The sequence below is a fragment of the Microbacterium sp. p3-SID336 genome (assembly GCF_025143365.1).
GTDB lineage: Bacteria > Actinomycetota > Actinomycetes > Actinomycetales > Microbacteriaceae > Microbacterium.
In genome coordinates, this window is sequence record NZ_JALXPE010000012.1 from 1 (window position 1) to 55,789 (window position 55,789).

Annotated in this window: 54 protein-coding genes (1 of these 54 cut by a window edge); 26 read left to right on the plus strand and 28 right to left on the minus strand. The window is 70.4% G+C overall.

What is annotated here, in order from left to right; translation table 11 throughout:
* The 10 genes from M3C17_RS05000 to M3C17_RS05045 all read left to right on the plus strand — a co-directional run.
* Positions 1–876, plus strand: an 876-nt coding sequence (locus M3C17_RS05000) for an ABC transporter permease (RefSeq protein WP_259976546.1), incomplete at its 5' end; no start/stop codon positions are given.
* Positions 869–1,717 (plus strand): ABC transporter permease, encoded by an 849-nt coding sequence (locus tag M3C17_RS05005; protein WP_259976547.1) that lies wholly within the window; start codon positions 869–871, stop codon positions 1,715–1,717. The genes M3C17_RS05000 and M3C17_RS05005, both read left to right, overlap by 8 nt.
* Positions 1,714–3,504 carry an ABC transporter ATP-binding protein gene (locus M3C17_RS05010; protein ID WP_259976548.1) on the plus strand — a complete coding sequence of 597 codons (1,791 nt, stop codon included), beginning with the start codon at positions 1,714–1,716 and terminating at the stop codon, positions 3,502–3,504. The genes M3C17_RS05005 and M3C17_RS05010 overlap by 4 nt, the downstream gene beginning before the upstream one ends.
* Positions 3,505–3,558: 54 nt before the next feature.
* Positions 3,559–4,950, plus strand: coding sequence for a hypothetical protein (locus tag M3C17_RS05015; protein WP_259976549.1), 1,392 nt, complete (start codon positions 3,559–3,561; stop codon positions 4,948–4,950).
* Positions 4,951–5,000: 50 nt separating this feature from the next.
* Positions 5,001–5,762: an SDR family NAD(P)-dependent oxidoreductase gene (locus tag M3C17_RS05020; protein ID WP_259976550.1), complete on the plus strand. Its 762-nt coding sequence runs from the start codon at positions 5,001–5,003 to the stop codon at positions 5,760–5,762.
* Positions 5,759–6,835: a mandelate racemase/muconate lactonizing enzyme family protein gene (locus M3C17_RS05025; protein WP_259976551.1), complete on the plus strand. Its 1,077-nt coding sequence runs from the start codon at positions 5,759–5,761 to the stop codon at positions 6,833–6,835. Before M3C17_RS05020 ends, M3C17_RS05025 begins: the two co-directional genes overlap by 4 nt.
* Position 6,836: 1 nt before the next feature.
* On the plus strand, positions 6,837–7,640 hold the full coding sequence (locus tag M3C17_RS05030) for an SDR family NAD(P)-dependent oxidoreductase (protein WP_259976552.1): 804 nt from the start codon (positions 6,837–6,839) through the stop codon (positions 7,638–7,640).
* A gap of 239 nt (positions 7,641–7,879) precedes the next feature.
* Complete coding sequence (gene dinB / locus M3C17_RS05035) at positions 7,880–9,076, plus strand: DNA polymerase IV (protein ID WP_259976553.1); 1,197 nt, start codon at positions 7,880–7,882, stop codon at positions 9,074–9,076.
* Positions 9,077–9,214: 138 nt separating this feature from the next.
* Positions 9,215–9,490 (plus strand): type II toxin-antitoxin system Phd/YefM family antitoxin, encoded by a 276-nt coding sequence (locus tag M3C17_RS05040; protein WP_259976554.1) that lies wholly within the window; start codon positions 9,215–9,217, stop codon positions 9,488–9,490.
* Complete coding sequence (locus tag M3C17_RS05045) at positions 9,487–9,765, plus strand: type II toxin-antitoxin system RelE/ParE family toxin (RefSeq protein ID WP_259976555.1); 279 nt, start codon at positions 9,487–9,489, stop codon at positions 9,763–9,765. Before M3C17_RS05040 ends, M3C17_RS05045 begins: the two co-directional genes overlap by 4 nt.
* Before the next feature lie 220 nt (positions 9,766–9,985).
* Here the strand turns inward: M3C17_RS05045 and M3C17_RS05050 are convergent, their stop codons facing one another.
* Complete coding sequence (locus M3C17_RS05050; RefSeq protein ID WP_259976556.1) at positions 9,986–10,321, minus strand: nuclear transport factor 2 family protein; 336 nt, start codon at positions 10,319–10,321, stop codon at positions 9,986–9,988.
* 70 nt (positions 10,322–10,391) lie between these two features.
* The gene (locus M3C17_RS05055; RefSeq protein WP_259976557.1) at positions 10,392–11,141 is read right to left on the minus strand and encodes an SDR family NAD(P)-dependent oxidoreductase; all 750 of its coding nucleotides are present in this window, start codon (positions 11,139–11,141) and stop codon (positions 10,392–10,394) included.
* Between the two features lie 75 nt (positions 11,142–11,216).
* Here M3C17_RS05055 and M3C17_RS05060 point away from each other — a divergent pair, with 75 nt between their 5' ends.
* Together M3C17_RS05060 and M3C17_RS05065 are read left to right on the plus strand one after the other, a co-directional pair.
* Entirely contained in the window at positions 11,217–12,191 is a 975-nt protein-coding gene (locus M3C17_RS05060) for a C-terminal binding protein (protein WP_259976558.1), read from the plus strand.
* Positions 12,192–12,205: 14 nt separating this feature from the next.
* Positions 12,206–13,063, plus strand: a complete 858-nt coding sequence (locus M3C17_RS05065) for a fumarylacetoacetate hydrolase family protein (RefSeq protein WP_259976559.1) — start codon at positions 12,206–12,208, stop codon at positions 13,061–13,063.
* A gap of 443 nt (positions 13,064–13,506) precedes the next feature.
* Here M3C17_RS05065 and M3C17_RS05070 read toward each other — a convergent pair whose 3' ends face one another.
* Positions 13,507–14,421 (minus strand): hypothetical protein, encoded by a 915-nt coding sequence (locus tag M3C17_RS05070; protein ID WP_259976560.1) that lies wholly within the window; start codon positions 14,419–14,421, stop codon positions 13,507–13,509.
* Positions 14,422–14,556: 135 nt separating this feature from the next.
* Between M3C17_RS05070 and M3C17_RS05075 the strand changes: the two genes are divergently transcribed.
* The 6 genes from M3C17_RS05075 (at position 14,557) to M3C17_RS05100 (ending at position 19,942) form a co-directional block, all read left to right on the plus strand.
* Entirely contained in the window at positions 14,557–15,411 is an 855-nt protein-coding gene (locus M3C17_RS05075; protein ID WP_259976561.1) for a Gfo/Idh/MocA family oxidoreductase, read from the plus strand.
* A 105-nt stretch (positions 15,412–15,516) separates the two neighbouring features.
* A complete protein-coding gene (phnD, locus tag M3C17_RS05080) occupies positions 15,517–16,461 on the plus strand; it encodes a phosphate/phosphite/phosphonate ABC transporter substrate-binding protein (RefSeq protein WP_259976562.1) in 945 nt (314 codons plus the stop codon).
* The gene (phnC, locus tag M3C17_RS05085) at positions 16,458–17,375 is read left to right on the plus strand and encodes a phosphonate ABC transporter ATP-binding protein (RefSeq protein WP_259976563.1); all 918 of its coding nucleotides are present in this window, start codon (positions 16,458–16,460) and stop codon (positions 17,373–17,375) included. Before phnD ends, phnC begins: the two co-directional genes overlap by 4 nt.
* The gene (gene phnE / locus M3C17_RS05090) at positions 17,359–18,207 is read left to right on the plus strand and encodes a phosphonate ABC transporter, permease protein PhnE (RefSeq protein ID WP_259976564.1); all 849 of its coding nucleotides are present in this window, start codon (positions 17,359–17,361) and stop codon (positions 18,205–18,207) included. Before phnC ends, phnE begins: the two co-directional genes overlap by 17 nt.
* Positions 18,204–18,971, plus strand: a complete 768-nt coding sequence (locus tag M3C17_RS05095) for a tyrosine-protein phosphatase (protein WP_259976565.1) — start codon at positions 18,204–18,206, stop codon at positions 18,969–18,971. The genes phnE and M3C17_RS05095 overlap by 4 nt, the downstream gene beginning before the upstream one ends.
* Positions 18,971–19,942 (plus strand): TetR/AcrR family transcriptional regulator, encoded by a 972-nt coding sequence (locus tag M3C17_RS05100; protein WP_259976617.1) that lies wholly within the window; start codon positions 18,971–18,973, stop codon positions 19,940–19,942. Before M3C17_RS05095 ends, M3C17_RS05100 begins: the two co-directional genes overlap by 1 nt.
* Here the strand turns inward: M3C17_RS05100 and M3C17_RS05105 are convergent.
* The 3 genes from M3C17_RS05105 to M3C17_RS05115 form a co-directional block, all read right to left on the minus strand.
* The gene (locus tag M3C17_RS05105) at positions 19,929–20,366 is read right to left on the minus strand and encodes a VOC family protein (protein ID WP_259976566.1); all 438 of its coding nucleotides are present in this window, start codon (positions 20,364–20,366) and stop codon (positions 19,929–19,931) included. The two genes, M3C17_RS05100 and M3C17_RS05105, sit on opposite strands and share 14 nt — an antisense overlap.
* Before the next feature lie 128 nt (positions 20,367–20,494).
* Positions 20,495–20,845 carry a TraR/DksA C4-type zinc finger protein gene (locus M3C17_RS05110; protein ID WP_259976567.1) on the minus strand — a complete coding sequence of 117 codons (351 nt, stop codon included), beginning with the start codon at positions 20,843–20,845 and terminating at the stop codon, positions 20,495–20,497.
* A 754-nt stretch (positions 20,846–21,599) separates the two neighbouring features.
* Positions 21,600–24,152, minus strand: coding sequence for an MMPL family transporter (locus M3C17_RS05115; protein ID WP_259976568.1), 2,553 nt, complete (start codon positions 24,150–24,152; stop codon positions 21,600–21,602).
* Positions 24,153–24,220: 68 nt separating this feature from the next.
* Between M3C17_RS05115 and M3C17_RS05120 the strand changes: the two genes are divergently transcribed.
* A complete protein-coding gene (locus M3C17_RS05120; RefSeq protein ID WP_259976569.1) occupies positions 24,221–24,796 on the plus strand; it encodes a TetR/AcrR family transcriptional regulator in 576 nt (191 codons plus the stop codon).
* A gap of 396 nt (positions 24,797–25,192) precedes the next feature.
* Here M3C17_RS05120 and M3C17_RS05125 read toward each other — a convergent pair whose 3' ends face one another.
* The 5 genes from M3C17_RS05125 to M3C17_RS05145 form a co-directional block, all read right to left on the minus strand.
* Positions 25,193–25,333, minus strand: coding sequence for a hypothetical protein (locus tag M3C17_RS05125; protein WP_259976570.1), 141 nt, complete (start codon positions 25,331–25,333; stop codon positions 25,193–25,195).
* A complete protein-coding gene (gene purL / locus M3C17_RS05130; RefSeq protein WP_259976571.1) occupies positions 25,330–27,660 on the minus strand; it encodes a phosphoribosylformylglycinamidine synthase subunit PurL in 2,331 nt (776 codons plus the stop codon). Before purL ends, M3C17_RS05125 begins: the two co-directional genes overlap by 4 nt.
* Before the next feature lie 34 nt (positions 27,661–27,694).
* Positions 27,695–28,174, minus strand: coding sequence for a type II toxin-antitoxin system VapC family toxin (locus M3C17_RS05135; protein ID WP_259976572.1), 480 nt, complete (start codon positions 28,172–28,174; stop codon positions 27,695–27,697).
* Entirely contained in the window at positions 28,171–28,434 is a 264-nt protein-coding gene (locus tag M3C17_RS05140; RefSeq protein WP_259976573.1) for a type II toxin-antitoxin system Phd/YefM family antitoxin, read from the minus strand. The genes M3C17_RS05135 and M3C17_RS05140 overlap by 4 nt, the downstream gene beginning before the upstream one ends.
* A gap of 254 nt (positions 28,435–28,688) precedes the next feature.
* Positions 28,689–29,654 carry a YafY family protein gene (locus M3C17_RS05145; RefSeq protein ID WP_259976574.1) on the minus strand — a complete coding sequence of 322 codons (966 nt, stop codon included), beginning with the start codon at positions 29,652–29,654 and terminating at the stop codon, positions 28,689–28,691.
* 98 nt (positions 29,655–29,752) lie between these two features.
* Between M3C17_RS05145 and M3C17_RS05150 the strand changes: the two genes are divergently transcribed.
* A complete protein-coding gene (locus M3C17_RS05150; RefSeq protein ID WP_259976575.1) occupies positions 29,753–30,202 on the plus strand; it encodes a VOC family protein in 450 nt (149 codons plus the stop codon).
* 106 nt (positions 30,203–30,308) lie between these two features.
* Here the strand turns inward: M3C17_RS05150 and M3C17_RS05155 are convergent, their stop codons facing one another.
* From M3C17_RS05155 to M3C17_RS05195, 9 genes are all read right to left on the minus strand, one after another.
* Complete coding sequence (locus tag M3C17_RS05155; protein ID WP_259976576.1) at positions 30,309–31,217, minus strand: SGNH/GDSL hydrolase family protein; 909 nt, start codon at positions 31,215–31,217, stop codon at positions 30,309–30,311.
* Positions 31,214–32,389 carry a DUF4185 domain-containing protein gene (locus tag M3C17_RS05160; RefSeq protein ID WP_259976577.1) on the minus strand — a complete coding sequence of 392 codons (1,176 nt, stop codon included), beginning with the start codon at positions 32,387–32,389 and terminating at the stop codon, positions 31,214–31,216. The genes M3C17_RS05155 and M3C17_RS05160 overlap by 4 nt, the downstream gene beginning before the upstream one ends.
* Before the next feature lie 213 nt (positions 32,390–32,602).
* Positions 32,603–34,723: a hypothetical protein gene (locus tag M3C17_RS05165; RefSeq protein ID WP_259976578.1), complete on the minus strand. Its 2,121-nt coding sequence runs from the start codon at positions 34,721–34,723 to the stop codon at positions 32,603–32,605.
* Positions 34,724–34,746: 23 nt separating this feature from the next.
* Complete coding sequence (locus tag M3C17_RS05170) at positions 34,747–35,559, minus strand: carbohydrate ABC transporter permease (protein ID WP_259976579.1); 813 nt, start codon at positions 35,557–35,559, stop codon at positions 34,747–34,749.
* Complete coding sequence (locus M3C17_RS05175; protein WP_259976580.1) at positions 35,559–36,434, minus strand: carbohydrate ABC transporter permease; 876 nt, start codon at positions 36,432–36,434, stop codon at positions 35,559–35,561. The genes M3C17_RS05170 and M3C17_RS05175 overlap by 1 nt, the downstream gene beginning before the upstream one ends.
* A gap of 8 nt (positions 36,435–36,442) precedes the next feature.
* Positions 36,443–37,714 (minus strand): ABC transporter substrate-binding protein, encoded by a 1,272-nt coding sequence (locus M3C17_RS05180; protein ID WP_259976581.1) that lies wholly within the window; start codon positions 37,712–37,714, stop codon positions 36,443–36,445.
* Positions 37,715–37,838: 124 nt separating this feature from the next.
* Positions 37,839–39,677, minus strand: a complete 1,839-nt coding sequence (locus tag M3C17_RS05185) for a class I mannose-6-phosphate isomerase (RefSeq protein WP_259976582.1) — start codon at positions 39,675–39,677, stop codon at positions 37,839–37,841.
* Positions 39,674–40,765 (minus strand): ROK family protein, encoded by a 1,092-nt coding sequence (locus tag M3C17_RS05190; RefSeq protein ID WP_259976583.1) that lies wholly within the window; start codon positions 40,763–40,765, stop codon positions 39,674–39,676. The genes M3C17_RS05185 and M3C17_RS05190 overlap by 4 nt, the downstream gene beginning before the upstream one ends.
* A gap of 375 nt (positions 40,766–41,140) precedes the next feature.
* Positions 41,141–42,163, minus strand: coding sequence for a LacI family DNA-binding transcriptional regulator (locus M3C17_RS05195; RefSeq protein WP_259976584.1), 1,023 nt, complete (start codon positions 42,161–42,163; stop codon positions 41,141–41,143).
* Between the two features lie 469 nt (positions 42,164–42,632).
* On the opposite strand from M3C17_RS05195, the gene M3C17_RS05200 reads away from it, so the two are divergent.
* Positions 42,633–42,860, plus strand: coding sequence for a hypothetical protein (locus M3C17_RS05200; protein WP_259976585.1), 228 nt, complete (start codon positions 42,633–42,635; stop codon positions 42,858–42,860).
* A gap of 8 nt (positions 42,861–42,868) precedes the next feature.
* Positions 42,869–43,591 (plus strand): 3-keto-5-aminohexanoate cleavage protein, encoded by a 723-nt coding sequence (locus tag M3C17_RS05205; protein ID WP_259976586.1) that lies wholly within the window; start codon positions 42,869–42,871, stop codon positions 43,589–43,591.
* A 13-nt stretch (positions 43,592–43,604) separates the two neighbouring features.
* Here the strand turns inward: M3C17_RS05205 and M3C17_RS05210 are convergent, their stop codons facing one another.
* On the minus strand, positions 43,605–43,979 hold the full coding sequence (locus tag M3C17_RS05210; protein WP_259976588.1) for a VOC family protein: 375 nt from the start codon (positions 43,977–43,979) through the stop codon (positions 43,605–43,607).
* A 33-nt stretch (positions 43,980–44,012) separates the two neighbouring features.
* The gene (locus tag M3C17_RS05215) at positions 44,013–44,753 is read right to left on the minus strand and encodes a YafY family protein (RefSeq protein ID WP_259976590.1); all 741 of its coding nucleotides are present in this window, start codon (positions 44,751–44,753) and stop codon (positions 44,013–44,015) included.
* A gap of 86 nt (positions 44,754–44,839) precedes the next feature.
* On the opposite strand from M3C17_RS05215, the gene M3C17_RS05220 reads away from it, so the two are divergent.
* Positions 44,840–45,709: an NAD(P)H-binding protein gene (locus M3C17_RS05220; RefSeq protein WP_259976591.1), complete on the plus strand. Its 870-nt coding sequence runs from the start codon at positions 44,840–44,842 to the stop codon at positions 45,707–45,709.
* A gap of 10 nt (positions 45,710–45,719) precedes the next feature.
* Here the strand turns inward: M3C17_RS05220 and M3C17_RS05225 are convergent, their stop codons facing one another.
* Together M3C17_RS05225 and M3C17_RS05230 are read right to left on the minus strand one after the other, a co-directional pair.
* Positions 45,720–46,409, minus strand: coding sequence for a nucleotidyltransferase domain-containing protein (locus M3C17_RS05225; protein WP_259976592.1), 690 nt, complete (start codon positions 46,407–46,409; stop codon positions 45,720–45,722).
* A gap of 573 nt (positions 46,410–46,982) precedes the next feature.
* Positions 46,983–47,984, minus strand: a complete 1,002-nt coding sequence (locus M3C17_RS05230) for an SDR family NAD(P)-dependent oxidoreductase (RefSeq protein WP_259976593.1) — start codon at positions 47,982–47,984, stop codon at positions 46,983–46,985.
* A 75-nt stretch (positions 47,985–48,059) separates the two neighbouring features.
* Here M3C17_RS05230 and M3C17_RS05235 point away from each other — a divergent pair, with 75 nt between their 5' ends.
* The gene (locus tag M3C17_RS05235; RefSeq protein ID WP_259976594.1) at positions 48,060–48,629 is read left to right on the plus strand and encodes a TetR/AcrR family transcriptional regulator; all 570 of its coding nucleotides are present in this window, start codon (positions 48,060–48,062) and stop codon (positions 48,627–48,629) included.
* Between the two features lie 465 nt (positions 48,630–49,094).
* On the opposite strand, the gene M3C17_RS05240 is transcribed toward M3C17_RS05235, so the two are convergent.
* Positions 49,095–50,549, minus strand: coding sequence for an APC family permease (locus tag M3C17_RS05240; protein ID WP_259976618.1), 1,455 nt, complete (start codon positions 50,547–50,549; stop codon positions 49,095–49,097).
* A 229-nt stretch (positions 50,550–50,778) separates the two neighbouring features.
* Between M3C17_RS05240 and M3C17_RS05245 the strand changes: the two genes are divergently transcribed.
* The gene (locus tag M3C17_RS05245; protein ID WP_259976595.1) at positions 50,779–50,946 is read left to right on the plus strand and encodes a hypothetical protein; all 168 of its coding nucleotides are present in this window, start codon (positions 50,779–50,781) and stop codon (positions 50,944–50,946) included.
* On the opposite strand, the gene M3C17_RS05250 is transcribed toward M3C17_RS05245, so the two are convergent.
* Complete coding sequence (locus M3C17_RS05250) at positions 50,943–51,452, minus strand: DUF4188 domain-containing protein (protein WP_259976596.1); 510 nt, start codon at positions 51,450–51,452, stop codon at positions 50,943–50,945. The genes M3C17_RS05245 and M3C17_RS05250 overlap by 4 nt on opposite strands.
* Positions 51,453–51,523: 71 nt before the next feature.
* Here M3C17_RS05250 and M3C17_RS05255 point away from each other — a divergent pair, with 71 nt between their 5' ends.
* Positions 51,524–52,147 carry a MerR family transcriptional regulator gene (locus tag M3C17_RS05255; RefSeq protein ID WP_259976597.1) on the plus strand — a complete coding sequence of 208 codons (624 nt, stop codon included), beginning with the start codon at positions 51,524–51,526 and terminating at the stop codon, positions 52,145–52,147.
* Positions 52,148–52,166: 19 nt separating this feature from the next.
* Here the strand turns inward: M3C17_RS05255 and M3C17_RS05260 are convergent, their stop codons facing one another.
* The gene (locus tag M3C17_RS05260; protein WP_396819688.1) at positions 52,167–55,313 is read right to left on the minus strand and encodes a type I restriction endonuclease subunit R; all 3,147 of its coding nucleotides are present in this window, start codon (positions 55,311–55,313) and stop codon (positions 52,167–52,169) included.
* On the minus strand, positions 55,297–55,789 hold the 3' end of the coding sequence (locus tag M3C17_RS05265; protein ID WP_259976599.1) for a restriction endonuclease subunit S. 734 nt of this gene lie beyond the right edge of the window; only the last 493 of its 1,227 coding nucleotides appear in the window; its start codon lies off the right edge, out of view; its stop codon occupies positions 55,297–55,299. The genes M3C17_RS05260 and M3C17_RS05265 overlap by 17 nt, the downstream gene beginning before the upstream one ends.

Here is a 55,789-nt window from a genome sequence, read left to right on the forward strand (position 1 = left end):
CTGCCCGGCGACCCCGTGATCACCCGTCTGGGCTCCACCCCCGGCGTGGACGCCGAGATGCTGCAGCGCCTCCGGGAGGAGGCGGGGCTCGACGCCCCCATCATCGAGCAGTACCTGCGCTGGATCGGTGGCGTCTTCACGGGCGACTTCGGCCAGTCGTACTTCAACCAGTTCTCGGTGTCCGAGCTCATCGCGCAGCGCCTTCCCGCGACGCTGGAGCTCACGCTCATCGGCATCCTGCTCGCCGTGGTGATCGCGACCCCCGCCGCCGTCATCGCGTCGCTGCGTCCGCTCGGCGTGGTCGACCGCGTGCTGACCGCGATCTCCACCGCGGGCATGGCGCTGCCGCAGTTCCTGATCGGGATCGTGCTGATCGTGGTGTTCGCGGTGCAGCTGAAGTGGCTGCCCGCCCGCGGCTACACGCCGTTCGCGGAGGATCCGGCCGAGAACCTCGTGCGGATGATCCTGCCCGCGCTCACCCTCGCCTTCGCTGCGGCCCCGCTGCTCATGCGGTTCCTGCGGGCGTCGATGGTCGAGGTGCTCGATGCGCCGTACATCCGCACCGCCACGGGCAAGGGGCAGTCCGCGGCCGGTGTCGTGCTCGGCCACGCGCTGCGCAATGCGCTCATCCCGGGGCTCACGATGCTCGGCCTCATCGTCGGCTACACGCTCGGCGGCGTCGTGATCGTGGAGTACGTGTTCGGCGTTCCCGGTCTCGGCTCGCTCGCGATCGACGCGGTCTTCAAGCGCGACTACGCGGTGCTGCAGTCCGTGGTGCTGCTGATCTCCGCCCTGTTCATCCTCACGACGCTCATCGTCGATCTGCTCTACGGAGTGCTCGACCCGCGTCTGCGTGCAAGGAGCAGCCGTGGCTGACACCCTCACCCTCGCCCTGCGCTCGGCCCGGCCGCGTCGCAGAATCGCGCTCGCGTCGTGGATTCCGCTGGCACTTCTCGCGCTCATCGTGCTGATCTGCGTCCTCGCGCCGGTCGTCGCGCCGTTCGACCCGTCGGCGCAGTCGCCCGACCGGTTCGCCGGCCCCTCGGCCGTGCACCTGTTCGGCACGGACGAGCTGGGCCGCGACCTGTTCAGCCGTGTGCTCTACGGCGGCCAGCTGACCGTGTTCATCGCGGGCGGCGCCACCCTCGTCGCCATGGTCCTCGGCATCGCCTGGGGCATGGCCGCCGCGTTCGCGCGCGGCTGGATCGACGAGATCCTGATGCGCCTCGCCGACACGGTGATGGCGATCCCGCAGATCCTGTTCGCGCTCGTGTTCATCTCGGCGTTCGGTGCCGACCCGGTGAAGCTCGCCGTCATCATCGGCATCCTGCTCACCCCGACGACCGCGCGCCTGGTGCGCTCGTCGGTGCTGAGCGAGCTGCAGGAGGACTACTTCACGGCCGCCGTGGCCTTCGGGTCGACGCGGCGCCGGCTGCTGTTCAGCGAGGTGCTGCCCAACGCGAAGGGGCCGATCGTGGTGCAGGCGGCCATCAACGCCGCCAACGCGATCCTGCTGGAGGCGTCGATGAGCTTCGTCGGGCTCGGCATCGCCCCGCCCGAGGCCACCTGGGGCACGCTCGTGCAGCAGGGCTACCAGAAGATGTACCAGTCGATCGGGTACGTGCTGTTCCCGGCCCTGTTCATCTTCGTCACCATCTGGCTGCTCAACGTGCTCGCCGACCAGTTCGGCGGCGACCGGAAGGGGAAGGGCCGATGACCGCGTCCGCGCCCGTCCTGCAGGTGCAGGACCTCACCGTCTCCTACGGCGACGCGATGCCGGTGAAGGGCATCACCTTCTCCGTCCGACCGGGGGAGCGGATCGGCCTGGTCGGCGAGTCCGGCTCCGGCAAGTCGCTCACCGCCCTGTCGATCATGCGGCTCAACGAGGGCGCGACGCTCGGCGGCAGCATCTGGCTGCGCGACCGCGAACTGCTGACGCTCAGCACGCGCGAGATGACGCGGGTGCGGGGCGGGCAGATCGCCATGGTCTACCAGGACCCGATGTCGTCGCTGAACCCCGTGCGCACGATCGGGCATCAGCTCGTGGAGGCGATCCGTCTGCACGACCGGGTGTCGAAGGAGGCCGCGCGCGCTCGGGCCGTGGAGCTGCTGACCGAGGTCGGCGTGCCGTTGCCCGAGGAGCGCCTGAGCCAGTACCCGCACGAGTTCTCCGGCGGCATGCGGCAGCGCGTCATGATCGCGATGGCCATGTCGTCGCGGCCCGCGGTGCTGATCGCGGACGAGCCCACCACGGCGCTCGACGTGACCACGCAGTCGCGCATCATCGACCTGCTCGACCGCCTCGCGGAGGAGCACGGCACCGCGGTCGTGCTCATCACGCACGACCTGGGCGTCGCGGCCGGCTTCTGCGAGCGGATCCACGTGATGCGGCACGGCCGGATCATCGAGGAGCAGCCCGTCGACGCGCTGTACTCCGCCCCGGAGCACCCCTACACGAAGGCGCTGCTCGGCGCCGTGGTCGACCTGACCGTGGACGTGCATCGCCCGATCCCGACGGCGGCCGAGGTGCTCGAGCGCGGCACGGAGCCGCTCGGGGAGGCGGGCTCGATCAGTGCGATCGACCGGGCGCGCGACTCGGGCGATGTGCTGGTGGACGTGCAGGGCGTGTCCAAGGTGTTCACGCTCGGCTCCGGGCGGCGGGTGACCGCGGTGGACGACGTGTCCTTCCAGATCAGGCGCGGCGAGACAGTGGGCCTCGTCGGCGAGTCCGGCTCGGGCAAGTCGACGGTGTCGAAGGCCGTGCTCGCCCTGGGCGGCATCGACGGCGGCGCGGTCGTGTTCGACGGGCAGCGCCCGCACGACCTGCGCGGCGAGGAGCTGCGACGGCTGCGGCGGCGCATGCAGATGGTGTTCCAGGACCCGTTCTCGGCGCTGAACCGTCGGCAGACCGTGGCGCAGATCATCGAGGCGCCGCTGCTCGCGCACGGCATCGGCACCAGGGCCACCAGGGCCGAGAAGGTGCGCGAGGCGATGCACCGCGTGCGGCTGGACGAGGAGTTCGCGCACCGACTGCCCCGCTCGATGTCGGGCGGCCAGTGCCAGCGGGTGTCCATCGCGCGCTCGCTCGTGCTGGAGCCCGAGTTCCTCGTGCTGGACGAGTCGGTGTCGGCCCTCGACGTGTCGATCCAGGCGCAGGTGCTCAACCTTCTGCGGGAGCTGCAGGCCGAGCTCGGGCTGACGTACCTCTTCATCAGCCACGACCTCGCGGTGATCCGGTACATGTCGTCGACCGTGGCGGTCATGCAGCAGGGGCGCATCGTGGAGATCGGCGCACGAGACGAGCTGTTCGCGAATCCGCAGCACGCCTACACGCGGAGTCTGATGGCGGCGATCCCGGTCGCGGATCCCGTGGCGGAGCGACGTCGGCGCGCGGAGGCCGCTGTGCTGCTCGCGGCCGATCCGCCCGCCGGACCACGGAGCCGGGCGGAGGGCGCGGTCGCCGCCGCCGTTCCGTCCGCCACCCTCGGGGAAGACGCGCGATGATGCCGGACGGCACGGTCTGAACGACGGCATCATGGAGACCAGGGAGGACCACGCTTGAATGACACGGCAGCGGCCACGCACCTCGGAGACCGCATCCGCATCCCCCGCACCCGCGCGCGACTCGGCGTCGCCCGGCGTGACATCACGCCCCCGGTCGGCATCCGCGCGAAGAACTGGGGCCCCGCGGACTGGGAGCGGTCGGAGGGGGTGCACCGGCCGTTCGAGCTGACCGCGCTCGCGGTGGTCGGTTCCGACGAGCGGCCGCGCCTGCTCCTCGCGGTCGACGGCACCTGGTGGCGCCGGGTCGCCGACGAGCAGGGGGTGCGCGGCGTGATCCTCGACGGCCTCGGGCTGGAACCGGATCAGCTGATGCTGTCCCTCTCGCACACCCACGCGGGTGCCGTGCTGTGTGCGGCGGACGCCCATCTCCCCGGCGGAGAGCTCATCCCCGGGTACCTGGACGCGCTGTCGGCCGCGGGAATCGCGGCCGGCCGCGAAGCCCTCGACGGCGCCCGCCCCGGTCTGATCGAGTGGACCAGCGGTCGGTGCACGCTCGCCGCGGAGCGGGAACTCGATCTCGACGGTCGCGCGCTCGTCGGCTACAACCCGCAGGGCGTCGCCGACGACACCGTGACCATCGGTCGCCTCAGCATCGACGGCAGCGTGGTGGCGACCCTCGTGAACTACGCCTGCCACCCCACGACCGTGGCCTGGCAGAGCCGCGAGGTGTCGCCCGACTACGTCGGCGCGATGCGGGAGGTGGTCGAGGCTGCGACGGCGGCGCCGTGCCTGTTCGTGCAGGGCGCCTCCGGCGAGCTCGCTCCGCGCGAGCAGTACACGGGCGACGTCAGGGTGGCCGATCGGCACGGCCGGTCGCTCGGTCATGCCGTGCTGGCGGCACTCGACGCGTTGCCGCTCCCCGGCGAGGAGCTGACGCTGGACGGCGTGGTCGAGTCGGGCGCGCCGCTCGCGATCTGGGCGGGGACTCCGGCGGACGGCGGCGAGGCGGGGGGCGGTCTCTCCGCGCCGGTGGCGCTGCCGCTGCGCGACCTGCCGACCATGGACGAGCTGGCCGAGGAGTGGAAGGACATCGACCCGCGGTCGCGCGAGGAGCGCCTGGGCCGGGCGCGCAACCTCCGCGACGGCTACATCGACGGACCGACCGTGCCGCACCCGGTGTGGGCGTGGCGGCTCGGCGACGCGGTGGTCGTGGGACACCCCGGGGAGGCGTACTCGCGGTTGCAGACGACGCTGCGGGCACGGTTCCCCGGCACGCCCCTCGTGGTCATGAACCTCACGAACGGCCCGGGCTTCGTGTACCTGCCGACACGCGAGGCCTACGAGCGCGGCGCCTATCAGGCGTGGCAGACTCCGCTCGCCCCCGGCGCGCTGGAGCTGCTGGAGGAGCACGCGGTGGCCCTGGTGGCGGATCTGCTCGCCCGCTGACTCTCGGCCGCTACACTTGCTATAGCAAATCCCCGTCGTAGAGGAGAGTCATGACCACGCAGCGACCCGTCGCCATCGTCACCGGAGGATCGGCCGGCATCGGCTGGGAGATCGGCCGCCGGCTCTCCGCCGACGGGTACCGGGTCGTGGCGATCGACCGCGTGCCAGGGCTGACCGCGGGCGATGACGCTGACGGCATCCTGTGGCGCGAACTCGACGTGACCGACCACGCTGCGGTGGACCGGGTGTTCGGCGAGATCGAGGCCGAGCTGGGGCCGATCGAGGTTCTGGTGAACAACGCCGGCATCCAGCGGCACCGTGGCATCGAGGACCTCACGTGGGACGAGTGGTCGGACGTCGTCGACGTGAATCTGCACGGAGTGTTCTCCGCCCTCCAGGCTGCGGGACGGCGCATGCTCGACCGCGGCGAGGGCCGCATCGTGAACATCTCGTCCATCTCCTCCCGCGGCTCCGCGGGCCGGGCGCCCTATGCCACGACCAAGGCCGCGGTCATCGGGCTCACCTCCACCGCCGGGGCCGAGTGGGCGTCGCGCGGCGTGCGCGTCAACGCGGTCGCGCCGGGATACGTCGACACGGGCGTCTTCCGTCAGGGCGTCGAGCAGGGCACGCTCAGCCTCGACACGATCCTGTCCCGCATCCCCGCGAAGCGCCTGGCCGACGCGAGCGAGATCGCCGCCGCGGTCAGCTTCCTCGTGTCCGACCAGTCGCGCTACATGAACGGCCAGACGCTGTACGTCGACGGCGGGTTCATGGTGGACTACGGCGTGCCCCTCGCGAAGAAGCCCGAATGAACGCGATCGCCCGCATCGACACCGCCACGGTGGTGCTGCCGCTGCCCGCCCCGCTGCAGCTCGGCGCCATGACGGTGACCCGACGCGAATACACGGCCGTGCGGGTGACAGCGGGCGACGGCGGCACGGGTGTGGCGTACTGCCTGTCGCGGGAGGCGCCCATGGCCGAGATCGTGGAACGGCTCGTGGCGCCTCATGCGGTGGGCGCGGACGCCGACCACCCCGCGGCGGCCTGGGAGCGGATGTTGCGCGGCAGTGCGATCGTCGGGCGGGTCGGGCTCGTGCGGCGCGCGATCGGGCTCGTGGACATCGCGCTGTGGGACATCGCGGCGCAGCGGGCGGGTGTGCCGCTGTGGCGGCTGCTCGGCACGGGCGACGAGCCACGGGAGGCGATGCTGGTCGCCGCCTACCCCTCGCCCGACCGCACGCCTCGCGAGGTGGCGGACGAGGTGCTGGCGCAGGCCGCCGGCTGGGCGCAGGTGAAGATCTCGCGCATTCCCGATCCGGCATACATGCGGGAGCTGCTGGCGCTGCTGAACGACGGCCTGCCCACGGAGACCGGGCTGGTGGTGGATGTCGGCTTCGGCTGGCCGGACGCCGACACCGCGCTGACCGAGATCGCGCAGTGGGGGGATCCACGACTGGCGTGGCTGGAGGATCCGCTGCTGCCGGAGGACGCGGCCGGCGTCGCGCGGATCCGTCGCGAGTCGGGCCTGCCGGTCGCGGTGGGCGACGAGGTCACCGACCCCGCGGTGCTGAAGGCGCTCGTGGAGGTCGGCGAGGTCGATGCACTGCGCCTCGATGTGGTGGCCGTCGGCGGCATCACGCCCGCACGGGAGCTGATCGCGTGGGCGGCCGACCGCGGCGTGCCCGTGTCGGGCCACGTGTACCCGGAGGTGACCGCACACCTCGGCATCCAGGTGGAGACCTTCGCGCGCGGCGTGAATCCCTACGACCCCGCGCCGTCGTTCATCACGGGCGGCCCGCACTTCGACGGGGTGGTGACCCCCAGCGAGGCGCCGGGGCTGGGCTTCGGGCTCGACCCTGCCGTGTTCCGATTCGAGAGGGACTGACATGACCGACTCCCCGCGCAGCGTCGTGGTCACCGGCAGCGGCAAGGGCATCGGCCGCGCGGTGGCCGAGCGGCTCACCGCCGACGGCTGGATCGTGGTGGGGCTCGAGCGCTCGCCCGGCTCCGGCACGGTCGAGGAGGGGGCGGTCGCAGAGGTCGTCCTCGGCGACGCGTCCGACCGCGGGGCGCACGAGAGGGCCGCCGCAGCTGCCAGGGCGCACGCGCCGCTGAGCGGGTGGGTGAACAACGCCGGCATCACGAAGCGCACCCCGCTGCACGAGCTCGACGAGAACGTGGTGCGCGAGATCGTCGACATCAACGGCTTCGGCTACCTGTGGGGGTGCGCGACCGCAGTCTCGGCCTTCGTGGACCAGGGCGTGCCGGGCGCGATCGTCAACATCGGCTCGATCCACGGGCGGGCGAGCTTCACGGATCACGCCGTATACGAGTTCACCAAGGGCGGTATCGATGCGCTCACGCGGAGCGTCGCGGTGACATATGGCGGACTCGGCATACGTGCGAACACGGTGGCACCCGGCGGAGTGCGCACGCCGCACCTGGAGGCGCAGATCGCCCGCGCGGCCGACCCCGCGGCGGAGGAGCGGGCGCTCGCGGAGGGGCCGCCGATGGGTCGCATCGCCCGCGCGGAGGAGGTCGCCGCGGTGACCGCGTTCCTGCTGTCGGACGAGGCGCCGTACCTCTCCGGCCAGTCCATCGCCGTCGACGGCGCCTGGACCTCCTCGTTCGGCACCATCGCCCTCGACCCTTCGCTCCGCGCGCGCTTCGAGGGGTGCTCCGAGTCCTGAGAGACCGCTCCGAGCGGCACCGGTTCTTACGCGCCGGACCCGCCCGGATCGTGCGTGCCTGAGTGGCGACACCCGAGCCGTTGAACGTCCGACTGCCGCGCCGGGTCCGCTCCGGATGGCCAGCGCCCGAGCCCCAGCGTCTTGCGCGCCGGGCCCCGCGAGGCGCCCCACGGTGCCGGTGACCTCCCCTCCGGATGTCCGGGGTCCGTGCGAGGATCCGCTCGTCGACGGGAGAACGGATGCGTGGAGAAGCCACCGTGCTGCATGCCGACCTCGACGCGTTCTATGCCTCGGTCGAGCAGCGCGACGCTCCGGAGCTGCGCGGCCGACCCGTGATCGTGGGCGGCGGGGTGGTGCTCGCGGCGAGCTACGAGGCCAAGGCCCGTGGTGTCCGCACCGCGATGGGCGGACGGCAGGCGCGGGAGCTGTGCCCCGATGCGGTCGTCGTCCCGCCGCGCATGGAGGCCTACTCCGCCGCGAGCAAGGACGTGTTCGCGATCTTCCGAGACACGACGCCGCTGGTCGAGGGGCTCTCGATCGACGAGGCGTTCCTCGAGGTGGGCGGTCTGCGGCGGATCGCGGGCACCCCGGAGGAGATCGCGGTGCGGCTGCGTGCACGCGTGCGGCAGGAGGTCGGACTCGCGATCTCGGTCGGGGTCGCGCGGACCAAGTTCCTCGCGAAGGTCGCGAGCGCCGTGAGCAAACCGGACGGCCTGCTGGTCGTGGAACCGGAGCGGGAGGAGCAGTTCCTGCTTCCCCTCCCGGTCGAACGGCTGTGGGGAGTGGGTGCGGTGACGGCCGAGAAGCTGCATCGCTACGGCGTCCGCACGGTCGGCCAGCTCGCGGAGCTGGAGGCGGCGACGGCGGAGAGGATGCTCGGCAAGGCGACGGGTGCGCACGTGCACGCGCTGGCGCGGCTGCGTGACCCCCGGCCGGTGGACACGACCCGCCGTCGCGGCTCGATCGGCTCGCAGCGGGCGCTCGGCAGTCGACCCCGCACGCCGGAGGAGCTCGACCTGATCCTCACGCAGCTCCTGGACCGGCTCGCCCGACGGTTGCGCGACGGAGACCGTGTCTGCCGCACGGTCGTGCTGCGGCTGCGCTTCGGCGACTTCACCAAGGCCACACGCTCCCGCACGCTCGGCGCGCCGACCGACCGCACCGCGATCCTCCTCACGGTGGCGCGGGCACTCCTCGCCGCCGCGCAGCCCGATATCGCCGCGCGCGGCATCACCCTGCTCGGGCTGTCGCTGACCCAGCTCGACAGGGCCGACCGCGTGCAACCCGAGCTGCCGATCGACTGGGGTGACGAGTCGCGGCTCGACACCGTGCTCGACACGCTCCGCGACCGCTACGGCGCGACCTCCGTCTCCCGCGCCGCCCAACTCGGCCGCGACCCCGGCTGGTCCACGCCGATCCTCCCCGAGCACGAGTGACGGGGCGCGGTGTCGAACCCTGGCCGCCCACGACCGCGCGCCTCTGGGGGCTATCGACCTAGAGATGTTCCGCCAGCTCGGCGAGCGTTCCTCACATGCGTTCTCGCTTCAGGCCAGAGTTCGGGCTAAAATGGGGGCATGCAGACCGTACCGCTGAGTGAGGCGAAGGATCAGCTGTCGCGCCTGGTCGACCAGGTCGAACGCGAACACGAGACGATCGAGATCACGCGACATGGCCGGGGCGCGGCCGTGTTGATGAGCAAGGACGCACTGGAGTCGCTCTACGAGACGCTGCACTGGCTGTCGGAGTCCGGTACCCAGGAGGATGTCGCGGACGCGCGGCGACAGGCCGAGGCTGGAGGCCTGCGCAGTGCGGAAGAGACGATGGCCCGCTACGGGGTCCGTCCGCGGTGACCTGGTCGACCTCGTTCGCCGACTCCGCGTGGCGTGATCTCGACCGGTTGCCCCCGAAGATCGCGCAGGCCATCGTCGAATTCGCGGTCTTCACGCTCCCGGCGAACCCGGAGCGGATGAGTAAGCCCCTGCTCGACGACTTCGAGGGACTCCGCTCCGCGCGCCGCGGGGACTACCGCGTGCTGTTCTTCCTCGACGGGACCGAGACGCTGGTGGTGGTCAGAGCGCGACACCGCCGAGATGCCTACCGCCCGCCCGCCCCGAACTGGGACTGATCGCGGCTCCGTCCCCTCCGTGTGCCGCGCCCGCTCCGTGTGCTCCGCCAGCTCCGTGTGCTCCGCCCGCTCCGCACGCCCGACGTGAAGGAGATCTCTCGAACGGACGGATCGCTCCGGGCATCGCGGCCTTCAAGTCGAGCGATCTCCTTCATGTCGTGTGAACTCCACGGCTGGGGATGCACACCCGCGGTCTGCAGACCGCGGTGACTTCCGCGGCTCAGGCCTTGAGCATGGAGGCCCGCGCGATGCGGCCGTCGACCACGTCGAAGGTCGCGATGGTCTCGGTCGCGACTCCCGCATTGATGACCTGCTCCTGCGCGACGACCCACCGCGAGCCGAACAGCACGCTGGTCTCGATCACGCAGGAGAGTTCCGGATTCTGCAGCCGCGGCTCGTAGAACGCGTGGATGGCGGCTGCGCCGACGACGGGTTCCGGCGCGACCCCGGTGATCACGGCGTCGTCGGCGTAGGTGGCGACGAACGCGTCGAGGTCGTGCGCGTTGAACGCGTCGAGCTGCGCCTGCACGGTGTCCAGCGCCGAACGCCCCGTCACCGAACGCTCCTGCGCTGAACCATCCAGCGCCGAACGGTCCCGCGCCGAAGGGTCGGGGGTGGTGGTGTGGTCAGTCAATGCGAACTCCTCCGTTGACGTCGTAGGTGGCTCCGGTGATGAAGCGGGCGCGCTCGGAGGCGAGCGATGCGATGATCCAGGCCACGTCCTCCGGCTGGCCGAACGCTCCGAGCGGGATGCCTGCCTCGAGCTTCGCGCGCCCCTCGCCCTGCAGCTGGTCGGTGATCGCGCTCGTGACGGGCCCGGGGGTGACCGCGTTGACCCGGATCCCCTCCGAGGCCAGGTGCCGCGCGAAGCTGCGGGTGATCGCGAGCAGAGCGCCCTTGCTGGCCGCGTAGTGGATGCCGGTCTGCAGCGCCCCGACCTGCCCGGCGATCGAGGCGATGTTGACCACCGACCGATCGCCCTGTGCCGTCCGAAGCAGGGGGAGAGCGGCACGGGTGAGCAGGAACGTGCCCCGGGCGTTCGTCTCCAGGACGAAGTCCCACTCCTCGATGTCGATCTCCGCATACGGGGTGTAGGGGCACACGCCGCCGTTGTTGATCAGCACATGCAGCTCGCCCCACGTCACGGTGACGCGGTCGACGAGCTCATCGATCGAGCCCGGATCGCGCAGGTCGAGGCGGGAGACGAGCACTTCGGCGGCTCCCGCAGCTCGGCACTGCGCGGCCACGCGCTCTGCCTCGGCTTCCCGTCCGGTGTACGTGATCCAGAGGGCGGCGCCCTCGCGGGCGAGTTCCAGGGCGGCGGCGGTTCCGATGCCGGAACTCGCGCCGGTGATGAGTGCGCGGCGAACAGTCATGCCTCGACGCTATAGCAAAAACCAGGCGCTGTCAGTGCTGTACATCCATTTGCTAGATGCTATAGCATCGCTCCCATGACTGCGCCGCTCATCCTCGTCACCGACTGCGACCTGCCGGGGACCGTCATCGAAGACACCCTCCGCGCCGCGGGCCTCCGCGCCGAGCGCGCGGCATCCGGCAGCCCCGACGACATCGCCGCGAGCGGAGCGGACGCCGAAGGGCTCGTGGTGCAGTGGGCCCGCATCGACGGCGACCTCATGGATCGGCTGCCGAACCTGCGGCTCATCAGCCGCGTGGGCATCGGCTACGACATGATCGACGTCGACGCGGCCACCGCCCGCGGCATCGCCGTCGCGAACACCCCGAGCTACTGCATCGAGGAGGTGGCGGCGCACACCATCGCCATGATCATGACGCAGGCCCGCGGCCTCCCCGCCTACGACCGCGCCGTGCGCGCCGGAACGTGGAAGGCCGTGGAGGCCCGCCCGCTCGCGGTGCGCCCCTCCACGACCACCGTGTCCGTCCTCGGGTTCGGACGCATCGGCTCGCTCGTCGCCCGCGGACTCCGCGGCCTCGGCTTCCGCGTGCTCGTCGCCGACCCCTACGCCCCCGCCGTCGCCGTGCGCGAGGCCGGCTGCGAGCCCGTCGAGATCCCCGACGCGATCGCCCGCGCCGACATCCTCACTCTCCACGTGCCGCTGACCGACGCCACGCGACACCTCATCGACACCGCAGCGCTCGCCACCATGAAGCAGGGCGCCGTCATCGTGAACACGTGCCGCGGTCCGCTCATCGACGAGGACGCCCTTGCGGCTTCCCTGCGCGACGGGCACCTGGGTGGCGCCGCGCTCGACGTGTTCGCGGGAGAGCCGCTGGCCGCCGACTCGCCCCTCCGCGAGCTCGACCAGGTGCTGCTCACCCCGCACGCCGCCTGGTACTCCCCGGAAGCGCTCGCCGACCTGCCCGTGCACGCGGCCCAGAACATCATCCGTTCGCTCGCGGGCGACGCCGTGCCCATCGTCAACCCGACCTTCGCCGCCGCGCGCTGACCCGGAAGGCCCCCATGGAACTCCTGCGCCTCGGCCCCGCCGGCCACGAACGCCCCTACGTGCGCGACGACAGCGGTGTCGTCCGCGACCTCTCTCCGCTCACCGCCGACGTCGACGGCGCGTTCCTCGCCGCCGACGGCATCGCCCGCACGCGGGAGGCGCTGCGGCGGGACGCGCTGCCCGTCGCCGAGGTCGCGGGGCTGCGTGTCGGCGCACCCGTGGCCAGGCCCACCGCCGTCATCTGCATTGGCCAGAACTACGCCGCACACGCCGCCGAGTCCGGTGCGGAGCCGCCCGCCCATCCCGTCGTCTTCTTCAAACACCCGAACACCGTGGTCGGGCCGGACGACGTGGTGCTGCTGCCGCCTGGCGCGGAGAAGGTCGACTGGGAGGTCGAGCTCGCCGTCGTGATCGGCCGGACCGCCCGCTACTTGCCGACGCCCGAGGCCGCCCGCGCGGTGATCGCCGGGTACACGATCTCCAACGACGTGTCGGAGCGGGCGTACCAGTTGGAGGTCTCGGGCGGGCAGTGGTCGAAGGGGAAGTGCTCCGAGACGTTCAACCCGCTCGGTCCCGCGCTGGTTCCCGCGGACGAGGTCGACCCCCAGGCGCTGCGCCTGCGCTCCTTCGTGAACGGCGAGCCGCGACAGGACTCGTCGACCGCGGACATGATCTTCCCCGTCCTGCAGCTCGTGCACGAGCTCAGCCACTACCTCGTGCTCGAGCCCGGGGATGTCATCAACACCGGCACCCCGCAGGGCGTGGCACTCTCCGGGCGGTTCCCGTATCTGCAGGACGGCGATGAGATGACGATCGAGATCGAGGGCCTCGGTCGGCAGCATCAGCGCACCGAGCGCGTGCGCCTGTCCTGACCCGACCCCGGCGGCCTGTGTCCGCGGCACGGTTCCTTTCGCTGAGTGCGACCGTGCCGCGGTCAGAGGCCGTCGGGTTCGGTCGGCGGCGTCGCACGGGCTCGCGAGGGCTGCGCAGGGAACCGGGTCCAGACGACCGACGTGCCGGGCAGATCCCGTTGCGGTGCGGTCGGCGGTGTCGCACGGGCTCGCGAGGGCTGCGCAGGGAACCGGATCCACACGACCGACGTGCCGGACAGATCCCGTTGCGGTGGGGTCGGCTGCGGCCGGCTGCGGCCGGATCGCGGGGCCCGCAACCGGGGCCCGCAACCGGGGCCGGCAGTGAGGGCTCGGGGTCGGTCGCCGGTGGCTGGATCGCGCGGATTCGCAACCGGGCGCGGAAGTGACGGCTCTCCACTGACGGCGGCGGCGTCCGCGGTGCCGGGCTGCGCGCCGGTGCGGTCTCAGGCGAGGTCGCGCGGTGGGGCCTGCGGCGGGGTGCGGTGGAGCGGATCCGCGGCAGGGATCCGTTCGGGCTCCGGTGTCGCGGCGGGCTCCGGTGTCGCGGTGGGTTCCGGTGTCGCGGCGGGCTCCGGTGTCGCGGCCGGCTCACGCGTCGCGGGGGGCTCGGGAGTCGCGGCGGCGGAGGGGAGTTCCCGGGCGACCTGCTTCTCCAGCACGGTCACGGCCTCGTCGGAGAGCAGGATCAGGCCGTCGAGCTCTTCGCGCACGCGCTTGTACGCGACATTGCGCTCGGCCTGCGTGGCCGACTCGTCCACCGCGACCTTGAGCAGCTGCTGCGCGCGGTCGAGCCGCTTGCGCTCCGCCTCCGTGAACGTCGAGTCGCGCAGCCGCCTGGCATCCTTCTCGGCGATCTCGAACGCCACGGCGTAGTCGCCGACGGCCTGCAGGTACTCGGCCATCTGATGCTCGGACAGCTGTGCGTCGGCGGACGCCGGGCGCAGGGCGTCCGCTGTCTTCTTCGCACGCAGGAACGCAGCCGTGAGCGGCTGGCGGCCGTCGCTCATGGCGGGATACGCGATGAGCTTCGCCACGTCCAGCTCGTAGTCGAGCCACCGGGCCGTGATCTCGTCGTGCTCCGCGAACAGCCGCGCGAGCAGGTCGTCCGGAGCGACCGAGGCCGTGGTGTCGACCACGGACGGCGCGCGGCGCTTGGCCTCGCGGCCGAGCGTGCGGGCCTCGATCTCGGCGGTCTTCAGCTGCGCCTTCATGCGCAGGGTCTCCAGACGGCGCTCGTGTCGGCGCTTCGAACTGCGCTCCCACGCCTTCGCCGCACCGCCGGCCATGCCCATGAGCGGGAAGACGAGCCACCAATAGCTGCCCGCGAAGGTCCAGAAACCCTGGATGAACTCGTCCATGATGGCTTCAGCCTACTGCGCCGGAATACTGCGCCGGGGGGCGTGCAGAATCGCGGGCGGCTAGGGTGGGCGGAGATCCGGGTGGCGCACATCGCCGCGTCATGCCCGCGGCCGGGCGCCTGCCAGGAGGGGACCATGGAGACGAAGACCGTCGCGATCGTCGGCATCGAGAACACCCACGCCACGGACATCGTGCGCTACCTGAACGAGGAGCGCGCCGCCGACCTCCCGGTCCGGGTCTCCGCCCTCGTCGCCGGGGAGGTCGACCGCACGCGCGAGCTCGCCGGGCTCGGTGCCATCACCCGCATCGTCGCCGACCCTGCCGAGCTGCTCGGCGCGGTCGACGCCGTCATCGTCACCACGCGCGACGGGCGCCTGCATCGCGCGCAGGCCGTGCCGTTCCTGGAGGCAGGCACCGCCGTCTGGGTCGACAAGCCGCTCGCCACGACCGTCGTCGACGCGGAGGCGATCCTCGCCGCGGCCGCACGCGGCGGAACGGCCGTCACCTCTTCCTCGGCGCTGCGCTGGCTGCCCGACACGGCAGCGGTCGCCGACGACATGCGCACGCTCGGCCCGCTCCAGGCGCTCACCGTGTCCGGCCCGGCCGATCCCGCGAGCCCGCACGGCGGCCTCTTCTTCTACGGCATCCACCACGCGGACCTCGCCCAGCACCTGCTGCCAGGGCAGGCGGAGGGGCTGGAGGTCGAGCAAACCGAGGGGCGTGTCGTCGCGCGCTTCCGCGTCGGGGATGTGCCCGTGGTGCTCGACTTCGTACGGCCGGAGGGGGATGCGGCCGTGCCGTTCCACGTGACCGCGGTGGGGGCGGGTGGCGCCCTCGAGCGGGACATCGAGGTCGGCCCCGGCTACGTGCGACCCGGCGTCGACGCCTTCGCGCGCATGCTGCTCCGCGGCGAGACCCCGGTCCCCGCCGCACAGCTGCGGGAGCCCATCGCCGTGCTGGAGCAGATCACGCGCACCCTTCCCCGCTGAAGCCCGGGTCACCTCGGCGACCGCGACACCGACCGTTCATGAAGCGTTCCCTTCGGAGTCCGGCGGTCTCGTAATTGCGCGTCACCTTCGGGAGTTGGAATACCGATGGTCTCGGAATCCCGGGGCTTCACCTCCCGAAAGGTCATCATGCGTCGCTTCACCCTGCCCGCCGTCGGCCTCCTGGGCGTGGCCGCCCTCGCCCTCACCGGATGCCAGAGCCCGACCGCCGAGGCTGCCCCCGCCGACCCCGACGCGCCCCTCACCGTCGCCACCATCCCCGTGGGCGACGACCCCACCGCCGAGAACCCCGTCGAGGTCTTCGCCGAGCTGCTCGCCGAGGCCACGGGCCGCGAGGTCGAGATCACCGATGTGCCCGACTACCTCAGCGTGGTCGAAGCCATCCGCGCCGATCATGTCGACATCGGCATCATGAGCGGCTTCCCGTCGGCCCTCGCCGTCAACACGGGCGAGGTCGACGCGCTCGTCGCGTTCGAGGGCGACGGCGCCCCCGTCTCGACCTGCGTGGTGCTGGAGGACTCGCCCGTGCAGTCGCTCGAAGACCTGAAGGGGAAGACCGTGGCCTTCGCGGACCAGGCATCCAGCTCGGGATACTTCATGCCCGTGTACATGCTGCACGAGGCCGGCCTGGAGCAGGGGACCGACTACGAGGCGATCTTCGCCGGCGGCCACGAGGGCAGCTTCGCGGCACTGCAGCAGGGTCAGGTCGACGCGGCCTGCACCGCCATCATGCTCACGCAGCTCGGCGCGCCGATGTTCCCCTTCGCCGACGGTGAGTGGCGCGGCGTCGGCGAGAGTCCCGCGATGGACATCCAGGGTGCCGTGCTCGGACGCCAGTCGCTCGACGACGACACCCGCACCCTGATCCAGGAGGGCATCGCCGAGGTGTTCTCGCCGGAGAACGCCGAGCGGCTCGGGGCCTACGGCGCGTTCGCGGCCGCACCGCAGACGGTCGACCCGAAGAGCTCCGCCTTCGAGTCGTTCGCGGAGATCGCGGCCGTCGCCGGGGTCGAGCTCAAGGACCTGAAGTGACGACGGTGTCGAGCCCGGCAGCCCCCGAGCGGGTGCCGGCGACCCGTGCCTTCTCGGCCGGTCCCTCCGGTGCGGGCTCCGCGCACCAGCGGACGCCCGACCGTGGCTCTGCGGACGCGGAACGCACCTCGACGGCCGCGCTCCGGCAGGCGCTCCCCCTCGTCACCGTCCGCGGACTGAAGGTCGCCTACGACGGCACCACCGTGCTCGACGGTGTGGACCTCGACCTGTTCCCCGGCGAGCTGGTGGCACTGCTCGGGGCGTCCGGCTCGGGCAAGTCCACCCTGATGCGCAGCCTCACCGGGTTCGCACCGATCTCCGGCGGGTCGGTGCGCGTGGCCGGACACGACGTCACGAATCTGGCCCGCGGGGAGCTGCGCACCCTGCGCTCCGAGGTCGGACAGGTGTTCCAGCAGTTCAACCTCATCCCGCGGCTGAGCGTGCTCACCAACGTGCTGACCGGGGCGTTGCACGGCGCGGGTCCGCTCAACCTCGCGGGCGGCTTCTCCCGCGCGGACCGCACGCGCGCGCTGGAGCTCCTCGACCGCGTCGGCATCGGCCACAAGGCGACGGCTCCCGCGCGGTCGCTCTCCGGCGGTCAGCAGCAGCGCGTGGCCATCGCCAGGGCGCTCATGCAGCAGCCGTCGGTGATCCTGGCGGACGAGCCGGTGGCCTCGCTCGACCCGAAGCTCGCGGACTCCGTGCTCGAGCTGCTGCGCGAGATCGCCACGCAGGACGGCATCCCCGTGCTCGTGAGCCTGCACGTGCTGCCGCTCGCCCTCGCGCACAGCGACCGCATCGTGGGCCTGCGTCACGGCGAGCTGCTCGTGTCCGGCGCGACCTCGCAGCTCGACGCCGCCGCACTGCAGCCGCTGTACGCCGACGAGGAGCGCGACGATGACGACGACCACTGAGCCCCGCACCGACCGCGCCACCCCCACTCGCCCGGTCCTCGACCCCGCCGAGCGCGCACGGCTGGAGAGCGCGTTCCGGGTGCCGCGCGCCCGCGTCCTGCTCGGGCTTCCGGTCGCGGCGCTGCTGCTGATCTGGTCGTTCAACGGCGCCGGGTTCGACTTCGTGAAGCTCGGCGACGGCGCGGTCAACATGGGGGAGTTCCTGGGGCGGCTGTTCCCGCCTGACTTCTCGAAGATCGGCACCATCCTCGCGCTGCTGCTGGAGACGTTCCAGATGGCGGTCGTCGGCACCGTGCTGGGCGCCGTGCTGTCCCTGATCGTGGCTTTCGGCGCGACGTCGACACTCGCCCCGCGGTGGCTCTACTACCCGACCCGGTGGGTCATGAACATCATCCGGTCGGTGCCGGACCTGGTCTTCGCGCTCATGTTCGTCTCGGCGGTGGGCCTGGGGCCGTTCGCGGGCATCCTCGCGATGACGCTCGGCTCCATCGGCTCGATCGGCAAGATCTTCGCCGAGGCGATGGAGCAGGTCGATGCTGGACCCGTGGTCGCCATGCAGGCCGTCGGAGCGTCGAAGCGGCAGGTGATCCAGTACGGGGTGCTGCCGCAGGCCGCACCACTGCTCACCTCCTACACGCTGCTGCTGTTCGAGGGGAACGTGCGCGGTGCGACGATCCTCGGCCTCGTCGGCGCGGGCGGCATCGGCCTGGAGCTCACCACCGCGATGCGGATGTACGACTACGGGCACCTCAGCGCCATCATCATCTGCATCATCGTGCTCGTCACGCTGATCGACCAGGGCAGCGCCCTCATCCGAAGGAGAATCACATGACCATCATCGACACGGCCCTCGTCCGCAGCGCGCCCGTCAACCTGCGCGACCTCGGCGGGATCCCGATCGACGGCGGCCGGCTCCGGGACGGCCTCGCCATCCGCACGGACGACCTCGCGTACGTCACCGAGGAGGTGGCCGGGCAGCTCGTCGACGGCGGCCTCACGGCCATCATCGACCTGCGCTCGCCGCTCGAAGTGTCGGTCACCGGCCGGGGGCCGCTGGGTGCGCAGCCGATCGCCTATCACCACCTGCCGCTGATCGCGGACGTGGGTGCCTCGATGGATCGCGAGCGGCCGGCGCTGACGCACGAGGCCATGGGGGTCATGTACCTGCAGATGGTCGAGGGGGCGGCACCCCAGCTGGTCACCGCGCTGAACGTGATCGCGTACACGCCGGGGGCGACCGCGTTCCACTGTGCCGCGGGTCGCGACCGGACGGGCGTGCTCGCGGCGATGCTGCTGCTCGCCTTGGGGGCGGCAGACGACGACATCATCGCCGACTACGCCCGCACGGGCGACAACATGGTCGCGATCATGGCGCGGACGGCGCCGGTGATGGGCGCGATGTGGAAGGCGCTCGGCTTCGATGCCGCCGCCGTGGCGCAGAGCTCCGGACTGCTGGAGGGATCGATGGACGTGTCGATGCGGAGCCTGCTCGACACGCTGCGCGCTCAGCACGGTGACCCCCTCGCCCCCCTGCGCGCCGCGGGACTGTCGGACGCCACGATCACTCGGCTCCGCGAGCGGGCGCTCGCCGCGTGATGTCCGCGGTGGCGGAGCCCGGGACGACGGCGGCGGATGCGCCCGGAGGCGCGCGGGCGGTCGGCTCCGCTGGTGCGACCGGGGCGGCAGGGGCTGCGGGGGCGACGGACGCGGCTGGATCCGCTGGTACGACCGGATGGGCGGCCGCGGAGGTGGCTGAGGTCGGGACGGCCGCAGCTGGACGGACGGCGGAGGTGGCGGATGCCGTCGGGGCGGCAGCGGCGGGATGGACGGCGGCGGGTGCGGTCGGGGATGCCGGGGCGGTGGACGCCGCCGGAGTGGCGGATGCGGCGGCTGCGGCGGGGACGACCGGGGATGCCGGGACGGCGGGAGCCGGCATGGCGGGTGCGGTCGGGGTGGTGGATGCGCCCGTGCGACGGCGGCCGGGCCGACCCCGCGACGATGAGCTGGACCGGCAGATCGTCGCCGCGACGCTCGCGGTGATCGACGCGGGAGAGGAGGTCACCGTGTCCCGCGTGGTGTCTCGCAGTGGAGTGAGCCGTGCGGCGCTGTACCGCCGGTGGCCGTCCCTCACGACGCTGATCGCCGCGGCGCTCGACGTTGGCCGCGAGGTGCCGCCCGAGTATCCCGACGATGCCGATCTCCACGAGGTGCTGCTCACGGGCCTCGGGCTCGGGGCCGATGGCGTCGCCCCCTCCGCGCCCGGCTACTCCGAGGAGCGTTTCCGTCAGCGCATCCGTCTCGTCATGGCCGATCGGGCCCTGCAGAAGGCGTACTGGGAGTCGCATGTCGCGCGGCGACGCGTACCCCTGCAGAATGCGCTCCGCGCCGGGATCGCGCGGGGCGAGCTGCGCGACGACCTCGACGTGGAGGCCTGCTTCGACGCGATCGCCGGTGTCGCGTACTACCAGCTCGTGGTGCGCGGAGACCGGGTCAGCGACCCCGCGGTCGTCGCTCGGCTGCGCGCGGCGATCGCGGTGATCTGGCGCGGCATGGTCAGCGCTTCGTGAGGTCTTGTGCGAGCATCACGATGATGCCGCTCGGGCCACGCAGATAGGTGAGTTTGTAGACGTCGCGGTAGTTCGCGACTCCGCGCAGGGGAAGGCATCCGTGGCGGGCGGCGATCGCGAGGGACTCGTCGATGTCGTCGACCGAGAACGCCACGCGGTGCATGCCGATCTCGTTCGGCAGGGTCGGCTCCGTCTCGATCGCCTCCGGGTGGATGTACTCGAACAGCTCCAGCTGGCCGCCGCCGTCCGGCGTCTGCAGCACCGCGATCCTCGCGTGGTTGCCGTCGAGACCGACCGCCGTGGATGCCCAGTCGCCGCTCACCTCGTCGCGGCCCACCACCTCCAGGCCGAGGTCGGTGAAGAAGGCGATGGTGGCTTCCAGGTCGCGCACGGCGATCCCGACGTTCTCCAGGGCGATGGGCATCCCGCGATGCTACTCGCGCGGTGGAGGCGTGACCAGGCGCGGACGGCAGGGAGGGCGGTCGAGCCCGATTTCAGCGGTCGAGCTTCTCCGCGCAGGCGATGAGTGCACGAGCTTCTCGGCGCGTCGCCTCAGCGGCCGAGCTTCTCGGCGCAGGCGACGCAGTGCACCGCGAAGGGCCGCACCTCCAGCCGCCCGACCGGGATCGGCCGCCCGCAGTTCGCGCAGATGCCGTACGTCCCGGCGTCCAGTCGCGCCAGCGCGTCGTCCACCTGGCGCAGTTCGGCGGCCGCGGCCTCGGCGAGCCCCGTCAACCGTGACCACTCCGACGAAAGCGTGACGCCCTCAGGGTCGTGCTCGTCGTCGTCGTTCGAACCCTCGCGGTCGTGCGTCAGCTCGTCGAGCGTGGCCGCGGTCGCGCGCACCCGCTCCTCCGCGTCGGCGCGCAGCTGCTCCAGCAGTCGCCGCGGGTCCTCGCTCATCCCCTCACTCTAGGCATGACCACCGACACCGGGGCTCGCTCGGATCAGTCGACCCACATCACCCCCGGCGCCTCGTTCTGCACCATGCCAGCGTCGGCGCCCCGTTCTGAAGGAGATCTCTCGTATTGAAGGAGGTCGGAGCCGGTTTCGTCCTTCGAATCGCGAGATCTCCTTCCATTCCGGCGGCGGCCAAGCCATAGCCCCAATCCGAGTCGCTTGCCGTCGCGGCCGCGCATCTGCGCCGGGTGCACCGCGGTTCTGAAGGAGATCTCTCGTCTTGAAGGAGGTCGGAGCCGGCTTGGTCCTTCGAGTCGCGAGATCTCCTTCGTTCCGTGCGGCGGCCGCCCAGGTGGGAGTGGCGGACTGGGGGATGGGACGCCTGCGAGAAGGTGCGGCACGGATCAGTCGCAGCTGTCCCTCGTTGTGAAGGAGATCTCTCGTTCTGAAGGAGGTGTGAGGGGATTCCGTCCTTCAAGTCGCGAGATCTCCTTCAGTCGAGGGCAGCCGCCCAGGTGGGAGAGGCGGACTGGGGAGGGGACGCCTGCGAGAAGGTGCGGCACGGATCAGTCGCAGCTGTCCCCTCGTTGTGAAGGAGATCTCTCGTTCTGAAGGAGGTGTGAGGGGATTCCGTCCTTCAAGTCGCGAGATCTCCTTCAGCCGAGGGCAGCCGCCCCCCGCGAGCCGCCGCCGCCGCGAGCCGCCGCCGCGAGCCGCCGCTCGGGAGCCGGCCGCCCCCCGGGAGGCGCCCGCGGGATCAGTCGTGCGCGCGGCGCTCGGCGCGCGTGCGCGGAGCCTGCACCGTGGGCACGGCGTCCGTGTGCACGGCGGGGTGGTCGCGCTCCAGGGCGGCGCCTTCCATGTCGACGTTCGGGATGATGCGGTCGAGCCACCGCGGCAGCCACCACGCCGAACGGCCGAGCAGATGCATGAGCGCGGGCATCAGCAGCATCCGCACCACGAACGCGTCGAGCAGCACGCCGAACGCGAGCCCGAAGCCGATCGAGCGGATGATGGTCGACTCCGAGAAGACGAACCCGCCGAACACCGACACCATGATGAGCGCTGCGGCGATCACGACCGAGCGACCGGCGCGGAAGCCCTGGGCCACGGCGTCCCGCGCGGACGCGCCGTGCACGTACGCCTCGCGCATGCCCGATGCCAGGAACAGCTGGTAGTCCATCGCGAGGCCGAACAGGATTCCCACGAGGATCACGGGCAGGAAGCTCAGGATCGGCCCTGTGCTGTGCAGCCCGATCAGGTCAGCGCCCCAGCCCCACTGGAACACGGCGACGATCAGGCCGTACGTGGCGAACAGCGACAGCACGAAGCCGCCGGTCGCGATGAGCGGCACGAGCAGCGAGCGGAACACCACGATCATGATGAGCAGCGACAGTCCCACGACCACCACGAGGTACAGCGGCAGCACGGCCGCGAGGGCCTCGGAGATGTCGATGTTGGTCGCCGCCTGCCCGGCGACGCCGAGGGTGATGCCGCCGTCGATCTCGGGCAGCGAGCGGAGGTCCTGCACGAGCTTCTCGGTCGAGGCGCTGTTCGGCCCCTCTTCCGGCAGCACCTGGAACGCCAGGAGAGTGTTGTCGTCCGAAGTCGCGATGGGCGCGACGGCGGCGACGTCGTCCTGCTCCGCGATCTTCTCCGCCACGGTCACCTGCGTCGCGAGCAGCTCGTCGTCGCTCACGGCCTCGTCGAGCGTGGCGGTGACCAGCAGCGGGCCGTTCGCGCCCTCGCCGAACTGCTCGTCGACGGCCTGGAACGCCCGGTAACTCGTGGAGTCGGACGGCTCGCTCGATCCGTCCGGCAGCCCCAGACGCATCGACATCGAGGGAATCGCGATGATCAGCAGCGCGACGACGCTCACGACCGCGGTGACCACGGCACGCAGCGTCGACATGCGGCGCACGGGCTTGCCCGCCGCATGCTCCTGGCCGATGGTGGCGCGGGCCTTGCGGCCGAGCAGCCGGGTGCCGACGAGGCCGAGGATCGCCGGGGCGAGCGTGACGGCGACGAGCACGGCGACCGCCACGCACACCGCGCCGACCGTGCCCATGAGCCCGAGGAACGGAACCCCCGTCACGTTCAGGGCGAGCAGCGCCACGATCACGGTCGTGCCGGCGAACACGACGGCGGTGCCCGAGGTGCCCGTGGCGAGCCCGATCGACTCCCGCACGGGCGAGCCCGCGAGCAGCTGCTTGCGGTGCCTGTTCACGATGAAGAGCGAGTAGTCGATGCCGACCGCGAGCCCGAGCATCACGCCGAGGACGGGGGTGACCGACGCCATGTCGACGACCCCCGAGAACGCGAGGGACGAGGTCACGCCGACGCCCACGCCGACCACGGCCGTGATGATCGGGAGCGCGGCGCCGATCAGCGACCCGAGCATCACGATGAGCACGACCGCGGCGAACGCGAGGCCGATCGCCTCGCCCACGCCGAAGATCTCCGGTACGCCCTGGGCGATGTCCGTGCCGAAGTCGACCGTCACCCCGTCGATCGGCTCGTCTTCGAAGTGAGCGATCGCGCCCTGCTTCACCTCTTCGGACAGCTCCAGCCGCGGGTCGGTGAAGGAGATGTTGACGATGGCGGTGGAGCCGTCCTCGGAGACCACGCCGATGCCGTCCGCGAGGTCGAGGAGCGTCGCGCCCTGCTCGACCTGGGTCGCATTCGCGTCGAGTTCCGCGCGGTTCGCGTCGATCGTGGCCTGCTGCGCCTCGAGCTGCGCGAGCTGGGCGTTCAGCTCCGCGAGCTGTGCGTCGAGGGCTGCGGTCTGCGCGGCGGGCGCTCCGGCGGCCTCGGCCTGAGCCCTGGCAGCCGTGAGCTGATCCAGGCCGCTCTGCAGCTGCGTGCGACCCGCGTCGAGCTGAGCCTGTCCGGCGTCGAGCTGCGCGCGGCCGCTGTCGAGCTGCGCCTGTCCGTCGGCGAGCTGCTGCGCCTGTGCGGCCTGCTGCTGCTGTGCGTCGAACGGGTCGACCACGGAGGCGACGCCGTCGAGATCCTCCGCGCTCGCGGCGAGGTCGGAGATCTGCTGCTTCTGCTCGTCGGTGAAGGGCTCGCCGTCCTCGGTGCGGTAGACGACGGTGCCGGTGCCGCCCGCGGTGTCCGGCAGCTTCTTCGCGAGCTGGTCGGTGACGGCTCCTGAGGCCGTGCCCGGGATGTCGAAGCTGTTGCTCAGCGTGCCGCCGAGCGCGAGGAAGGCGCCGACGCCGAGGCCGAGGATCACGATCCAGGAGACGATCACCGTCCACGCCTTGCGTGCAGCGAACGAACCCAGACGGAACAGCAGTGAAGCCACGTGATCTCCTTCAGACGAAAAGAGCATACGGCACGTCTCGTCTAGGGTTCTGTGGCTATCCTGAACGGATGGCGAACGAGCACCACCGGAGCGGCCCCGTGCGCAGTACCGCGGCCCGTGAGGCGATCCTCGAGGCGACCGCCCGGCTCTTCCACAACCACGGCTACGACCGACTCACGATCGAGGGAATCGCCAAGGAGGCCGGCGTCGGCAAGCAGACCATCTACCGCTGGTGGCCGTCCCGCGGCGCGCTGATCGGCGAGTGCCTGGCTGAGGGGCGGCTCATCCCCGTCGACTTCGTCGTGCCCGACACCGGAGACCTCGCCGCCGACGTCGAGACGTGGCTGCGCAGCGTGCTCTCGATCCTGGAGGAGCCGCAGGGTGGCGTGCTGCTGCGCTCGCTCGTGGCCGCCGCCACCGAGGACGCCTCGGTGGGCGTGCACCTCGGCGAGAGCCTGGGAGTGGAGAAGTACCTGTCCGAGCGGCTGCGCGGCGGCATCCGCGACGGTCAGCTGCCGGAAGAAGCCCCCGTGGAGCAGCTCGGCCGGGCGATCCTCGGCGCGATCATCGTGGAATCCCTCGGCCGGGGATCGCACGACCCCAGCTCGGTCGTCGCGCTGACCCGCTTCCTGTTCGCCCGCTAGCTGTTCTGCGGTTCCGCGGGAGGTCGCACGACGGCGCAGTTTCTGCGCGAGGCCACACGCGTTCGGGAAATCCCTGCGCCGTGGGGTCGAATCTGCGACGCCAGTGCTGAGTGGAGCGTGAGCGCGGTCAGCGCGGGCTCGGGAGCGGGGGTCGCGAGCGTGGCGTCGCGCGGGGGGTCGCAGTTTCTGCGCGACGTCGCACGCGTTCGTGGAATCACTGCGACGCGAGCGCGAGGCTGCGACGCGAGCGCAAGGCTGCGACGCGAGCGCAAGGCTGCGACGCGAGCGCAAGGCTGCGACGCGAGCGCAAGGCAGCGACGCGAGCGCAAGGCAGCGACGCGAGCGCAAGGCTGCGACGCGAGCGCAAGGCAGCGACGCGAGCGCGGGGCTGCGACCTCAGCCGAGGAGGAGCGTGAGCACGGTCGCGCCGCCGCCGCCGAGGATCAGCGCGATGATCACGGTCCACGCGACGATCCGCATACGCCGGTTGCGCTTCTCGCCGAGGTCGCCGTAGTCCTCGCTGAGTCCGTCGCTCATGCGTTCACCTGCTCGGTCACGGTCGGGCCGAAGTACGACGGCAGCGTGGCCTGCGAGCGCTCGCGCAGCTCGGCCGCCGACACGGTGAACACGTCCTGCACCTCGAGCTGCGGCTCGCTGTCGGTCACGCCGATGCGCAGGACCGGGTAGCCGCGCCCCTCGCACAGCCCGCGGAACTTCACGTCGTCCTCGCGGGGCACCGTCACGAGCACCCGGCCGGTCGACTCGGAGAACAGGGCCGTAGCCGCATCCACTTCGTCGCGCTCCATGAGCTCGGTCAGCCACACGCGGGCGCCGACGCCGAACCGCATCACGCCCTCGGCCAGGGCCTGCGCCAGCCCGCCCTCGGACAGGTCGTGCGCGGAGGAGATCAGCCACTCGTCGCGGGCCGCGGCCAGCAGCCCGGCCAGACGCTTCTCGCCGGCCAGGTCGACCTTCGGAGGACGGCCGCCGAGGTGCTGGTGCACGACCTCGGCCCAGGCGGAACCGGACAGCTCGGTCTGCGTGGTGCCGAGCAGGTAGATGTTCTGACCCTCGTCCTGCCACCCGGAGGGGATGCGGCGGGACACGTCGTCGATGATGCCGAGCACACCCACGAGCGGGGTCGGGTGGATCGGCACGTCGCCGGTCTGGTTGTAGAAGGAGACGTTGCCGCCCGTGACCGGAGTGCCGAGCTCGTAGCAGCCGTCGGCGAGGCCGTCGACCGTCTGGCCGAACTGCCACATGACCTCGGGGTTCTCGGGCGAGCCGAAGTTCAGGCAGTCGGTGATCGCGGTGGGCACGGCGCCCGTGACGGCGACGTTGCGGTAGGCCTCGGCCAGTGCGAGCTGCGCGCCCGCGTACGGGTCGAGCTGGCAGTAGCGGCCGTTCGCGTCGGTCGCGATCGAGAATCCGAGGCCGGACTCCTCGTCCACGCGGATCATGCCGGCGTCGTCCGGGAAGCTCAGGGCGGTGTTGCCGAGCACGTAGTAGTCGTACTGGTTGGTGATCCAGCGGGTGTCGGCGAGGTTCGGGCTCGCGACGAGCGCCAGGAACTGCTCGCGCAGGGTCTCCGGGTCGTTCGCGCGGGGCAGGTTCTCCGCGGCGTCGGCCTGCAGCGCGTCGATCCAGGTCGGGTAGGCGACGGGACGGTCGTAGACGGGTCCGTCGACCGCGACGGTGGACGGGTCGACGTCGACGATCCGCTCGCCCTGCCAGTCGATGATGAGGCGGCCGTCGCCGGTGACCTCGCCGAGCACGGAGGTCTCGACCTCCCACTTCTCGACGACCTTCAGGAACGCGTCGAGCTTCTCGGGCGCGACGATCGCCATCATGCGCTCCTGCGACTCCGACATGAGGATCTCCTCGGCCGTGAGCGTGGGGTCGCGCAGCAGCACGTTGTCGAGCGAGACGTGCATGCCGCTGTTGCCGTTCGCGGCGAGCTCGCTCGTCGCGCAGGAGATGCCCGCGGCGCCGAGGTCCTGGATCGCCTCGACCAGCTCGCCGCGGTACAGCTCCAGGCAGCACTCGATCAGCACCTTCTCGGCGAACGGGTCGCCCACCTGCACCGCGGGGCGCTTGGTCGGGCCGGTCGAGTCGAACGAGTCGGACGCCAGGATGCTCGCACCGCCGATGCCGTCGCCGCCCGTGCGGGCGCCGAACAGCACGACCTTGTTGCCCACGCCTGTCGCGTTGGCGAGCTTGAGGTCTTCGTGACGGAGCACACCCACCGCGAGTGCGTTGACGAGCGGGTTCGCCTGGTAGACGCTGTCGAAGACGGTCTCGCCGCCGATGTTCGGCAGGCCCAGGCAGTTGCCGTAGAAGCTGATGCCGCTCGTGACGCCGTGCACGACGCGGGCGGTGTCCGGGTGGTCGATCGCGCCGAAGCGCAGCGCGTCCATGACGGCGACGGGACGGGCGCCCATCGAGATGATGTCGCGGACGATGCCGCCGACACCCGTTGCCGCGCCCTGGAACGGTTCGATGAACGACGGATGGTTGTGCGACTCCGCCTTGAACGTGACGGCCCAGCCCTCACCGACGTCGATGACGCCCGCGTTCTGGCCCATGCCGACCATGAGGCGTTCCTTCATCTCGTCGGAGACCTTCTGGCCGAAGCGGCGCAGGTAGTTCTTGCTCGACTTGTACGAGCAGTGCTCCGACCACATCACCGAGTACATCGCCAGCTCGCCCGAGGTGGGGCGGCGGCCGAGGATCTCCTTGATGCGCGCGTACTCGTCGTCCTTGAGGCCGAGGGCGCCGTACGGCTGCTCCTTCTCGGGGGTCGCGATCGCGTTCTCGACGGAGTCGGGGACGTGCTGGGGGGAAGAGGCAGGGGCGGTGGTCACGCGCACTCCAAGGGAAGGGGCCAGCGGGGCGTCTTCAGTCTACCGGCGCGGGTGAGGGTGCCTCTCCGGCGGGGCTGGGGACCGCAGGCGGTGATGCGTCGAGCCGAGGCGGGATGAGAGAAGGTGCTCGGGCCCACGACGGGGACGAGACCGGGAGGCCGCTCTGGCGCGCGGCCTCCGCAAGCTCCTGATCGTAGGTGAGGACCGCGGAGATCGTGTCTTTCAGCCGGATCGCCGTCGCGAGGTGGAGGGCGTCCATCGCGCGCAGGCCCGAGTGGAGGTCGATCGCGCGGATCATCGTCTCGTCATCGAGTGAGACGAGGGAGATGTGCGAGAGGAGATCGTCGACCCGCTCATGGCGGAGGGAGCGTCGATCCGCCACGGCATGCAGCTCGACGGCGAGAAGCCGGGACGCCACGAACTCGGTGCCGTCGGCGAACAGGTGGAGCACGGCGGCGCTCTCCGCCTCGTCGATGAGTGCTTTCACGGCCGCGGACGTGTCGAGGAAGATCACAGTCGATCCGCGCGGATCTCGTTCAGGGTCTCAGCCGTGGGGACGGTGTCGGGCACGGGGGCGTGGGCGAGTGCGCCTGTTCTCGTCGGAAGTGTCACGCGTCCGCTGGCGATCAATCGCGTCCACTCGGTCTCCGCTGGCGGAGACAGCTCGGCGATCGGTCGGCCTCGATCGGTCACCGTCAGATGCTCACCCGCGGTGACCCGCGCCAGTACCTTGGCCGTCTGCTGATTGAGCTCGGTCTTCGTCACTGTCCCCATCCTTCGAGTCTACGGAGTGAGTACTAGAAGTACTAGATTCGACCGGCGAACCTGGCGTGGGGTCGATCGGAAACCTCGGTCGACCACGGCCCCTCTCCCCGCGGTGATGCCGACGATCACGGAGCCGGCGGCCGAACCGGTCGTGTCGAGACCGATCGTCCGTCGTCTGGCCATTCAAGCGAACGGCGGGGCGTGTGGTCGTGAGGTCCACCGCATTCTTCCGCGATCTGGGAAAGCTCGCAGGGGCTGCGGAATCAGGAGGAGGAGTCGGCTACCCCTGTACCCGCCGCGGCGAAGCGCCCCGCGAGCACGGCCGCGGCCTCCCGCAGCTCCGCCGGTCCCACGACCGCGAACGGCGCGTCGAACCGGGTGACCGCAGCGAGCACGCCGACCCACGACCAGGAGCCGACCGTGACGCGGCACGAGTCATCCGACAGTCCCACCACCTCGCCGTCGCCGACCCACGGCGCCACCTCTCGTGCGGGCAGCGCGAGGTCCACCTCGCCCGTGCACGGCCAGCGGTCCTCCGTCGTCGAGCCCTTGGCGCGGGCGGCGAGGTAGGTCTGCGCGTCCGCGGCGGGCAGCTCGCGCGGCGTGAACGACGGCCCGACGGGAACGCGGGGCTGCAGGCGGTCGAGGCGATACGTGCGCCAGTCGGCCGCGTCGACGTCCCACGCCAGCAGGTACCAGCGTCCCTCGCGCGCCACGACGGCGTGGGGTTCCGTGCGCCGGGGCGGGCGGTCCAGGGCAGGGCCGTAGTCGAAGCGCAGCACCTTCCGGTCGCGCACGGCCGCGCTCACCGCCTCCAGCACGGCGGGGTCCACGCGGACCTCGGCCGGTGCTCCGGTGAAGCGGATCCCGTCGACGCGGTGCCGGAGGCGCGACGGCATCACCTGGCGCACGGTCGCGAGCGCGCGCTGCGCCTCCTCGGTGACCTCGACCCCGCTCGCGCTCGCGCTCTGCAGGGCCACCGCGATCGCGACGGCCTGATCGTCGTCGAACAGCAGCGGCGGCAGCTCCGACCCCGCCTCGAGGCGGTAGCCGCCGTACGGGCCCTTGCTCGACCCGATGCGGTAGCCGAGCTCGCGCAGCCGGTCGACGTCACGGCGCACCGTCCGGGGCGTGATGCCGAGGCGGTCGGCGAGCTCCCCGCCCGGCCAGTCGCGCCTCGCCTGCAGCAGGGACAGCAGCGCGAGCATGCGGGAGGAGCTTCCGGTCATGGCTCCATTGTGTGCGAGAAGAGGACCGAAGTTGTCCTCTACCGCTGTGAGAGTGGGGTCATACGGTCCGAACGGCGGGCCACATCTCGGAGGACACCATGACTCTCACCACCACCACTCATTTGAACTTCCGCGGCACGGCGCGTCAGGCGCTCGACTTCTACCGGTCCGTGTTCGGCGGCGAGGTCACGCTCGCGACCTACGGACAGTTCGGACTGCCGGAGGGGGCGCCCGGTTTCGACAAGATCGTGTTCGGGCAGCTCGACGGCCCGGTGCGGCTGATGGCCTACGACATCCCCGGCCAGGATGACCCCGACCCCGCCGCCACCGCGGGAGCGACCACGCGCGAGCACGGCACCACCGTCACCGACCGCACGTTCTTCCAGTCGCTGCGGGCGAGCTCGCTCGACGAGGCGCAGGAGTCGTGGGACCGGCTCGCCGAGGGGGCGACCGTCGTGGAGCCGCTCGCTGCATCGGCCTGGTCGGCGGGCTTCGGCATGCTGACCGACCGGTTCGGCGTGACCTGGGTCGTCGACGTCGCCGCCTGACCCGGGAGCGGCGTGCACAACTCAGGAGTGACTCCGTGCGAAGCCCGGAAACGGCGGATTCCGGGCTACGCGGAACGGGTTCTCCTGAGTTGTGCACGCGCAGGCGTCACACCGGGGGCCACTGGGGGTGCCGGGCGACCGCGACCCTCGCGCGCAGGTCGGTCAGTACGCGGGAGTCCGGCACGTCCGCCTCGTCGCCGACGCCGAGCCCCGGGCCCGCGGCGAGCCTCGGTGCGGTGGCAAGGCCTCGGTCCGGGGTGCGCGGGGCGTGCGGACTCAGGTCCTCGTCCAACCCCGAGTCCGCGTCGGGATCCAGGCGCGCGGCGGGACCAGGGCCTTCGGCGAGCCCCGAATCCTCCGCGAGCCCGAGCCCCAGTCCCTCGGCGAGGTTCAGCGCGAGCAGCGCGTGCCCGGCGGCGCTCGGGTGGAACGCGTCGTCGAGCAGGCCCCACGGCACCCCCTCGTTGCCGGGGCCGGTGCCTGCGGAGAAGGCACTGAACGCGGCGTGCTGGTCGATCAGCACCGCGTCGTCACGCGCCGCCACGTCCCGAACGGCCTGCGCGAACTCCCCCAGGCGCGCGCGGTCCGGGGCGTGCGCCAGGTCGGCCGGCGGCGGCGTCTGCAGCACCGGAACGGCTCCGAGTGCTCGCACCCGCCGCACGAACTCCGTGATCGATTGCGCGAACGCCGGCACCTCGATCACGGGGTCGAGCCACTGCGTGGTGCAGTCGTTCGTCCCGATCAGCAGTGTCACCACGTCCGGCTGCCACCGGGTCACGCGGCGCTCGAAGTCGTCCAGGATCAGGTCGGCGCGCCACCCCGTGATGGCCGTGTTGATCACCGTGTCCTGTATGCGGCCGAGGTCGCCGCGGATCAGCTCGTGCAGGTGGTCGACGTAGTTCCTGGCCCCGCGGGTGTGGATGAGGCCGTGCGTGATCGAGTCGCCCGTGCACACCCAGGTGAGCGGCGCCCCGGAGGCCAGCAGCCCCCGGAGCGCCGCGCGGTCGTCCGTCATCCGGTGACCTTGAGCTGCACGTCGATGAACCGCGGACGGTAGATCGAGGCGTCGTCGTACACGTCGCCCACGTTGTCGAACGTGTTCACGTTGTACGACACCAGGAGGCGGTTGCCCTGGCGCAGGTTGGGGTGCTCGTGCGCGTTGTAGGTGAACACGTCCGGGTCGCCGTAGCTGCCCAGGGCTCCCGTCTCCGGTGTGCGGTACAGCTCGACCGGGTCGGTGAACGGGCCGACCGGCGAGCAGGACATGCGGGCGACGATGCGCGTGCTGAACAGCTCCGACGTGTCCTGCGTGACGAGCAGGTAGCCGTCGCGGAACGGCGCCACGCTGAACTCGTTCGCGACGTACGGCACCACCGGCACCGCGTCGGTCTCGGCGGCCGACCAGCCCGAGCCGTTCCAGTACGTCCAGGTGCCCTTGAGGCCGTCGCGGTCCTGCACCCGGGCGACATAGGCGGAGCGCACCCCGCCCGGGTCGGCAATGCCGTAGACGTAGGTGGTGCCGCGCTCCTCCAGGGTCCACGAGCCCCAGTTGATGCCGGTCGCGGAGGGGAGGTCGTCGATCGACTCCAGCTGCAGGGTCTGCCCGTCGAGCGTCGCCAACCGGTTCGCGGTCCAGGCGAAGTCCCACTGGCCGGTGCCGGTGCGCGCGAACTGCAGCAGCGGCACCTGCACGGTGCCGTCGCGGCCGGGGGTCGGATCGCCGATCCAGTACCACTTTCCATCGGGCTCGGGCGGGATGATGCCGGCGGGGTCCTCAGGGGTGCCGCCGGTGATGGTGGTGAGGTCGCCCTGGCGGTCCTGCACGACCACGGAGTTGTTCACGAAGGGCGAGTCGGTGGGCCGCGAGCCGTCCGGGTTCACCGTGCCGAGGAACGTGTCGGAGAAGAACCATCCGGTCTTCCCCTTGCCGAGCGGGAGGGAGTACGTGCTGTCGCCTCCGGTCCACTCGCCGCCCGTGTCGCCGTAGGTGGTGAAGGTGTCCGTCAGGTCCTGGTTCACGGTGGCGGTGGCGGTCAGCGTCTTGTCCACCAGGGAGCACCGTCCTGCTCCGGAGCCGTTGCCGTTGGCGCCGCCCGCCGGGACGGCCGCGGTGGCCGGGGCGGCGAACAGCGCGCCCGCCCCCAGTGCTGCCGCGGCGAGTCCCGCCGCGATCGTGCGTCGTTTCATGTCGATCACTCCTTCGTGTTCGGGTCCTGCGTCGTGCCGGGTCCTGCGTCGTCTCGGGTGGTGCTCTCGTGTCGTGTCGGTCTCGTGTCGGGTCGTCCTGCTCGGATCGCCCTGTGTCGTCTCGTTCTGCGTCGTGTCGGTCCTGCGTCGTGCCGGGTCCTGCGTCGTGTCGGTCCTGCGTCGTGCCGGTCCTGCTCGTGTCGCCGGAGGGGGTCAGCGCCCGGGGGTGTCGGTGATGCTCCCCGCGGCGTCGATGTCGTAGCTGCGGCCGCCCACCCGCAGGCCGCGGAGCACGGCGTGCGGGTCGAGCGCTGCGACGCACCCCGCCGCGCGCACCGTGCCGTCGGCCGCGACCGACACCCCGAACAGGGCCTCGATCACGAGCTCGATCCAGGCGCCAGACGAGGAGCACGCCCAGTCGATGATGTACGGCAGCTGTGGTGGGGCCTTGCGCGCGCCGCCGTTGATGCCCGGCACGGCCTCCTCCACGAAGTGCGCCTGCCCCATGGGACCCTGGTTCGCGGTGCGGGAGAGTCCTTCGACCCACGTGGTCAGCACCTCGGGTGCCCCGAGCGCCGCGAGCGCGCGACCGGCGTCGGCGGGCCACGCGGGGTAGGCGCCGTTCCACTGATGGTCGGGTCGCGGGCTGTAGCTCGCGTCGGGGTCCCAGGGCGAGAGCGCCCGCATCCAGTTGTCGGTCTGCAGCTCGCGCTGGAAGAAGTCCACCATCTCGGCGCGGATCCCCGGCGCCAGGTCGTCGGCGATGGTCGTGCCGACGATGCTGAAGTCGTAGCAGTGCCGCACGGGCAGCAGCGTCCCGTCGGGCTGCCCGGCGGCGAAGACCCCGGTCCCCGGCAGGTAGCGCTCGATCACGGCCGGCAGCAGCGCGTCGGCCTCGGAGCGCAGCGCGCTCGCCGCGGTCTCGTCGCCCTGGAGCGCCGCGAGCTCGGCGGCCGTGCGCATGCTCCACACGTTCGCGGCGTTGAGGCTCGCCACCTCGTGCGTGTACGAGCTGACGCACTCCAGCAGGTTGTCGATCTCGCCGTAGTCGGCCAGCGCGGTGTCGCGGCGCAGCTCCTGCCAGGCGGTCGCCCACTGGCGCACGGAGGCCGCGACGGTCTGGTCGCCCACGAGTTCGTCGAGGAAAGCCACATCGCCCGTGAAGCGCACGTAGTCGTGCACGAGCCGGGTCATCGCGTAGTCGTTCACGGAGTACCAGCGGCCCACCGGGCCCCCCGTGAGCGAGGACGTGCCGAAATGCGAGTGGATGTCGAGGGAGATCCAGTGCCGCACCTGGTTGCGCATCTCCGCGGGGTCGAGCAGCGCGTGGCTGACGGCGCTGAGGCTGTAGTCCCAGATGAACGTGGTGGTGCCCCAGTAGTTCGGCATCAGCGTGTCGTACGACCGCCCGAGCACGTTCCCGGCGAAGTCGCGGCGGAACCAGACCACGCCCAGGGCCGCCCACCAGTAGAGGCGTCGCAGCGGGACGGAGGCCGTGTCGAGCACGGGCAGCGCGCCGGAGAACTCGTCGTCGTCGGGGTCGAACGCGGCGTGCAGCTGCCGGTTCCAGAACTCCTCTGCGGCGGCCACGGCCCCCGGCACGTCCGCCGACACCGCGTCCCACGTGGCGCGTGCCTCCGCCTCGCTCAGCCCGATGGCCTGCACGAAACCGGTGCGCGCGGAGCCCTCGGCCGGCACGGTCAGCACGGCCGTGAGCTCTCCGCCGCGACCGTTGCCGCCGATGCCCGTGTCGAACGCGTCGGGCAGCTCGGCGACACCGCTCAGCGCCGCGGAACCCCCGGTGAGCCCTTGCACGCTCCAGGCCGCGCCGTCGGCCGACCCGAACACGAGGCGCTCGCCGTCGACCGTCGCGGTGTCGCGCTCGGACGGAGACTCGGCGTCGAGCCACGCCTCGGCCGACCGGGTGACGCGGGCCGCGGCCGAGAGCCCGATCCGCACTTCGCGCTCCGCTGCTCCGAGGTTCCGCACCACGATGTCGATCGCCACCGCGGTCTTGCCCGGTGCGCACACGGTCGTGGTCTCGAGCTCGAGCTCGCCGAGGGTCGCGCGACGCACCACTCGGTCCGGCCGCCACTCGTGCGTGACGGGAACGCCGTACGACGCGAACAGCCGGCCGTCGACGAACAGCATGGCGGTCTGCGTGAGCCCCTGCGACACGGGCGGGAACTGCACGGCGCTGAGCGCGGTGAGGTCGTGGTCGACCCGCACCGTGCCGAGCATGTTCGTGAGGCCCGTGGGCGCGATCATGTCGTCGTAGTGGTGGGTGACCGCATCGGCGGCGAGATCCTCGACGGTGGGGATGAGCGGATGCATGATGCCTTTCGCGGGCGGGTGGGTCAGTACTGTCCGAGGGCGAGGCCCTTGGCGAAGAACCGCTGCGTGCAGAGGAACAGGATGACGGTGGGCAGGGACACCAGCACGGCCGCGGCGAGCACGACCGACATCTGCGCGCCGCCGTAGGTGCTCTGCATGCCGGAGAGCGTCGTGATGATGGGGCGGATGTCGTCGGACTGGCTGAGCGTGAGGCCGAGCAGCAGATCGTTCCACACGAACGTGGCCTGCAGGATGAAGATCGCGACCAGGGCGCTCGACGCCATCGGCAGGTACATCCGGCTGAAGATGCGCCAGGTGGTGGCGCCGTCGAGCACCGCGGCCTCGAACACGTTGTGCGCGACGCCGGTGAAGAAGTTCCGCATCACGAACGCCGAGAACGGGATGGAGATCGCGGTGTAGATGATGACCATGCCCACGCGGGTGTCGAACAGGCCGATGCGCGAGTATGCGTCGAACAGCGGCAGCAGCACCATCTGCAGCGGGAACACGGTCCCGCCGAAGATCACGACGAACCACAGGAAGCCCCGCTTCAGCCGCAGCGCCACGATCGCGAAGCCGGCGGCGGCGCCCACGACCACGGCGATCGCGGGCGACACGACCGAGTAGATGAGGGTGCTCAGGATGCTGTCGCCGAGGCCGGACAGCTCGAACGCCTGCGCGAAGTTCTCGAACAGGTGGAAGTCGGTGGGCAGCCACGACTCCTTCGAGGTGAAGGTCGTCGGGTCCTTCATGGCGTTCACGACGAGCAGGTAGGCGGGCAGCAGCCACACGATCCCGAGGATGACGAGGATGCTCGTCCGGATGATCTTGGCCATCACATCTCCTTCTTCGGGGACAGCTGCTGACGCAGGTACAGCACCGAGGCGATCAGGGTGATGACGGTGAGGAACACCGCGATCGCCGAGCCGAGCCCGTAGTCGCTGTTCACGAACGTCTCCTTGTACATGGTGAGCGCGAGGGTCTCCGACACGGTGCCCGGTCCGCCCTTGGTCATGCCCCACACGATGTCGAAGGTCTTCAGGCTCGCGACGATGGAGAGTCCGACGACCACGGCCGTGAGCGGGCGCAGCATGGGCCACAGGATGCTGGTGAAGAGGCGGATGCCGCCGGCGCCGTCGATGCGCGCGGCCTCCAGCGGCTCCTTCGGGATGGCCTGCAGCCCGATCGTGAACAGCAGTGCGTTCACGCCGACGCCCTGCCACGACGAGGCGATGATCATCACCACGGTGTTGAGCGGCGCGTCGAGGAGCCACCGCGGCGGGTCGGTCACCCCGAACGCCGCGAGGGCCTGGTCGAGCGCCCCGCCGGAGGAGAGGATGAACGACCACACCACGCCGACGCCGATGCCGGAGAGGGCGTAGGGGATGAGGAAGGGGAGGCGCAGCCAGATGCCCCCGCCGAGGTTCCAGGTGAGCAGCGCGATCGCCAGACCGATGCCGACCGGGATGATCAGGGTGCCGATGACCCAGAGCACGGTGTTCATCGCAGAGCCCACGAAGTCGGCGTCGGTGAACATCTCGACGTAGTTGTCGAGCCCGATCCAGTCGGGGCTGCCGAGGCCGTTGTACTTCGTGAAGCTGAGGAACACCGTCCACAGCAGCGGAAGGTAGAGCAGGACCGCCACCAGGATCACGCCCGGGGCGATGAAGCCCCGGGCGGACCACTGGTACGGCGTCTTCTGATGCGCCATCCGCCCGCTTACTCCTGCTCTGCCCAGTACTTGTCGGCGGTGGCCTGGATCTTCTCCAGGAACGGCATCGGGTCGCCCGGGTTGGCGTTGAACGCGCCGAACTGCTCGATCGCGGTGGTCACGATCTCCGTGGGCATGGCCTCGAAGAACCGGTCGTAGAGCGAGTAGTCCTCGCCGGCGATCTGCTCGCCGAGCTCGGCCAGAGCGGGGTCGGAGACCTCGGCCTTCGGGTTGAAGGCCACGTCGCCGTGCGCCTCGTTCCACGCGGTCTGGGCCTCGGGGGACATCCACCACTCGGCGTAGGCGAGACCGAGGTCGCGCTGCTTCGAGTTCTCGGCGGTGCAGATCGGGCCCGACTCGACGGCCACCGGGGTGGTGTCGAGGTCGCCGTTCACGGCCGGGATGGCGAACATGCCGTAGTCGTCGGCGGTCATGCCGGCGCCTTCGAGGTTGCCGGCGAAGAACGTGCCGAAGTTGATCATGGCGTAGTCGCCCTGCTTGAGGCCGACCGCGGGGTCGGTGGTGCTGCCCGCGTCGCTGAACCAGCCGTTCTCCTGCTCCTCGAGCCAGACGTTCATGATGTCGACGATCTCGGGGTCGGTGTACTTCACGTCGCCGGTGGTGAGCCCGGCGTACAGCTCCGGGTCGGTCGAGGCGACGAGGTGCTGGAACCACTGGAAGGTGAACAGCACGCTGGTCTGGTAGTACGGCGTGACGCCCGCGCTCTTGAGGGTCTCGGCCGCGGTGTTCAGCTCGTCCCACGTGGTGGGGACCTCGACGCCGTTGTCGGCGAAGGCGGCCTTGTTGTAGAACATGATCCAGTACGCGATGTTCATGGGCACGCAGTACTGCTTGCCGTCGAACGTGTAGCTGTCGCGGAGGTCTTCGCTCACCCAGCCCTCGTCGACCGCCTTCGACCAGATGTCGGTGGTCTCGGCGACCAGGCCCTCGTCCACGAGCTGCTTGAGCGAGTCGCCGGTGTGCCAGGTGAAGAGGCCGGGCGACTTGTCGGTGCGGAACGACTGCTTGATGAAGGCGTCGTACTGGTTGGCGTCCGAGTAGCCGGTGGTCTTGAGGGTGATGTCGACGGCTTCGCCGCTGACCTCGTTGAGGGACTCGAAGTCCGGCTTCCACGCCGCCTTGTCTGTGTAGAAGTCGAGCGTGCCGGTGACCTCTCCCCCGTCGTCCCCGCCTCCGGAGTCGCTGGAGCACCCGGCGAGGGCCAGGCTGCCGAGGAGGAGACCGGCCGCGGCGGCGGCGATCGTGCGTCGCGAAATCATTCAGAACTCCCTTGTTCGTATTGGTATCGTTACCAGAAATCTGGTCTCACGATACCGAGGTGATGACTGCGGTGCAAGGGATTCCCGGGTCGGGATCCCTCTGGATGGTGCTGCGTGTCGGTGTTCAGTTGTCGCTCGTGCCTGTGCCGCGCACGAAGGCCTTGACGGTCGCGAACCGGGCGCTGCGCGACTGCTCCGTGCGCTCGATCCGGTAGGCGCCCACCGCGGCAGGCACGATGAACGTCTCGGCGTAGTGGATCACGAAGGGGTCGAAGGCGCCGGTCGGGCTGACCACCCGCACCTCGTCGCCCTCCACCAGGTTCAGCACGTTGACCGTGCCGTCGGTGTCATGGTCGGCTGCGTCGGCGAACCAATGCCGGCGGACCTCGATGAACTCCAGGGCGTGCAGACCGGTGCGCTCCTCGGTCACCGCGTCGTCGCTGCGGATCGTCTCGACCTGATCGACCAGGTTCTCCACCACCCAGGTGCTGTCGCGGTCCCACTGGATGTTGCGGGCGCCGTGGTCGAGGTGCACCGGGCGCGGGATGCCGTCCAGGCCGACGCGGCCCCAGTCCCAGAGCTTGAAGGTGAAGATGAACGGCGTCGCCGAGATCTCCAGGACCATCGAGTTGGAGCCGGACGCGTGCACGGTGCCCGCCGGGATCAGGAAGTGGTCGTGCTTGCGCGCGGGGAAGGAGTTGACGTACTTCTCGGCGGGGAACGGGTGCTCGCCGTCCTGCGCGGTCGCGAGGTCCTGCAGCATCTCGGCGGGGTCGATGCCCTCCTTCGTGCCGAGGTACACGACCGCGTCGTCGCCGGCGTCGAGCATGTAGTAGCTCTCGTCCTGCGTGTAGTGCATGCCGAACGTGTTCTGGATGTAGTCCGTCAGCGGGTGCACCTGCAGGCTCAGGTTGCCGCCGTCCATCGTGTCGAGGAAGTCGAAGCGGATCGGGAACTCGGCCCCGAAGCGCGAGAAGGTCTTCGCGCCGAGCAGCTCGACAGGCCGCGAGAAGACCAGGTCGAGCGCTGGGAGCTCCAGCACGCCGCCCTCGCCCTCCAGCAGCAGCGAGTTCTCCTCCGGCACGCAGTCGAAGCACCAGGCGTAGTTGTCCTTCGACGGATCGAGACCGATGAGGTTCTTCATCCACTGGCCACCCCACACGCCGGGGTCGAAGAACGGCACCACGCGGAACGGGCGGGCCGCCGCATCCTGCAGCGCCTGGCGGAACGCGGCGCCGCTGATCATGCCCGCCTCGGGCGAGTCCGGGTGCGGCTCGGCGGGGGCGATCGCATTGCCGTCGAGCACGAAGTCGACCGTGTCGAACAGGTTGCGCTTGTGCCGGTCGGCGACGCGCCACTCCACGAAGAAGCCGCGCTTGTACTTGCGGAGGTTGTCCTCGCCCGGGTTGTCGGCGCGCCAGTTCGTCGCGCCCTTCCGCTGCCGCAGCTGGATCTCCCAGCGCGCCATGTCGACCAGCACCGTGGCGGCGGAGCCGGGCAGTCGCGGGGTGAGGAGTGCCGCGCCCCAGCCGATCACGACCGTGGGGGTCTCGCCGATCGCCGCCGCGAGGGCGTCGAGCTTCGCGCCGTCGTAGAAGTCGCTCAGCGTGAAGTGGCTCATCACGCCGAAGACCCGGTCATCCGTGAGGTTCGGGGCGATCAGCTCCTCGACCTCGGCGACCGGGCGGGCCGCCGTCTCGACATCCTGGATCGTCCAGCCCGGCAGCGCCGTCCGCACCTGTGCGGTGAGAGCGGGCACGTCCACGCCGGGGTACGTGTCGACCAGGAGCACGGGGGCCGTTCCGGTCACCCGTGCGCACGCCTCGGCGAGCTCCGCCGCGGCTGACCAGCCTTCGGCGCCACGGAGGATCCGCTCGCCCGGCGGCAGTGCCACGGTCGGCTGGGTGTCGTAGCGACCTCGGGTCGTGTGCCCTTCGTGCATGTCGCTGATCGGCGTGGTCACTGGTCCTCCTGTGCGGAAAGGGTGGTGGCTCGGGCGTCGGCCGCTGGTGCGGCGGGAGTGGTGGGGCGCGCGGACGGTGCGGGTGCGTCCGCGGGTGTAGGTGCGTCGGCGGGCGCGGGTGCGGCGGCGGGTGCGGCGGCGGGTGCGGTGGCGGGTGCGGGCGCGGCGGCGGGTGCGGGTGCGGTGGCGGATGCGTCGGGGATGGCAAGCGCGCTGGTGACGGAACCGGGTTCGGCCGGGAGCGCGGTGCGGGCGAGGGCGCTGAGACCCCGGGCGACGGAGAGATCGGGCTCGGGCGGCACGATGAAGCGCGGCGGGGTGAGCGACGGCCACCGGTGGGCGTGCACGTACTCCTCGATCGGCTCGGCGATCGCGTCGCCCGCGCGCAGGATGCCCCCGGAGAGGATCACCACGGACGGATCGTAGGAGTGCACGAGGCTGGTGACGACGGCGCCCCACACGTGCAGGAATCGTGCGCGCAGCTCGGGGTGGGCGTCGGTCGTGAAGACCTCCGCCATCGTGATGCCGGGCGGCAAGGCACGGGTGCTGGCGAGGGCTTCGCCGCAGCCGAGGTTGCCGCACGGGCATGTCGGGCCGTCCAGGTCGACCGTGAGGTGTCCGCCGAGGATCCCTGCGTGGCCGGTGCGACCGCGCAGGGCAGTGCCGTCCATCAGCGCGGCGGTCCCGATGCCCGTGCCGAGGGTGACCAGTACGGCGTCGCGTTCGCCCGCGGCGCTGCCGGTCGAGGTCTCGCCCAGGAGGGCCGCCCTGGCGTCGTTCTCCACGACAGCGGGCAGCCCGAACTCCGCGCGGGCCCAGGTGCGCAGGTCGAAGTCGCGGAGGAAGTCGTACTTGGCGTTCGCGTGCCGCATGCGACTGGTCGCGGGGTCGACCACACCGGGGACGGCGATGCCGACCGCGTCAGCATCCCGTCCGATCTCGGTGAGCAGCCGATGCGCGTCGACCGCGGCGTCGGCGAGGTCGGAGGCGGCGCCCCGCACGGGGAGCCGGCTGGAGGCGAGGATGCTGCGGCCGTCGATCACGGCGAGCTTGATCTCGGTGCCCCCGAAATCGATGCACAGCTCCATCGGTCCTCCTCGCTCGACTGATTGGTAACGTTATCAACGGGACTGCGGGGTGTCAACATGCTCTAGTTCCTCCCGCTCGCGCGGATCGCGGGCCGCGCTCGAACGGCGCAGGGGACCGCGGACCGCGCGCCGAGCAGCGCGTTCGCCCCGGCCCGGGTTCAGCGGACGCTGCGGAGCCACATCAGCGCCTCGACGCGCCGCGCGGCGTCCGGGTCGCCCCGCCGGGGTTCAACGGACGATGCGGAGCGGCACCAGCAGTTCGACCTCGCGGGCGGCGGCGTTCAGGTCGTCCTGCCCGCGCTTCGCGGACGCTGCGGAGCGGCACCGGCGCCTCGGCCTCGCGCGCGGCCCCGTCCAGGTCGCCCCCGCCCGGGTTCAGCGGACGCTGCGGAGTGATACCGGGAGTTCGACCTCGCGGGCGGCGGCGTCGCGGTCGCGGCCGTCGAGGCGGTCGAGCAGCAGCCGGGTGGCCGTGCGGCCGAGTTCCCGCGGGTCGTGGTCGATCACGCTGATCGGCACGGGGGAGAGCTCGGCGAGCTCGAAGTCGTCGAAGCTCATCAGCTCCGGGAAGTCCGCCGGGGTGCGCAGGCCCGCATCGAGCTGCGTGCTGATCTCCTTGAGCGCGCCGATCGCGTTGCGGTTGTTGGCGCAGAAGATCGCCGTGGGCGGGTTCTTCGCGCGGAGCAGTGCGCGCGTGGCGTCGCGGGCCTGCTCCACGGTCTGCTGCTCTGTCGCGACGAGGTGCGGATCCGCGGTGAGGCCCCGGGCGTCGAGGGCGCGCAGGAATCCGGCGTGACGGCGGGCTCCCGTGAAGATCGACGGCGCATTGCCGAGGTAGCCGATGCGCGTGTGACCGCGGTCGATCAGGGCCGTGGTGCCGCGGAACGCGCCCTCCTCGTCCGCGAGCACGACGCTGTCCACGGCGAGGCCGTCGATGCGGCGGGACGCGAGCACCACGGGCACCCCCTGGTTCTGCGAATGTGCGAGATGCGCGGAGCTCGGCCCGGCAGGCACCACGATCAGCCCGTCCACGCGGCGGCCGAGGAAGTCGCCGACGAGCTCGGCCTCCCGGGTCGCGTCCTCCGAGGTGTTGCCGAGCAGGATGCGACGCCCGGTGAGGGCCGCCTCCTCCTCCACGCCGAGCGCGAAGGTGCTGTAGTACGGGTTGGCGATGTTGGTGATGGCGACGCCGATCAGTCCGCTGCTGTGGCCGGGACGGATGCTGCGCGCGTTCTCATTGCGGTGATAGCCGAGCTCGGCCACGGCTTCCAGGACGCGCTGCTGCACCTCGGGCTTCACGTTCACCCCGCCGGACAGGGTCCGCGACACGGTCATGGGGCTGACGCCCGCGCGCTGCGCGACCTCTTTCACGGTCGGCCGGTGCGCTCTCTCGGCCATTCCTGCCCTCCGACCCATCCTGCGTACCACCTGAAGGGAACGTTATCAGCGGACTGCCGAATCGGCGGCGAGGTGTCGATGGTGACGGCGTACACAACTCCTCAAAACATGTCCGGTACGGCGGGGTTCTGGGCGGCTGCGGGTCGACCCAGCGAGAATCTGAGGAGTTGTGAACGCCGAATCGGCTGCACCCCGGGGCGAGGTGCCGGCAGTGGTGCGGCTCCCGCCACCCGTGCGCATAACTCAGGAGAAACGCAGTCCGAGCGCCTGGACGGACCGGATCGGCGGTCGCGCGGTCCGGTTCTCCTGAGTTGTGCACGCGGTTCGAGGGTGAACGGGGCCGAGCGTCAGGTGGGTCGCGGGTGAACGCGCGGGACGAGGGTGAGGCGGCGACCGCGGCGCGAGGTGTCAAGGGTCTCTTCCGCGTCGGAGGTCTCGCGTAGAAAGGAGGTCGACGGAAGGGCAGGGCATGGCCGCAGGTGACATCGAGACGTTCTCGCGCAACGGGATCTGGTTCAACCGCATCCAGGGGGAGTCGCACACGCTCGGGAGCAGCTTCGAGTCCATGGAGGAGGCGGTGAAGGTCGGCCGCGGGGCCGCGGTCGCGCGTCAGGTGCACCACGTCGTGCGCACGGAAGAGGGCCCCTCCGAGGATGTCGCTCCCCACGAAGCGCACCCGCGCGACCTGATGTGGTGAGCGGCGCGATGCTCCTGCAGGCGTGTGTCAACGGCGCCCGCGACGTGGCCTCTCATCCGTGGCTCAGCGCCGATGAGACGGTCGTGGCGCAGGATGCGGCGGCGGCTGTCGAGGCGGGTGCGGCGGAGGTGCACGTGCACCCGAAGGATGCGGCCGGGCGGGATTCGCTCGACCCCCGGGACGTGCAGCGGTGGCTCGGTGCGGTTCGCGCGGCGTGCCCCGACGTGGCGGTCGGCGTCACGACGGGGGCGTGGGCGGAGCCGGACGTGGCGCGGCGGCTCGCGGCGATCGAGGCGTGGACGGAGCTGCCCGATTACGCCTCGGTGAACTGGCACGAGTCCGGAGCTGACGAGGTGGCAGCGCTGCTGCGGCGCCGCGGGATCGGCGTGGAGGCGGGCATCTGGGATGCGTCCGGGCTCGAGGCCTGGCGCGTCTCGCCCGTGCGTGGCGACTGCCTGCGTGTGCTCGTGGAGCTTCCGGATGAAGCCGCCGAGGTGGTGCGCGCCCATGCCGAGGGGCTGATCGCGCACGTCGCTCGCGAGGAGCCGGAGGCATCGGTGCTGCTGCACGGCGAGGAACTGTCGGCCTGGCCGGCCCTCGACCTCGCGGTGGAGCTGGGCCTCGACACCCGGATCGGCCTGGAGGACACGCTGCTTCTCCCCGACGGCTCCGACGCCCCGAGCAACGCCGCCCTCGTTCGGGCGGCCCTGGCCCGCGGCGCGGGGGCGTGACCGCAGGGACGGCTCAGGCTTCCCAGCCGGCCCAGTCCGGGCGGTCGACGATGCAGAAGCGGTTGCCCTCCGGGTCTTCCATGATGATGTAGTCGGCGTCGTCGGGGCGGCGGTCCCAGTGCACCTCGCGGGCGCCGAGCGTAGTGAGGCGCTGCACCTCCGCCCCCTGGTCCTCGGCGTAGATGTCGAGGTGGATGCGCGGCGGCAGCACACGCTCGGAGTGCTGGGCGTCGAGGGCGATGCACGGGGTCTCGGCGTCGCGCGGTGCGAGGATGATCCAGTCGTCCTGGACGGGGTCCCGTTCCACGTAGTCGAGGGCGGCCTTCCAGAACTCCGCCTGCGCGGCGAGGTCGTTCACACGGATCACGATCGACACGAGCTTCAACATGCGGCCGAGTGTAGGGGCGGGCTCCGACAGGGATCAGGGGCTTGCGCTCTCCTGCTCGTGGGCTCTCGCCGCCGCGTCCGTTCGCCCGAAGTCGCTCGCGAGCCAGGCTTCGACCGACGTCGCCGGGAAGTCGCGCGGCGTGTACGTGCCGGCGAGCGTCCGCGCTTCGCGCATCCGGTCGAGGCGGAACAGCCGCCAGTCGTTGCGGTCGACGTCGAACCCGACGAGGTACCAGTGTCCCTTCCGCAGCACGTGGCGATAGGGATCGATGGTCCGCGTGGTCCGGCGGCCGTGCTGGTCGGTGTACTCGAACGCGACGCGCCCGCCTTGGGCGACCGCGTCGGCGAGGGTGCCGACGAGGGCCCAGACCGCTGGGGTCGACGGCGGCTGCAGGATCTGCGTCGACAGGGCGGTGGCGGCGGCGCGGCGGCGCAGCGCCGGCGGCAGTGTCTGCTCCAGCTTGGTGCGGGCGACCGCCGCGGCAGGGTCGTCCGGGTTCCACGCCTCGAGCACGAGCAGGCTCGTGATGATCGTGGTGACCTCGTCCGCTTCGAGCAGCAGCGGCGGGATCCGGGTGCCGGGGCGAAGCCGGTATCCGGCGCCGGGCCCGGGTCGGGAGTGGACGTCGTAGCCGAGGTCGCGGAGGCGCTGGGCGTCCCGGCGCACGGTCCGGGGGCTCACCTCCATCCGGGCGGCGAGGTCGGGCACGCTCCACTCGCCGCCCGTCTGGAGCAGCGCGAGCAGTTGCAGCGTCCGGTTCGTCGGTGTCTCCATCACGCCATGATCCCGCATGCTGCGGCCAGGATCAGGCCGCATCTCGACCTACCGTGGCAGGCACACATCGATGAGGAGGGACTCTGATGCGCATCGCAGTCACGACCCCGAACGGCAACGTCGGCAGCCACCTGACCCGGATGCTGGTGCGCGCCGGCGTCCGCCCGCTGCTGCTGACCCGCGATCCCGCCCGCATCGCGGACGACCTGCGCGCGTTCGTCGACGTCGCGCGTGCCGACTCTCAGAATCCGGACGAGGTGATCGCGGCGACGCGCGGCGTGGACACCCTCTTCTGGGTCGACCCCTCGGTGATGTCCGAGGATCCGCTCGCCGACTACGCCCGCGCGACCGACGCGGTGGTCGCGGCCGTGCGGGCGAACGGCGTCCGCCGGGTGGTGTTCCAGAGCAGCGTCGGTGCCGAGAAGCGCCACGGGGCAGGCGAGATCGACGGGCTCGCGGCGACGGAGGTCGCGCTCGACGCGCTCGGCATCGACGTGACGCACCTGCGCTGCGGCTACTTCTTCAGCAACCTGCTGCTCGACGTGGAGTCGGTGCGGGCGGGGACGCTGCGCACGGTGCTCCCGCTCGACGCAAGGAGGCCGTGGGTGGCGCCGCGCGACATCGCCGAGGTCGCGGCTCTGGCGCTGCTGAACCGGCAGTGGAGTGGGCGGCGGGTGCAGGCCGTGCACGGTCCCACGGACCTGAGCTGGAGCGAGGTCGCCGGGATCCTGACGCGCGAGTTCGGCCACGAGGTGACGGCCGTGCGCGTGGGGGACGAGGACATGCGCGACGGCCTTCTCTCCGCGGGCATGCCCCCGGCGATGGCTGAGGCCGTGCTCCGCATGTCCACCGGCCTGCGCGACGACTTCACCCCCGAACAGCGCCGCTCGCCCGCGACCACCACCCCGACGACGCTTGCCGCATGGGTGCGCGAGGAGCTGCGGGGCGTGGTGTGACCGCCCTGGCTCAGCGCACGAACCCCTCCTGCACGCGGCCTCCTGCACGGGTGAGCTCCTCGTCCGCGCGCGCCGCGAAAACGGTCAGGTCGCCGCGGAGCAAGGGGGCCGCGAGACGCTCGGCACGCGCGGGGTCGAGGTCACGGAGGCGCCGCGGCAGGTACTTGCCCGTTCCGATCCAGTGCCGCTCCGTGAGCAGCACGAGTTCCGCGACCCGGGAGAACAGGGTCCAGGCGATGACGTTCCGCTCCAGCTCATCGGTGGCATCGCGCAGATCGTCGAGCAGGTCGGTGATCACGTAGCGCCGTAGCGCCAGCTCGTGCTCGTCCGCGGTGGGGCCCTCCGCGAGCTTCGCACTCCACTCTTCGCGGAGGGCGGTGAGGGCTCCGCCTCCGCGAACCTCTTCACCCTCGATGAGCATATGGACGATGACCGGCCGGTGCTGACTGATCCCGCCGCGCGCCCACTCGGCGTAGCCGTCATGCGTGTACGCGAAGACCTCGAACACCTCGCCTTCGAAGCGGTAGGTCGCGGCGCGGCTCGTCCCGCCGTCCGGGAACAGGTCGTCGCCGATGACGAGGAGGTCGATGTCACTGGAGGCGGTGCGGTCGCCCCGCCCCGTGCTGCCGCCGATCACCGCGATCTCCGCCGCCGGGTATTCGCGCTCGATGAAGCGCTTACACAGGTCGAGGTAGGTCATCCGGGCATCGTAACCAGTACCGCGCTAGTCATCGCGTCGCTCGGAGCGAATCGTCCGCTCCGCTCGCCCGGGGGGTGGCGGTGCATCATCGACGTGTGTCACCCGAGGATGCCGAGCACCGCCGCGGCTACTCCGTGGTCGCTCATCACGTCGCTCCTCGTCCTTCCGGCGGCGGCCCGGTCTCATGCCGAGGACCCTCTTCAACGCGGTGATCGCAAACCGGCCGACGCCCCACGACGATCACGATCGACGCCAGGAGTGTGGAGAGTGAGAGGCCGATGGTCACCCGCCCTCCTTGTCGCGAGTGGATCCGGAACGAGCCGACGGGACACGTGAGCGTCGCATTCGACTCTGGCGTGCGTCACCGCGGTTGTGCGCGGCTGGTCGCCGTGGAAGGCAGCGCCCCGGGCCGCACTCTGAAGTGAGAGACGAAAAGTGCGCGAGGAGACCGTCCCCCGAGGCGTGGCCAGTCCCGTGCTTGGGGTCAAGGCCTCTCGCCGGCTCGTGACACCACCGCACGAGTAACGCCCCCGCCGTTCGGGTCGGCGGGGGCGTCGGTCTCGCGTGTCGGGGTTACTGCACCGACCAGCCGCCGTCGGAGGCGAGGATGGCGCCGTTGATGTTCACGGCGTCGTCCGACAGCAGGAAGGTGATCGACGCGGCCAGGTGCTCGGCGGTCGCGACGGTCGGGATGGCCTGCTGGAACGGGGCGAGGCGGCCCGAGCCGTACTCCGACATGTGCGGCGGCATCGGGATGCCGGTGGCGACACCGCCGGGGGCGACGGAGTTCACGCGGATGCCCTTCGGTCCGTACATGAAGGCGGCCGACTTGGTGACGCCGATGATGCCGTGCTTGCTGGCGGTGTAGGCGTTGCCGGAGGCGTTTCCGCGCAGGCTCGCCTCGCTCGACACGTTGAGCACAGAGCCGCGTCCGGCCTTCTCCATGATCGGCAGCACGGCCCGCATGAGCTTGAACGGGGCGGTGAGGTTGATCGCGATCACGCGGTCCCACACGGCGTCCGACGTCTCGCCGGCGGGCGAGAAGTCGTCGTTGATGCCGGCGATGTTCGCGAGGCCGTCGATGCGGTCGCCTGCGGCGGCGATGACGGCGTCGATGGCCTCCTGCGTCGTGAGGTCGCCCGCGACGGTGACGACGTCGGCACCTTCGAGCTCGGCCTTGAGGGCGTCGAGCTTCTCCGCGGCGATGTCGCTCGCGATCACGCGGCCGCCTTCGCGGGCGATGCGGGAGGCGGTGGCCTTGCCGATGCCGGAGGCGGCGCCCGTGACGATCACGGTCTTTCCGGCGAAGCGACCCGCGGTGACCTTCTCGGTCCAGCCTTCGGACTCGTCCGCCTCAGGGATCTCGCCGTTGTTCGCGGCACGGACGAGGTCGTCGACGACCGACTGCGGGAGCTGGCCCTGGCTCATGGCGACGAGCTGCTGCAGGGGGAGTCCGAGAACGGGGGTGAGGAGTTCGGGGTCGGCGCCCGTCTGCTCGAAGAGTCCGCGGATGAGCGGGCCGCCGGTCGGGTCGTTCATCCAGTCGCCGATGGTGGAGTGTGCGGTGAGGGCCATGCTCTTTCTCCTTGCTCGGGTTTCGCAACGGTGCGTCTACTTATGTTCCAGTGTACGCCTCTGTACGCTCGATGGGTGCCCCGTCCTCGCAGTGAGAAAGCCCGCCAGTCCGTGCTGGATGCGATGCGGCGTGCGCTCGCCGCGGACGGCTACGAGGCCGTGACGATCGAGGGCCTGGCCGAAGCCGCCGGGGTGTCGAAGCAGACCATCTACCGGTGGTGGAAGACGAAGGCCGCGATCCTCGGCGAGGCGCTGCTCGAAGGCTCCCTGCCCGGGTCTGACGTGGCCGTGCCGATGACGGACGACCTCGGCGCGGATCTGCGGGCATGGTTCACCGCCGTGTCGGCCGGGCTTGCGCGGCCCGAGGGGGTGGCGCTCGCGCGGGCGCTCATCGAGGTGACCGCGGCGGATCCGGAGCTGGGGCTGCTGCTGAACGAGCGCCTGGCTGCACCGATCCGCGAATGGGTTGCCGAGCGGGTGGCGCGCGGGTGCGAGGCCGGCGACGTGCGAGCCGACGTGGACGCCGCGGCGATCGCGGATCAGTTCATCGCGACCGCCTCTTACTCCGCCCTGATCGGCCAGCCGCTGCCCGCCGAACGCGTGGAGTCCACGGTGGCGCTGCTGCTCCGGGGGATCGGCGAGTAGGGACTCTGGGCCTCGACGTTGCAGAGTCGAAGGAGATCTTACGCCTCGAAGGACGACTTCGGTATTCGGCTCCTTCCGTTCGAGAGATTTCCTTCACGCCGTGCGACGCCTGGGAGCGTCACCTCCGTGCGGCGCCGAGTGTGCGACGCCTGCGTCAGCACCGCCTGACCAGGAGCATCGTGTCTCGACGTCGCGCTGTCGAAGGAGATCTCACGCCTCGAAGGACGGCTTCGGCATTCCGCTCCTTCTGTTCGTGAGTTCTCCTTCATGCGGTGCGACACCCGCGTGCGACGCATCGGCACCGCCCGACCGGGAGCATCGTGTCTCGGCGTCGCACGATCGACGGAGATCTCACGCCACGAAGGACGACTTCGGCACTCCGCTCCTTCTGTTCGCGAGTTCTCCTTCACGCCGTGCGACGCGCGATGCACAACGCCGGAAGTCGAACGCCTGCGGGGCCGCCTGTCAGCCCTTCGCCCCCGCGCGGCGTCGCGGGCTGTCGGGGTTCATGAGGGAGTGGCGGCGGCCGTAGGTGAAATAGATGATGAGGCCGATCACGAGCCACACGGCGAAGCGCAGCCAGGTCTCCCAGTGCAGCTGCAGGATGAGGAAGAGCGAGAAACCGACGCCGATGATCGGGACCACCGGCATGAACGGCAGCCGGAAGGTGCGCGGGGCGTCCGGCTTCGTGTAGCGGAACACGATCACGGCGACGCACACCACGACGAACGCAGCGAGGATGCCGATGTTCGTCAGGTCGGCGACCGCGCGGATGGGGAAGACACCGGCGAAGAAGGCGGAGGCGAGGCCCGCGATCCAGGTCACGCGCTGGGGGACGCCGCGCCGGTCGACCTTGCTGAACCATCCGGGGAGGAGTCCGTCGCGGCTCATCGAGAACCAGACGCGGGTCGCGCCGAGGAGGAAGGTGAGCATGACGGTGAGGATCGACAGCACCGCGAACACGGAGATGATCGCCGCGACGACGGGCAGCCCCACGCTGGAGAAGGCGGAGGCGAAGCCGGCCTTGGGGTCGATGTCGGTGTAGTTCTGCATGCCGGTGAGCACGAGGGTCGCGGCGACGTACAGCAGCATCGCGATGATGAGCGAGAGGATGATCGCCTTCGGCATGTGCTTGCGGCCGTCCTTGGCCTCCTCGGGGGCGGTGCTCATCGCGTCGTAGCCGAACACCGCGAAGAACACGGTCGCGGCGCCGGTGAAGACGGGACCGAAGCCGCTCGGCATGAACGGGTCGTAGTTCTCGGTGTTGATGTAGAAGACGCCGAGGCCGACGATGCCGAGGATCAGGGCGATCTTGATCGCGACAGCCACCAGCTCGAAGCGCCCGAACGTCTTCGTGCCGCGGCTGAGGAGGAAGGTCACGAGCAGGCAGATGACGATGGCGGGGATGTTGACGACGCCGCCCTCGACGTCGGCGGTCTCGGTAACGGCCGTCGGCAGGTGGATGCCGAAGCCGGAGAGGAACGCGTCGAGGTAGCCGGAGATGCCGATCGCGACGACGGCCACGATGGCGACGTATTCGAGCAGGAGGTCCCAGCCGATGAACCAGCCGACGACTTCGCCGAGGGCTACGTAGCCGTAGCTGTAGGCGGATCCGGCGCGCGGGATCATGCCCGCGAACTCGGCGTAGGAGAGGGCGGCGGCCGCGGAGGCGAGCCCTGCGATCAGGAACGAGATGAGCACCGCCGGGCCGACGCCGGGGTTCGCAGCGTCTCCGTGGGCGACGAGCCCCGCGAGCGAGAAGATCCCGACTCCGATGATGCCGCCGACGCCGATGGCCGTGAGCTGCCAGAGCCCGAGCGACTTGTGCAGACCGCTGCTCGCGGCATCCTCCGCCATGTCGCTGACGGGCTTGCGTCGCCAGACCGAGTGGGACGTAGAGTTCGAGGTTGTGCGGGGCATCATCGCCTTCCGGTCGGGCTCGCACACGGTGGTGCACGAGGTCCTCTGCCGCGAGGGGTGGATGCCCTCGCGGTGTCCCGTCAGTCGGGGGCGGCGCCGGGTGGTGCGCCTGTCAGCCGAGGGGACCCGACGCACGTTACCCCGGGCGAGCGACAGCGGCAATGTTTGTTGCAGTGGTAAACGACGGGGTGCGGAACCGTCTGGAGCGCGGCGAAGCACCGAGCGATCGGTGGTCGCGCACGAGCCGCTCCTCTATGCCGAGCGGTACGCCGTGACCAGCATCATCTTCAAGGACCCGATGAAGCAGGCCTGGCGCTGGACGCCGGAGCGTGGCCTGGAGCAGCTCATGGGCGCTCTGCCCACAGGTGACGCGACGGGCTCGAGCGCAGGCGACTAGTTCGCGATCGGCGTCGGCTTCTTCGCGTCCGTGCGGCCATCCGTGAAGCGCGCCTGGGCGCGGTCGTGGCGGCGGGGTACCTCGACGTGCTTCGTGGCGGCGGCGAGTCCCATGCGCTTGGTGGAGACGTAGACGCTCTCGGCGGTGTCGACGAGGAAGGTCTCGTGCCACACCCCGACCGCGTCGGGGGCCTCGCGGGCGGCTCGGTTGAAGGCCGTCCAGGCGGGGCGATGCTCCTGGTTCGGGTTCGAGGCGTAGGCGTACAGCTTGTCGATGGATGACCAGAACTGCACGACGTAGGGGCCGCCCGATCCGAGGAGCAGCTGGTAGCCGAGCAGACCGGAGTTGCGGTCGGTGCTGAGCTCGCGGAGCATCCGCGGCATCGCGACGAACGCGGGGAGCCACAGGTCGGGCCGCCACCAGCGGTTGATCTGCATCCCGATGTGGAACACGACGAGTTCGCCGTCGTGGTGGTGGGTCATGCGACCCGTGACGACCTTGGGCATGCGGCCCCCTTCGATTGGATAGTGTCACTATCGATCATGGATAGCGCTACTATCGATGTCAAGAGGTGGCCATGAGGATTTCCGAGCTGTCGGCGCAGACCGGCGTGACCGTGCCGACGATCAAGTACTACCTGCGCGAAGGGCTGCTGCCCGAGGGCGAGCGCAGCTCCGCGACGCAGGCCGCCTACGGCGAGAAGCACGTCGAGCGGCTGCGGGTGATCCGGGCGCTGCTCGACGCCGGCGTGAGCATCGCCGAAACGCGGCGGGTGCTCGGCGCGTTGGACGACCCGCCCGCGAACCCGCACGAGCTGCTCGGGACCGCGCACGCCGCGATCACTCCGCCGGTGGAGGAGTCTGTGGATCTGGCGGATGCCGAAGCCCTGGTCGAGGGGCTCGGGTGGAAGCCAGGGATGTGCGACGAGGCGGTGCTGCACGCGGTCGCCCGGGCCCTGGACGGCCTGGAGCGCGCGGGTTTCGTCGTGCCGGATGCTGTGATGCGCGAATACCTGCGGTCGGCCCGACGCATCGCGGACGCCGAGATCGCGGGGGTGCCGGAGAGTTCGGCGGAGGCGGCGGTGCGCTACGTGGTGCTCGGGTCAGTTCTGGTGGAGCCGCTGCTGCTGGCGTTGAGGCGCGTGGCTCAGCAGGTGAGTTCGGGCGAGCGGTTTGGGGCTACCAACGAAGATCGCGGATAGCTGTTCGTTTCCGCCGAGCTTATGCGGCGGATACGTCGTCGGCCAGTAACGCCGCTTGCGCGATAACCAGGTCGATTGCCTCGTCACGCGCGTCTGGCGGGTACTTGTAGCGCGCCAGGATCCGCTTGATCTGAGACCGCATTTGTGCCTGGACCGACTGCTTGTTGCGCCAGTCGATCGTGACGGAATTGCGAATCTTCGCCACCAGTTCGCGGACGATCTTCTTAAGCGTCTCGTCGCCCAGCTCGAGGACTGCGGATTCGTTCTCGGCGACGGCATCGTAGAAGGCGACTTCATCGGCCCGGAGTCCCAGTTCCGCGGCTCGCATCGCGAGGTCGGCCTTCCCCTTCATCTCCTTCGCCATCTTCACGAGCTCGGCGATGATTTCTGCGGTCGAGAGTGTGCGGTTCGTGTATCTCGTGAGGGCGCCGTCGAGCATCTCGGAGAAGCGTTTGGCTTGCACGATGTTCGACCTTCGAAGCGACCGGATCTCGTTGTTGATCAGTCGCTGCAGCAGCGCCTGCTGCAGGTTCGGCTGTTCGGTGTGCTGCAGCGACTCGAGGAACTCATCCGAGAGCAGCGAGAGTTCCTGCGAGTTGAGGCCGGCGCGGGCGTAGATGTCGACCACCTTGTCCGCTGCGACTGCTGCATTCATCAACTGGGTGAACGCGGTGTCGAGGTCGGGCCCGCCATGTCCGTCACGCCCGGAGTCGGGATTCTGTAGCTTCATCACCGCAACCCGCGCGGAAGTGAAGAGACGCACGTCATCAGCGATCGCGCGGGCACGATCGTCCGCCCCGGCGAGGGAGTGCGCTTTGATCAGCGCGAGCACCTGATCCTGATACCGCTTCGCACGGTCGTCCTCGGCGAGCACAAAGTTCGCCAGGCTCGCGATCTGCTGCAGTTGCTCGGCGCCCGCGAGCGTGGGCGACGAGTCGTAGGGATGTTGGTGCAGGAGAGCTTTCACGACGTCGTGCTTCTCGAGCATCAACTCGATGACCTCATCGATCGGCACGCCGGCCTGTTCGCGGTCGGATGGCGAGTAGACCCCCAGGGCTTCTTCGAGGCTCGGGAGCAGCCCGATGTAGTCGACGATAAGTCCGCCGTCCTTATCGCGGAACCGTCGGTTGACGCGAGCGATAGCTTGCATGAGGCCGGCACCACGCATCGACTTGTCGACGTACATCGTGTGAAGCACCGGCGCATCGAACCCGGTCAGCCACATGTCGCACACGATGATGATCTCGAGCGGGTCGGCTGGATCCTTCGCACGCGCCTGCAGTTCCTTGCGCACAGTCTTCGAGTAGATGTGCGGCTGCGCCCACGCCTCACTCGCCGCCGATCCGGTGATGATGACTTTGATCTTGCCCTTCTTCGGGTCAGGATCGTGCCAGTCGGGGTGCTTCGTGACGAGCATGTCGTACAGTCGTACCGCAATGCGCCGGCTCATCGTCACGATCATCGCCTTGCCGAATGCGCCGACCTTTCGACGCTCCCAATGCTCGTCGATGTCGTCGGCGATGCGCTCCAGCCGCGGCTCGGCGCCGACGATCGCTTCCATCCGCGCCCACTTCGATTTCGCGTCGTTGCCCGCGTTCTCATCGACCTCTTCGACGATCTCGTCCGCGAGCTCATCGAGCGCCGAGCGGTCTTCCCGAGAGATGTCGAGCCGCGCCACCCGGGCCTCGTAGTAGATCTTCACGGTCGCGCCGTCTTGCACAGCACGCGTGAGGTCGTACACATCGATGTAGTCGCCGAACACTGCGCGAGTGGACTTGTCGGCGTCGTCGATCGGCGTGCCGGTGAACCCCAGGAACGTCGCCCCGGGCAGTGCGTCACGCATGCTCTTCGCCAAGCCTGGCTTCACGCGCCCGAGTGCGTCGACCCGATCCTTGAGGCCGTACTGCGACCGGTGCGCTTCGTCAGCGATCACGACCACATTTCGGCGGTCGGTGAGCACCGGGCTATCATCACCGTCCTCCCCTGCGGCGAACTTGTGAAGAGTTGTGAAGACGATGCCGCCCGATGCGCGTGTGAGCAGACGGCGCAGGTCGGTTCGCGACGTCGCCTGAACGGGGGTCTCGGGAAGAATGTGCGCAGGTGCGAACGTGTCGCCGAACAGCTGGTCGTCGAGGTCATTGCGGTCCGTGATGAACACGAGTGTCGGGTTAGCCATTCGCGGGTCTTGCATGATCTTCGCGGCGAAGAACACCATCTCGAAGCTCTTGCCCGAACCCTGGGTGTGCCAGACGACACCTCCACGCCGGTCGCCGTCCGGGCTCGACGCGCGAACGGTGGATTCGACGGCTGCGTTTACAGCCCAGAACTGGTGGTACTTCGCCACTCGCTTGATCAGGACGCGCTTTGCCTGGCCGGTACTCGCGTCATTCGTGGTTTCGTCGCTGAACACGACGAAGTTGCGCAGCAGATCCAGAAAGCGCTCTTTCTCGAAGACGCCCTTGATCAGCACCTCGAGGCTCAGCGTGCCGTCGACAACGGGAGTCGGCGAGTCGATCGACTTCCACGGCGCGTAGTGCTCGAAAGCCCCGGTGTAGGTACTCATTGCGGCCGCGAGGCCGTCCGAGATGACGGTGACAACGTTGGTGCGGAACAGCGTCGGAATGTCGTCACGGTACGTCTGAATCTGGTTCCATGCAGAGTGCATGGTTGCGTTCTCCGCGACGGGATTCTTCAACTCGAAGAGAGCGACCGGGAGCCCGTTTACGAACACCAAGACGTCGGGGCGACGGTTCTTGTTTTCGATGATCGTGAACTGATTGGCAGCGAGCCAGTCGTTGTTGTCGGGGTCCTCGAAGTCGATCACCCTCATCAGTCGAGTGCGCACGACGTAGTCCGAGTCGCGGTACTCGGCGCCGACACCCTCGGTCAGGATCTTGTGGATTCGCCGGTTCTCGTCGATCAGGCTCTGCCCGCCCGTAGACGTGATCGCGAGCACCGTGCTTTCGACCATCTCGGTCGTGGCGCCAGGATTGATTCGGGTGATCGCATCGCGCAGGCGACCTTCGAGGATGACCTCCCGGAAGTTGATGCGCTCTGCGTCAGGCTCGCCGGGAGCGATGGTCGATGCATTGAGCGTATGGAAGCCGAGTTCGGCAAACCACCCGAGGGTTGTCTCCTCGAGCACGGCCTCATTCATCAGCGACACTGGTGTCCTCCCGCGGATCAAGCACTGGGGTTCCTTCTACAACATTGCTTGAGTCAACGACTTCCTTCACGGAAACGCGGACCCGCCCGGAGAGCAGTTCCGGGATCAATGAATCGCGGAGAGCGGCCAGGCGACGGGACTCGAGGGTCACGGACTCCAGCCGATCGATTAGGGGTGTGACATTCTTGTCCAGCGCCTTGAGCTCGCTTTCGGTCAGCCTGGGAACGGGCCAAGAAGCCACGTCCGCCCAGGCAGCTCGCGGCATTCGTGTTCCGGTTGAGGACGCCGCCAGCGAGTTGATCAATGCGTCGGACGCGGCAATACAAGTGATTAGCCCCAGGTCTCGAGGGTTTTTCGGCCGGATCACGAGGATGTCCGTCGAGCAGACACCTCCGACTGGCGCGATACCGACCTTCTTGAAATAGGGCCGCAGCCTTCCGAAGAGTACGTCTCCGCGCTCAAACGACGCCTTATGA

Coding starts and splice junctions, on each gene's coding strand:
- M3C17_RS05010 (WP_259976548.1), top strand. CDS start 1,714: ATGACCGCGTCCGCGCCCGTCCTGCAGGTGCAGGACCTCACCGTCTCC.
- M3C17_RS05020 (WP_259976550.1), top strand. CDS start 5,001: ATGACCACGCAGCGACCCGTCGCCATCGTCACCGGAGGATCGGCCGGC.
- M3C17_RS05025 (WP_259976551.1), top strand. CDS start 5,759: ATGAACGCGATCGCCCGCATCGACACCGCCACGGTGGTGCTGCCGCTG.
- M3C17_RS05030 (WP_259976552.1), top strand. CDS start 6,837: ATGACCGACTCCCCGCGCAGCGTCGTGGTCACCGGCAGCGGCAAGGGC.
- dinB (WP_259976553.1), top strand. CDS start 7,880: ATGCGTGGAGAAGCCACCGTGCTGCATGCCGACCTCGACGCGTTCTAT.
- M3C17_RS05040 (WP_259976554.1), top strand. CDS start 9,215: ATGCAGACCGTACCGCTGAGTGAGGCGAAGGATCAGCTGTCGCGCCTG.
- M3C17_RS05055 (WP_259976557.1), bottom strand. CDS start 11,141: ATGACTGTTCGCCGCGCACTCATCACCGGCGCGAGTTCCGGCATCGGA.
- M3C17_RS05060 (WP_259976558.1), top strand. CDS start 11,217: ATGACTGCGCCGCTCATCCTCGTCACCGACTGCGACCTGCCGGGGACC.
- M3C17_RS05065 (WP_259976559.1), top strand. CDS start 12,206: ATGGAACTCCTGCGCCTCGGCCCCGCCGGCCACGAACGCCCCTACGTG.
- M3C17_RS05070 (WP_259976560.1), bottom strand. CDS start 14,421: ATGGACGAGTTCATCCAGGGTTTCTGGACCTTCGCGGGCAGCTATTGG.
- M3C17_RS05075 (WP_259976561.1), top strand. CDS start 14,557: ATGGAGACGAAGACCGTCGCGATCGTCGGCATCGAGAACACCCACGCC.
- phnD (WP_259976562.1), top strand. CDS start 15,517: ATGGTCTCGGAATCCCGGGGCTTCACCTCCCGAAAGGTCATCATGCGT.
- phnE (WP_259976564.1), top strand. CDS start 17,359: ATGACGACGACCACTGAGCCCCGCACCGACCGCGCCACCCCCACTCGC.
- M3C17_RS05095 (WP_259976565.1), top strand. CDS start 18,204: ATGACCATCATCGACACGGCCCTCGTCCGCAGCGCGCCCGTCAACCTG.
- M3C17_RS05100 (WP_259976617.1), top strand. CDS start 18,971: ATGTCCGCGGTGGCGGAGCCCGGGACGACGGCGGCGGATGCGCCCGGA.
- M3C17_RS05105 (WP_259976566.1), bottom strand. CDS start 20,366: ATGCCCATCGCCCTGGAGAACGTCGGGATCGCCGTGCGCGACCTGGAA.
- M3C17_RS05110 (WP_259976567.1), bottom strand. CDS start 20,845: ATGAGCGAGGACCCGCGGCGACTGCTGGAGCAGCTGCGCGCCGACGCG.
- M3C17_RS05120 (WP_259976569.1), top strand. CDS start 24,221: ATGGCGAACGAGCACCACCGGAGCGGCCCCGTGCGCAGTACCGCGGCC.
- M3C17_RS05125 (WP_259976570.1), bottom strand. CDS start 25,333: ATGAGCGACGGACTCAGCGAGGACTACGGCGACCTCGGCGAGAAGCGC.
- M3C17_RS05140 (WP_259976573.1), bottom strand. CDS start 28,434: ATGGGGACAGTGACGAAGACCGAGCTCAATCAGCAGACGGCCAAGGTA.
- M3C17_RS05145 (WP_259976574.1), bottom strand. CDS start 29,654: ATGACCGGAAGCTCCTCCCGCATGCTCGCGCTGCTGTCCCTGCTGCAG.
- M3C17_RS05150 (WP_259976575.1), top strand. CDS start 29,753: ATGACTCTCACCACCACCACTCATTTGAACTTCCGCGGCACGGCGCGT.
- M3C17_RS05155 (WP_259976576.1), bottom strand. CDS start 31,217: ATGACGGACGACCGCGCGGCGCTCCGGGGGCTGCTGGCCTCCGGGGCG.
- M3C17_RS05160 (WP_259976577.1), bottom strand. CDS start 32,389: ATGAAACGACGCACGATCGCGGCGGGACTCGCCGCGGCAGCACTGGGG.
- M3C17_RS05165 (WP_259976578.1), bottom strand. CDS start 34,723: ATGCATCCGCTCATCCCCACCGTCGAGGATCTCGCCGCCGATGCGGTC.
- M3C17_RS05170 (WP_259976579.1), bottom strand. CDS start 35,559: ATGGCCAAGATCATCCGGACGAGCATCCTCGTCATCCTCGGGATCGTG.
- M3C17_RS05175 (WP_259976580.1), bottom strand. CDS start 36,434: ATGGCGCATCAGAAGACGCCGTACCAGTGGTCCGCCCGGGGCTTCATC.
- M3C17_RS05180 (WP_259976581.1), bottom strand. CDS start 37,714: ATGATTTCGCGACGCACGATCGCCGCCGCCGCGGCCGGTCTCCTCCTC.
- M3C17_RS05190 (WP_259976583.1), bottom strand. CDS start 40,765: ATGGAGCTGTGCATCGATTTCGGGGGCACCGAGATCAAGCTCGCCGTG.
- M3C17_RS05195 (WP_259976584.1), bottom strand. CDS start 42,163: ATGGCCGAGAGAGCGCACCGGCCGACCGTGAAAGAGGTCGCGCAGCGC.
- M3C17_RS05200 (WP_259976585.1), top strand. CDS start 42,633: ATGGCCGCAGGTGACATCGAGACGTTCTCGCGCAACGGGATCTGGTTC.
- M3C17_RS05205 (WP_259976586.1), top strand. CDS start 42,869: ATGCTCCTGCAGGCGTGTGTCAACGGCGCCCGCGACGTGGCCTCTCAT.
- M3C17_RS05210 (WP_259976588.1), bottom strand. CDS start 43,979: ATGTTGAAGCTCGTGTCGATCGTGATCCGTGTGAACGACCTCGCCGCG.
- M3C17_RS05215 (WP_259976590.1), bottom strand. CDS start 44,753: ATGGAGACACCGACGAACCGGACGCTGCAACTGCTCGCGCTGCTCCAG.
- M3C17_RS05220 (WP_259976591.1), top strand. CDS start 44,840: ATGCGCATCGCAGTCACGACCCCGAACGGCAACGTCGGCAGCCACCTG.
- M3C17_RS05225 (WP_259976592.1), bottom strand. CDS start 46,409: ATGACCTACCTCGACCTGTGTAAGCGCTTCATCGAGCGCGAATACCCG.
- M3C17_RS05230 (WP_259976593.1), bottom strand. CDS start 47,984: ATGGCCCTCACCGCACACTCCACCATCGGCGACTGGATGAACGACCCG.
- M3C17_RS05240 (WP_259976618.1), bottom strand. CDS start 50,549: ATGCCCCGCACAACCTCGAACTCTACGTCCCACTCGGTCTGGCGACGC.
- M3C17_RS05250 (WP_259976596.1), bottom strand. CDS start 51,452: ATGCCCAAGGTCGTCACGGGTCGCATGACCCACCACCACGACGGCGAA.
- M3C17_RS05255 (WP_259976597.1), top strand. CDS start 51,524: ATGAGGATTTCCGAGCTGTCGGCGCAGACCGGCGTGACCGTGCCGACG.